Below are 57,671 nucleotides of genomic sequence, written 5' to 3'. Positions count from 1 at the left end.
ATGCGCCTACAGGAATTACGCCTATAAATGGTGATGTTGCGTCTTCCTCCTATGTAAGTTCTGTGCCTGTAATTCCAGAGAAGGACATATTCCAGGCCCAAGAAGCTGAGCCATTTGCCCGAGACGAGTATATTTTGGGCTTTGAAACAGCGGTTAACGATGAACTAAGTGTAGGAGTTCGAGGGGTTTATCGTGAAGTTGTTTCCGCTCTTGATGATTACTGTGGACGCTATGCATGGCCATACTGCGTTATGGTAAATCCGGGTGAGTCGATGTCCTGGTATGCCGATGGGTATTACTGGGATGGCTCCGAACTTGTAGTGAAAGGGGAGTTATTTGATGGCTCGCCAGATCCAGATTCCCTCAGGAAATTCTCTGCAGGAACAATCGGTCTACCTGAAGCTAAAAATATCTATCGTGCCCTTCAAGCGGATCTGACCTATAGTACAGATCAGATGACCTGGAAGTTCATTTATACTTGGTCTCGTAGCACAGGTAATTTTGAAGGTGCAGTGAAGTCTGATATTGACCAGGCTGACGCCGGTGTTACTCAGGATTTCGACTTCCCCGCCCTTATGGATGGGGCAGAAGGATACCAGCCTAATGATCGCAGACATGTCTTTAAATTATTTGGAAGTTATGATTTTACTGAAGACCTAACATTCGGTTTAAACGCTACTTTAGCAAGTGGGCGACCAATATCAGCATTTGGCCATAGTTACCCGAGTGACGATCCAAATATTTATGGTAGTTATGGTGATACCTTCTACCATCTGGACCCTGAAACAGGCGAATATGTGTACATCCCAAGAGGAGAAGTTGGCAGAACTCCGTGGACATTTAATGTAGATGCCTCTATGAGGTATAGATTCTCATTAAATGGAGTTGACATGACGGCTTCTCTTGATATTTATAATGTATTTGATAATCAAGAGGCGACTAATGTTAATGAGCACTACGAGCTAAATTCTGCTGAAGTTAACGATTGGTATGGCGCTGCATACGACTGGACAGCGCCAAGGTCTGCAAGAATTGGCTTAGTAGCAACCTTCTAATACGATTAGTAAATCCCCCTGTAGTAATGATTTGATAAGATTACTACAGGGGTTCTTGTTTTAGTTTACATTACTGATTTCTCTTAATTTTAAGCTGGCCTTTAACTGCAGTATAATGGCCCTTTTTTATTTTTAACTGATCATTTAGTTTATTCCAGTAATGAAATCTTCTTCGAGTATTAGTACTCTTACTCGAATCGGATCTTCAATTTGAAAATAACTTCGAGCCCGCTCATCAAGCTGGATGGATAGTGTTTGTAGTTTTTGATGTGTTAGGCTGGGTTTCTTCGAGCAGATTATTTCTATATAGCACTCGCCTGGTGTTATTTGAAGGGCGTTAATTATTTCTATACTAGGGTCTTCCTCTGTATCTAACTCCTTAATAATTAGATCTTGGAATAGTTCAGAGGCTGAATCCGGAGCTAATTTTAGTGGGGTCAAAAAAATCTTGCAGCTAACCATAGGGAAGTTCCTATTGGGAAAATTAATAGCTATATTAATTGTCTTTATATTGCTTTTTTAAAGACGATAGTGTTAAGAGGAGTTTTAAATGCCCCTTGGGTGTCCGTATGTTTAGGTGTGCAAAGATAATAGCAGAAGATTGTGTTTTTTCTTTGGGGTCGTCTTGCTTAGTTATAACTTTTTGTAATTTAGAGTAGCTTTTTTGAATTTGAGTTTGACGGTTTTGGCCAAGCTTATTAGCTTCTTTAAGATTTTAGGTAGGAGTTGTTCAGGTGGGCGGCTCTTCGTGTTAGGTAGTAATTAGGTAAGAATAAACTCTGTGGGTGGGAGAGGTTGGAGGTCAATAGATTTATCTGGATATATACATTATTCCACCTTTAGTGTTGCCGGGTATTTTTTTGCTAGAAAATTTAGGTTTACAGCATAAATTGATGAAATTTAAATAGTATTTCTTTAGCGATAGGTTTAGGAGGCTACAAAGCGCTTTAGAGATACTTTTGTGTAACAAAACACTAGTGCTAGCTAAGGGTGGGTTAGTGGGTAGGTGTAGTTAGAGTAGATGCTACAAGTTTGAATGGGTTGAATTTTATGCAGCGGGCTTTACAGTAGTCTGTTACTCCAGCCTTAAGAATGAGTTTGATTATGCTCGGAGTATGTCAATATTTATTGTTGTGATCTGGTTGCTGTTTAAGTTTTTACTTATTTTTTCAAAGTTAGTTGATTTTTGGGGTTGGCATTTAGTCTTTCCTGGGGGGGCTGTAGAAGTTAATTCAATTTAATGGGAGCTGTGAATAATCTTTAGGGGATTTAGACCCAGATTACCCTACATTAATTGGTACGAAAGTTCCGCCAGCAATATGAAAGCTCAGTTTAATTTGGCTGTATCAAGGATTGGTTTAATGAAAGTTACACTAGGAAGTTGTGGGCGGTGTTAAGCTAGTTGAGGTTTTCATCGATCCCATTAAAGAGGTCGATAATTATTTTATAAATGTTGATCGATGTAGGATGGATGTTACACCACAAGAGAATTAGTAGGCTGTGAATAGGATAGATAATCCTGAAAAGTGAAGAGTAGAGCCTATTGGGCTAAGATAGTTTTTGCTCAATTTAGGGGGTTTATGCACGTATGCAGGATGTTTCTAGCGGTAGACAAAAATTTTTGTTGTGATCACTCACCCATAATTACCAGTCAACATTGGCATATTGGGGCATAATCGAGTTAAGCTTTAGTTTGCTGGGTAGAGGTTCCTATCCAGCAAACTATACGAACTTACTGAAAGGAAGGTGCGCTATGTACACTGAAACTGATATTAAAGCTGGTCCTGAGGCACAAGTAGAGCTGCCTTGGGATGAAGATTAAGTAATCTTTCCCTTGACCCCCAAAGTTAGGCTGTTTGGAGTGCTTTTTACAGATTGATCTCGATAGGTTTTGAGGCTATTTTCAGTATTGCTTTATTGAAAACTTCAAATAACCTTGTAGTTATATCTGCTTGCACTGCAGGCTTTGCTTTCCTGAGGGGGGATTGCCGGCCCTGACTTACCTGTCGAGTTTATTCCAATATACGTAAATGGTTGTAACTCGCACTGATCGTTCGACACACCTATTTTGTAAGAGTTCATTCGTAAATTTGCAATTTTTTTACATGACTCTTATCACTTGGTCTACTTTCGATGGGATAATATGGGTTCGCAGGCGCCAGTCGTCAAATGATGTCGATTGGTGCCACTTTATTTCTGCTACAGGAATAGCTCTAGCTGTTTATTTTTAAATACTAGAATCAATCTAAATGAGTTTGCTCCCCCTCTACTTTTTGCCTTCAGTTGACGGTGAAAGTGAGCTATGATTTTTTTAACTATAAAACCTATACCCTAATATGATTATTGCTATTTAGCTCATAATTTAAGCCTATCTTTTTCAGCTTTGACTTTGTCAATAATTTATCGAGAATTTGTCTCGACAACTATCCTTGCGAAAAGCAGGGCCGAAAAAGATGGTCTGTTGCTAGTGGAATCTTGACGGTGCAGATACAATGCTTGGTTCACAAGTGGCGGCTTTGTTAGAGCTTTATCCAATCAGATAACACCCTGAATTCATTTTAATTGTGTGTTTTTAGGTGGAGTCAATAAGTTTTTTGTTCAATAAAAATTCTGAATGGTGTTTATTTCAGATTCTTGATAGCGCCGTCTCGTAGATTTTATATTGGCCCGATTTGCCACTTTTCTACAGAGATCTCTAATAAAAATCTTTGAGCCACCTTTTGTGATTGGGCTCTAGCATGTGTATTGGCTTTGCAATTTCGGAAATACTGCAAAGTATTAAGCAAGTCTCGAATCTATATTGATGGTAAGCCGAATTTATGCTTTTGATTTTAACTCTTGTGCTTTGCTTTTAGATTTACTTTATCAAAAAATGGGTTCTTGCCTATATAGTACTATGGCTACTTAGCTGAAATATGTAAAAAATGTGAAATTCTTGTTTTTCGACAGCTACTTTGATCAGTATCAAGGTTTTAGTGATGGAGCATAGCTATAAGTGAACAGGCCACTATGCCCACTGTTAGTTTGTACTTACTTTCCATGTTAGATGAATATGAATTGAGGGTGTTTAGGTGCACTCCAGGTCTATATTGCATTTTATCCTCAATTATTTTTGGTTGAAAAGCTTCGCCTTGACTACTTTGGCTGTGGAGCAAATAGCATTGCATGGACCATCACTTTAGCTTAGGCGGGGATAGTTATAAATCACTATGCTAGAGCGAAGAATATACAGATTCCAATTGACTCCATAACCTGAGAAATCTAAATTTGTATTTCCTGTATTTTCAGTAGAAAAATACAAAAGATCGAATGAATAGAGTCAAATTTTACTCCTGTTCAATGCGATAACTATTGATAGGTTTCTTATATTGTCAACTCCTTTTTTTCACACTTCACGTTCCATTGTTTCAGATTCTATTCGTGGTCTGATTGTAGCTACTGCTCTCGGTGTCCTGCTTTTATCGGCTTGGGTTATATGGTTTTTTACAATGGAAATCACAACATATAGCGTGAGTGAAGATGCGAGGTTGGAGCAAGATCACAATACCGTCCATGTAAGTACCCAGAGAGTTGGGCGTGTTGTGCATATTGAAGCAGAGCTGGGAGATGCCTTAGAGCAAGGCGATATATTAATTCGTCTTGATACGTCCGTACTTGATTTGAGCTTGCAGGGAGATAACAAGATATCCGGAAGCTTGCGAGATCAGTTTGAATCAGTTCAAAGAGAACAAGAGCTACTCGATAAAAAATTTGGTGAAGACGAGAAGGCTCTTAGCGATCAATTAAAATTACTGGAACAACAGTACCAGCTTCAAGTGAGTAATCAGAAAATTCAAGCGGATGTTACTGATCGTTATGAGCGACTGTTACAAAAACAACAAAGTTCAGAATTGGATTACCTCGCCGCAAAGCGAACGTACCAACAAATGGCGATGGCAACCTTGAAAGTACAAGCGGATATTCGTGCTTTAGAGGATCGTCGAGCGCAACTGATTAGTGAATATCAACTTGAGGTGAGCGCATTAAAACAGCGACATCAGGATATCGATGGAAGGCTTGCGGAAGTTGATACCCGTATCCAGCAAAGCCATCTTGCAGTACGTGAACAGAACTTACGTGCCCCAATTACCGGGGTATTGGCTTCGCTGGCGAAAATTCGGGAAGGTGAAGTACTGGTTGCCGGGCAACAAGTTGCAACGATTCAGGCAGAAGGCGTTATTTCTATACAGGCATTTTTTCCGCCCGCATTAGCACTGGGACATATTCAGCCTGGGCAGCAAGCCCAAGTAAAATTGGATGGATTTTCCTGGGCTCGTTACGGGCAATTGGAGGCTCGTGTAGAGCGGGTGGCGAGTGCCGTCCAGCAAGGTAAAGTTCTTGTACAGCTATCCTTGCAAGGTGAGACACCGCCCCACCTCCCTTTATTACACGATTTACCGGCCAGAGTAGAAATTGCCACAGGTAAGAAAACACCTTATCAGCTGCTGCTACAAAGGACGGGCGAAATACTTTCAGGTAAAGCTTCCGCAGAAATAGTAGAAGAGGGAGCGTGATAGTGAAATGCAAAACACGCTGGTTAGTTCCAGAGGTTGTTCAGACCTCTAATATGGACTGTGGCCCGGCTTCCCTGAAGTGCTTGCTTGAAGGCTTTGGTGTAAACACACATTACGGCCATTTACGCGATGCTTGCCAGACTGATGTAGATGGCACCTCAATAAATACTCTGGAAAAGATTGCGATAGAGTTAGGGCTGGATGCCGCCCAGATGGTAGTTCCTGTGGATCACCTTTTACTGAGTTCCACTGATTACTTACCAGGATTGGTTGTGGTGCGCCTACCTAATGGCAACACTCATTTTGTTGTGGCTTGGAGAAATCATCGCGGTATCGTGCAAGTGATGGACCCTGCCAGTGGCAGGCGTTGGCCTAGCGCACGTCGTTTTTTGGATGAGTTGCATGTCCACATCCTACGGGTGTCTCCTCAAGGCTGGAGAAGCTGGGCAGGTGGTGATGACTTTATTGCCCCGCTTAAAGAGCGTATTGCACACTTAAAGGTTGGCGATACTGTGGCCACCACGCTCTGTGACAAAGGGCTAAAAGATAAGAGTTGGCTGTCGCTGGCATTTCTCGATGCATCCATTCGAATGCTCACCTCATTAGTTACGTCCGGGGCGATAAAGCGAGGAGCTGAAGTCAGTGGTATGTTGCAGCGGCTGTTTGTTGAGTTTTCTACAGATACCAGTCAAGCATTTTCTCTAGTGCCAGAGAGTTACTGGTGCGCTAGGCCGTCCCGTCCCAGTGGAAGTGAGCCGGCAGAGACAATTGAACTGTCGCCAGAGCAGCTGGCATTTAGTGGTGCGGTCATCGTGAGTGTTAAAGGGGTTCGCAATGTCAGTGAAGTTAAACCGAAATCGGAAGCGCTATCGAGGGCCTTGCGAGAGCCACAGGTTCAACCTCTCAAGCAACTATGGGGGTTGATGCGTGAAGATGGAATGATTGCGCCACTCTCTATATTTATTGCTATGCTCGGAGCGGTATTGGGGCTGATGTTCGAAGCCTTGCTTTTCCGTGGCTTGATTGATATTCACAGTGAGTTAGCGACAGAGATACAGCGAGCAGGCACGATTGCATTGCTACTGGTCTTTATGATCACATTACTGCTATTGCAGTTTCCTGCATCAAAAATCCAAATGGTGGTAGGGCGGCGTTTAGAAAATCGATTTCGCATGCGTTTTTTAACGGCGCTGCCCCAAGTACCCGATCACTTCTTTCAGAGCCGCCCGACCTCTGACACAGCCGAGCGCTCACATCGTATTGCCGCCTTAAGAGGTTTGCCTGTTCTTGGAACGAGTATCGTTTTTAAAATTTTCTCCCTGCTCGCTACTGCACTGGGAATAATTTGGCTTGCGCCTGTTGCTGCTCCTTTGGTGCTAATGATGTCGGTATTGCAAGTTGCTGTACCTTTGATGTTTCACCCTGTACTCACTGATTACAGTATGAGAGTGCAAACTCATGCGGGAGCCTTGGCTCGCTTCTATATGGATGCGCTGCTGGGAGTTATCCCAATCCGTACGCACGGCGCTGGTGAGTCTGTACGGCGTGAGCATGAAAACCTGCTCACCGAATGGATAAGGGCTGGATACTCATCACTGAGTTTCCAACTCAATAGCCAGGCGGTACAGCTGTTGGTTAATTGCACTCTCAGTAGTGTATTGGTGATTTATTGTGTTAATGCACGAGGGGCAAGTCCCGATCTGCTTTTATTGATATATTGGGTGTTGGCACTGCCGCCACTGGGTGAAGAAATTGCGGGGCTGATGCGAAGTTATCCACGGCAGCGAAATTTTTTACTGAGAGCCCTCGAACCGCTGCAAGCAGTCACTGAAACTGATACAGATAAAAATTCCGCTGATAGTGTGGCATTTTTCCCGGCAAAACCGGTGGGAATTAAGTTTGAGAATGTCACCGTTAATGCCAGCGGTCGCACTATTCTCGACAGGGTAAATCTGGAAATCAGCCCCGGTGAGCAAATTGCTGTGGTCGGAGCATCCGGCGCTGGAAAATCTAGCCTTGCAGGGTTATTGCTGGGGTGGCACAAGCCCGCCAGTGGCCGTGTAATGCTCAACGGTGGAGAATTGAAGGGAGAATTACTGCATCGTTTTCGCCTTCACTGTGCCTGGGTTGATCCCGCAATTCAGCTGTGGAATAGCAGCCTTTTGGAGAACCTGAGTTACGGCAATAAGCCGGAAACTCCCCTTTACCCCATTTTACAGCAAGCAGATTTACTCAAGTTGGTAGCAGCGCTACCGGAGGGGCTGCAAAGCCCGCTAGGTGAAAGTGGTGCTCTGGTCAGTGGTGGTGAAGGGCAGCGTGTACGTCTGGGGCGCGCACTTGGCCGTGAGGAAACTGCTTGTGTGATTCTGGATGAACCGTTCCGGGGTCTTGATCGCCAACAGCGGCAGCGCTTGATGAACCGGGTGCGGGAGGTTTGGCAGGGGGTTACCCTGATCTGTATTACCCACGATATCAGCGAAACCCGGGACTTTCCTCGTGTTTTGGTCGTGGACGATGGTTGCATTATTGAAGATGGCAAGCCCAGTGAGCTTCAAGCCCAGGGCGATACGCGCTATGCACAGCTACTGGCAGCTGAAAGCAGTCTCTGGCAAGAGTGTTGGCAGAGTAGCAGTTGGCGTCACTTGCGTATGGCCAGCGGTCAATTGACAGAAGTGCAAGGAGTCCCTGGGGCGACACCGGCCTCCCGGTTTACGGAGGTTGCCAGTGAGCAGTAAAGAATTAATGCCCTATTGCTGGCCAGTGTCACAGCTGGAGGCCGCCTTACAAGCGTTAGCAAAATACAGCGGCTTGGAGCCAGAGGTAGCGGAGCACAAATCCCAGGGAAGCACCCTGGAGTTGAATGCCAGGTTGCAGGCAGGTGCCGAAGCTTTGGACTTGCAAGTGGAGCAGGTGAGTTGTAGCTATCCAGAGATGGAAACCATGTTGTTGGGAGCCGCCCCGGCACTGTTGCGGGTTCGCTTTCCCGAGGGGGAATATTTTATCGCACTGTGTGGTGGCAGGGGGCATAAGTTACAGCTGCTCACACCGGCACTGAATGTGGAGAAAGTTTGCCTAGAGCTGGTTATTCAGCAGCTGGCTCGCGAGCTTGAAGGGCCTCAGCGCGAACGAATCGAGCAACTGTTGGATAGTGCATGCATTAAAGGGCGTCGCCGCAAGAAAGCCATGGCTGCTCTGCTGCGGGAAAATCTTGCGGGCGTACGCCTGGATGATTTCTGGCTGTTGCGTCAACCCTCTCACCGGTCTTTCCGCTTACAGCTTCGCCAGCGCGGGTTGTATTGGCGCTTTGCCGCCATGCTTGCCTGTCACAGTGCCCAGATGACTATTTTTCTGTGCAGTTGGTGGGTAATAGGTAGGGCTGTGCTCGAGGGCCATATTGATACCGGCTGGCTATCTGCCTGGGTATTGCTATTGGTGACTCAGGTTCCCCTATCTTTGCTCACAGCCCGAATGCGAGGAGTGCTCTCTGTTGAGACAGGTGCACTCCTGAAGCAGCGACTGCTTGCCAGCGCGCTGCGCGTTATTCCCAGTCGTATTCGCCATATGGGGTCGGGTCAGGTATTGGGCAGGGTTTATGATGCGGAGAATATAGAAGCCAGTGCATTGCAGGGTGCCTTTTTATTGTTGCTTGGCGCTGTAGAACTGTTAATTGCAGCCTCAATTTTACTGATGGGAGCTGGTGGCCTTATCTACGCAGCAATTTTGCCCCTATTTTTAGCGGTTGCGTTTTTCCTGGGGCGGGCACAGTACTACGGCCGCAAAGAGTGGACGTTACAGCGCCTTTCAATGACCCACCGTTTGATTGAGAAAATGATCGGCCACCGCACCCGCCTCGCGCAGCAGGCACCTGGCGACTGGCACCGGGGCGAAGACAGTGAGTTAAATAACTACCTGGAAATTTCCTCTCACATGGATAACACCATGGCGCGTTTGCAGGCTTTTTTGCCGCGCCTCTGGTTACTTCTTGGGGTAGTGGGGTTGGCTCCAATATTTATCGCTAACAGTGTCAGTAGTACCCAGCTCGCGATTGCCTTTGGAGGCATGTTGTTGGGGTATCGCGCGGTCTTGAAGTGTATGAGTGGCTTTACCAGTGCTTTGAATGCAGCAATTTCCTGGGAAAAAGTACGTGAATTATTTTTCTTGGAAGAGCGCATTGTAAAGGGAAGCGTGGGGTCGGCAATGGTTACGCCGTCGGGCCAGCAAAGTTCCTCGCAACCACTGTGTTATTTACGCGATATCGGCTTTACTTACAAAGGAAAAGATCAAGCGGCGTTGGCGGGTTGCAATCTCAGTATTTATCCTGGCGATCGGCTTTTACTACAGGGCGCTTCTGGTTCAGGTAAATCTACTTTAGCGAATATTCTTACCGGTATTCAGCGGCCGGATGAAGGTTTATTACTACTTAATGGCTACGACCGGGCGAGTATTGGTGCTGAGCCTTGGCGCAGGATGGTCGCCTCCTCTCCCCAATTTCATGAAAACCATGTGTTGGGAGACTCATTTTTATTCAATTTATTGATGGGAGATCAGTGGCCGCCACGTCAGGAGAGCCTGCGCAAGGCTTATGCAATTTGTGATGAGTTGGGTCTCACCCCGCTTCTTCGAAAAATGCCTGCGGGAATTTTACAGACGGTAGGGGAAATGGGGTGGCGGTTGTCTCACGGAGAGATGAGCCGTTTATTTATCGCCCGTGCACTTTTGCAAAATGCTGAGTTAGTGGTGCTGGATGAAAGTTTTGCGGCACTCGATCCGGAAAACCTCCGTATGGCGGTAGCCTGCGTACAGAAAAACGCAAAAACTTTGATGGTGATTGCCCACCCATAGAGCGATAAGTTTTTTATTGGGAATTTTTACCTCCACTTTACTTAAGTAATCTATGGGAGGATAAGTCTTATGTACCTCGAACCTGATATTCAGACTGATCTAACAGCTGTATACCTTTCTTTCCATAGTTGGTTAGAGCTTAAGCCTATGGCTAGCTATTCTAAGGCCCTCCCATAAAAAAGCCCGCTGACGCGGGCTTTTTTGTTATCAGGGTTAAGTCTTAAGCTTCTTATAATGCATGCGATGGGGTGTTGCATCCTCACCTTTGCGCTGCACAAAGTCCTCGTGGTACTCGGTATAGTTACCCTCGAAGAATATCGCTTCACTCTCACCCTCATAGGCGAGGATATGGGTGGCAACGCGGTCCAGGAACCAGCGATCGTGCGAGATTACCAGGGCGCAGCCGGGGAAGTTGAGCAGGGCTTCTTCCAGGGCGCGCAGGGTTTCGATATCCAGATCGTTGGAGGGTTCGTCCAGCAGCAGTACATTGGCGCCCTGCTTGAGGGTATAGGCCAGGTGCAGGCGTCCGCGTTCACCGCCGGAGAGTTCGCCTACGCGCTTCTGTTGGTCACTGCCCTTGAAGTTAAAGCGGCCAACATAGTTGCGCGAGCCCACTTCGTAGTTGTTGATCTTGAGCATATCGTGGCCGTCTGAGATGGCTTCCCATACGGTCTTGCTGTCATCCAGATTTTCACGGCCCTGTTCAACGTAGGCGACCTTAACGGTTTCCCCCATCTTGATCTCGCCGGAGTCTGGCTGCTCGGTGCCGCTGATCATTCGGAACAGGGTGGACTTACCGGCACCGTTACCGCCGACGATACCTACAATTGCGCCCTTGGGCACGCGGAAAGACAGGCTGTCGATCAGCAGGCGCTCGCCGAAGCCTTTGCTCACACCTTTAAACTCAATCACATTGTCGCCGAGACGCTCGCCGGGCGGAATGTAGATTTCGTTGGTCTCATTGCGGGCCTGGAAGTCCTGGGACTGCATTTCTTCCAGGCGGGACAAACGGGCCTTGTTTTTGGACTGACGGCCCTTGGGGTTTTGGCGGGCCCACTCGAGTTCCTTTTGCATAGCTTTGGCGCGAGCCTGTTCGCCGCGCTGCTCTTGCTCCAGGCGTTTTTCTTTCTGTTCCAGCCAAGTGGTGTAGTTGCCTTCCCAGGGGATGCCGTGGCCGCGGTCCAGTTCCAGAATCCAGCCGGCAACATTGTCGAGGAAGTAGCGATCGTGGGTGATGGCAACCACAGTGCCGGTGAAATCGTGCAGGAAGCGCTCCAGCCAGAATACGGATTCCGCATCCAGGTGGTTGGTGGGTTCGTCGAGAAGCAGCATATCCGGGCGGGACAGCAGCAGGCGGCACAGGGCCACACGACGTTTTTCACCGCCGGACAGGTTGTTGACGTCCGCATCCCAGGGTGGCAGGCGCAGTGCGTCTGCGGCGACTTCCAGGCGGTGCTCCAGGTTGTGGGCGTCCCAGGCCTGGATAATGTCTTCGAACTGTTGCTGTTTCTTGGCCAGGGCATCGAAGTCCGCGTCGGGCTCGGCGTAATCGGCGTAGACCTGTTCCAGGCCGGCGAGGGCGTCGATGGCTTCGCGTACACCGTCCTCTACGTTACCGCGCACGGTCTTGCTGGCATCGAGTTGCGGTTCCTGGGGCAGGTAGCCGACCTTGATGCCGGGCATTGCGCGGGCTTCGCCGTTAAAGTCCTGGTCGACCCCGGCCATGATGCGCAGCAGGGTGGATTTACCTGCGCCGTTTAGACCGAGTACGCCGATCTTGGCGCCGGGGAAGAAGGAGAGGGAGATGTCCTTGAGGATCTCGCGCTTGGGGGGCACTACTTTGCCCACCCGGTTCATGGTGTATACGTATTCGGCCATTTGGGGTTCCGTAATGGGTGTTGGAATCGGTCAGATTTTGCGCGCAACTTATCAGTTTGCGTAAAAAGTGCAACCGGGCATGTCTGAGGTAGCCCGCTGTACTCGCGTGTGGCTGACGTCAAATGTGATCTGTGTTTAACTGCGACACTATCTAGTACAAGAGCTATAAGACGAATAAAAATGGATCAGGATTCCCCGGTGTTGTTTTCCCGGCGCGGCGCCCTGGCGATCGCGACGTTAAACCTCCCCAAGGCTCTCAATGCCTTAAATTCACCCATGATCGACTTGTTGTCGGCCCAGTTGGACCGCTGGGCTGAAGACACTGAAGTCGCAGCAGTCTGGATCGATGGCAGTGGCGACAAGGCGCTGTGCGCTGGCGGCGATGTGGTGGCGCTGTATCGGGAGTCCGCCGCCTATGGTGAGACACCGGACTACGGCTTCACCACCGACTTCTTCTCCCGCGAATATCGCCTGGACTACCAGATTCACACTTACGCCAAGCCCGTCGTGGTGTGGGGCGGTGGCTTCGTGATGGGAGGCGGTATCGGCATTATGGCGGGAGCCAGCCACCGGATTGTGACGGAAACCACTCGCATGGCAATGCCGGAGATTACGATTGGTTTGTTTCCCGATGTGGGGGGCAGCTGGTTCCTGAATCGTATGCCCGGGCGCCTTGGACTTTTCCTGGGACTGACCGGTGCGCAGTTTAATGGCGCCGATGCCCTGTTTGCCGGTATGGCGGACCGCATAATCGGTCAGGGCCAGCGGGAGTCAGTCTTGTCTGCGTTAGCGGAGCTCAGTTTTGGTGAAAACCTGGAAGCCAATCACCAGTTAATTAGCAATTGCCTTAAATCCCAGGAGCTGCCCCTTCTGGAGCGGCCTGAGTCTGCTCTGCGAGAGCATTATGACCAAATCCAGCAGCTTACTGATTTTGCCACCTTGCCAGAGGTTTGTGCCGCCATCAGTGCATACCAGGGTGTGGATAAGTGGTTGCAGCGGGCAGCTGCCACTTTGGCAGGTGGCTCTCCGCTGACCCCCTGGATTGTGTGGGAGCAATTACAGCGGGCTCGACACCTCTCCCTGGCGGATATCTACCGCATGGAGTTGGCACTCGCGGTAAACCTCTGTGCCAGTGGCCACTTCAAGGAAGGGGTGCGCGCGCTGTTGATTGATAAAGACCGCGAACCCCAGTGGCAACCTGACAGCTTGGAACAGATTACACCTGCGCAGGTGGAAAGCTGCTTTGAGGGCCCCTGGGGCGGTGAGCACCCGCTGGCCGACCTGTAGATATCGTATTTACCGAGCGTCCCGGGCTGTTAATCGCCAGGGATACCAACAACAAAATAGGGAGTGGCTTTTATGGAAAAGATAGCCTTTTTTGGTTTGGGTAATATGGGTGGCCCCATGGCTGCCAACTTGGCGAAGGCCGGCTATACCGTAGCGGCATTTGATTTGAGCCCTGTTGCTCTGGAGCAGGCACAGCGAGACGGCTGCCTGCCCTGTGACAGTGCCCAGCAGGCTGTTGAGGGCGCGGATATCGTAATTTCCATGTTGCCCAGTGGCGACGCGGTGAAAGGGCTTTACCTGGGAGGGGCTGGGTTGTTGCAGCAACTCCCGGCCGATACCCTGATTATCGACTGTTCGACTATCTCTGCAGAGGATGCCTGCCAGGTCAGCCAGGCTGCGGGGGAGCATGGGTTGAGAGCGATAGATGCCCCGGTATCCGGAGGTACAGCTGCGGCACAGGCGGGGACGCTTTGCTTTATGTGCGGCGGGGATGAAGCGGCATTCGATGCAGCGCGGGCCCCGCTGCAGGTGATGGGCAGCAAGATATTTCTCGCCGGTGCTGCCGGTGCTGGGCAGGTGGCAAAGATCTGCAACAATCTGTTGCTTGCGATCCATATGACCGGTACCGCAGAAGCTTTACAGCTGGGGGTGGATAAGGGGCTGGATGCCAAGGTACTGAGCGATATTATGCGGGAAAGTTCGGGTAATAATTGGTCCCTGGCTAACTATAATCCCTACCCGGGCACTATGGAGAGCGTACCTTCGGCAAAGGGCTATGCCGGCGGTTTCAGTGTGGCATTGATGCTCAAGGACCTGGGACTGGCTATGGATGCCGCCTCAACCAGTGCATCTTCTACTCCGATGGGAGCCCTGGCGAAAAATCTTTTCCAACTGCATGGCGCTAGTGAGGAAAACCAGCAGCTGGATTTCTCCAGTATTCAGAACATGTTCCGGCGCCCGGCGGGTAGCCTTACCTAGGGCTTAGCTATAGGTCCTACACCGCAGTCAGGCAGCATTGGCTGTGGTGTAGTTTTAGGCGGTTTTACATAGTTGTACTGATGTCGCCTAATGGAAAAATTTGCGACAGTTCGCAAATTGGCAATTAGGTGCCAAATAGTGCAGGCTGCTCTGTTCCCAGCGGCAGCGAGAGTCGCTATCTTGCCAATCCCTTCCCGGAAATGGGCCCCCCTTTACCAACGCAATAGCTGTGCAGTCGTATGGCTTCAGTGGATTTTTTTCCAGGTAATTCGGCAGCTTGATTTGGATCAAGCTGTTCCAGTTAGCCTGCGGGTAACCTGTCCGCGACTTGTGATTGTGCCTGGAGGGGGGCCCTTCCTGAGTCGGGAAAAATGCCTAATCGCTTTATGGAGAAGTTAATGAATCGTATAACTGCTTGTGCGACAGCCGCTTTGACCGCCGTACTTACTGCACCCGCACTGGCCTATGAACAAGGCAGTTTAATTCTGCGCGGTGGCATGGCCACTGTAGCACCCGATGCTAATTCCAGCGTGCTTTCCTTGAATGGGACCGGCATCAACCAAACTGGCGTTGATGTGGATAATGGTTCCGCACTGGGCCTGACCGGCGTCTACATGTTCCGCGATCACTGGGGCTTGGAACTGGTTGCTGCAACGCCGTTCAGCCACGATATCGAAGTTGTGGGCGAGGGCCTGGGCAGCTTTGATCTGGGGGAAACCAAGCACCTGCCACCGACTCTGTTGGTTCAATGGTATCCGATGGAGCCGCAGTCCAACATTCAGCCGTATGTTGGCCTGGGTGTGAACTACACCGCTTTCTTTGATGAAGAAATCAGCAGCACCGCCGATAGTGCTTTCGCAAGCCTTGGCGCTACCGGTGATGCAGAGCTCTCCCTGGACAATTCATTTGGCCTGGCAGCAGAAGCTGGTATCGATTTTACCTTCGGTGCCGATCAACGCTGGCTGTTCAATATGTCCGTGTTCTGGATGGACATCGAGACCGACGCCACAGTCAAAGTACCTGGCCTGGGTGAAGTGACGGCCAATGTGGATATTGATCCGCTGGTTTACATGGCTGGTCTGGGCTACCGCTTCTAACAGGTAGCAATAAATAGGTCTGGGGTAGAGCAGTCACTGCGGTTTTCTGGTCGAAGACCCGGTGGCTGCTTTTTTGTTTGTGTCGGATTTTCAAGCAAACTACCGAACGAGGTGTGAATGAATATGAAGCAAGAGATTAAAAGCCCCGTGGGAGGGTTGTCTGAAGAACTCTTATCCCGTTATAGCGGACCCTGCCCGCGCTACACCTCGTATCCTACCGCCGATCGTTTTCACACATTAAATGGAATTGAGCCTTGGGCAGCACTGCAGGATATTCGCAGCTTGTCCCTTTATGTTCATATTCCTTTTTGCCGTTCTCTTTGTTACTTCTGCGCCTGTAATAAAGTAATTACTCACCAGTATGGATTGGCTTCCAGTTATCTGGATCACCTGCTGCAGGAGGCCCAGTGGTACCGGGATAAAGTGGCTGATGTCCCCGTCACCCAATTACACTTGGGCGGTGGTACGCCGACTTTCTTGAGTGATAGTGATATGCGTCGCTTAATGGGGGGGCTGGCTGAAGTTTTTGATTTGCGCCCAGGCGATGGGGTTGAATACAGTATTGAGGCCGATCCACGTACCCTTGAGTTAGAGACCCTGGATACTCTGCGAGAACTGGGTTTTAACCGCTTGAGCTTGGGGGTGCAGGATTTCGATATCGAAGTGCAGCGTTCAATCAATCGTATCTGCAGTGCCGACCAAGTCACGGAGTTGACCGTAGCGGCGCGTGAGCGCGGGTTTGAGTCTATTTCCTACGATCTGATTTACGGACTACCCAAGCAGGGACTGAGCAGCCTGCACCGCACTTTGGATAAAGTGCTGGAGCTGCAACCGGACCGCATCGCTCTCTATCACTATGCACACCTGCCGCACCGATTTAAGGCCCAGCGCCTGATTGATACGGATTTAATTCCTTCCGCCGCAGAAAAAGTGGCGATGCAGCTGGCGGCTGTAGAGCACCTGGGTAAGGCTGGGTATGAATTTTTGGGGATGGATCACTTTGCCCGCCCTGGGGATGAACTGGCTAAGGCAGCCCATGCCGGTATGTTGCAACGCAATTTCCAGGGGTACACCCTAATGCCGGCAGATGCTTTGGTTGGATTGGGAGCGTCTGCAATCAGCTACAGTCGCGATGGCTACTGGCAAAATTTACATCGCTTAAAAGAATATACTCAGGCGATTGGAGAAGGGAAATCTGCAGCCTGTCGCGGCTGGTTAATGGATGATGAAGATCGTTTGCGCCAGTGGATTATTAGTGAATTAATGTGTCGTTTGCGCTTGGATAAAAACCTTGTTGAACAGCGTATAGGTGCTTGCTTTGAGGAGTATTTCTCTGAGGAATTAGCGCGCTTACAGCCTATGTTTGACGATGGTCTAATTTATCAGGATAACGAAAATATTATTGTTACCGAGGAAGGCCGCTGGTTCGTGAGAAATGTTGCTGCTGCATTTGATATGTATTTGCACAGTCAAGAAACAGATGCGAAATATTCACGTGTTCTATAGCTACCGGCAGGAGACTAACGGCTCAACAGCCGTTACAATTGCGGCAAATTAGTTTACCGACCGGTTTAGTATGATGGATTCCTCTACAGCTGTTAGTTGCGGCAACTGTTCAGTCAGACGTTTGTGCTTGCCAGCTGGTTTGTGTCAGTCTGATATTGATCGGCTAGAGCAGATCACGCGTCGAAAGAAAATAATTAAAGCGGGGGAGACCCTTTACCGAGCTGGCGATCCATTTGCCAACCTCTATGCAATTCGTTCAGGTAGTTTTAAAACTGTGGTGATTGCTGCAGATGGTGACACTCAGGTCACCCACTTCGCTTTACCTGGGGAACTGCTCGGTCTGGATGCCTACAGTACTCGGGTACATCCGAGTTATGCGGAAGCATTGGAAGACAGTAGTGTTTGTCTGCTGCCTTTTACTCAACTGGAAATTTTGGCCCAGCAGGTGACAGCCCTGCAGCAGCAGATTTACAGCATTTTTTCTGAAGAGTTACGCCAGGAAAATGATATTTTAATGTTGTTGGGTAAACGCTCTGCCGATACTCGTTTGGCGGCTCTTCTGATTAATATTTCCAGCCGTTACGCTCGTCGTGGATACTCTCACAGTGCCTTTGTTTTATCGATGCCGCGCACTGATATCGCCAATTATCTGGGTTTGACAGCGGAAACTGTCAGCCGGCTTTTCTCGCGTTTTCAGCGAGAAAAATTAATTAAGGTGAGTGGCCGATCAGTTGAGATTGTTAATTTAATTGAACTCAGTGAGCTAGCGGGTACTCACTGCGGATATGATGAAGACTGAATCTTGAAATAGTGTCCTGGCTTTATGGTCAGCCAGGACACTACCCAACTCACTAAACTCCAGCAACCGTTTCGATTGCTGATATTGCCTCCGCCCACTTTTCTTTATCTGCCTCTGAAATGTAGCTCGCTTTGAAACTATTCAGGGCCAGTTTTTTCGCCTGCTCTTTGGTCATGCCCAGACTTTCGCTAAGGGCCAGATAATTTTTATTCACGTAACCGCCAAAGTAAGCGGGATCATCTGCATTAACCGTGACACACAGCCCGCGCTCGAGGAGTGACAAAATGGGGTGTTGGCTCATATTGTCGTACACACAGAGTGCGGTATTGGAGAGCGGGCAAACAGTCAGGGGAATATTTTCTGCTTTCAGGCGCTCAATTAGTGCTTCGTCCTCAACGCAGCGAACCCCATGGTCGACACGGCTCACGTCCAGAAGATCGAGAGCCTCTACGATATAATCGGCAGGTCCCTCTTCACCGGCGTGGGCAACTCTCTCAAGCCCTAGCTCTTTGGCCATAGCAAAAACTTTTTGAAATTTTCTGGGTGGATGACCCAGCTCAGAAGAGTCCAGCCCTACACCTTTTATTAAGTTCAGGTATGGTTTTGCCGCTTCCAAGGTGGCAATTGCTTCCTCTTCACTCAGGTGGCGTAAGAAGCACAAAATAAGGTGACTACTTATTCCCCACTCATTTCTTGCATCATCAAGAGCACTGTTAATACCCTTGATAACCACACCGATATCAATGCCCCTCTCTGTATGGGTTTGGGGGTCAAAGAAGATCTCTGTGTGGACAACATTGTCTTCACGACAGCGCTTGAGATAAGCCATGGTCAGATCATAAAAATCCCGCTCATGGATCAGGACCGAAGCGCCTTGATAATAAATATCGAGGAACGACTGTAAATTATGAAATTTATAGGCTGCTTTAATTTCCTCAATACTGGAAAAGGGAATTTCAATATTGTTGCGCTTGCTCAACTCGAACATTAGCTCCGGTTCCAGTGAACCCTCGATATGGAGATGAAGCTCGGCTTTTGGCAGTGCTTTCAAAAAGTTCAAATCAGCAATGGACATATAAATACCTTGTTGCGGGACTACCTGTGAATGTGAATGCGCCGGAGGCAATCCAACATTCCTACTCACAGAAACTGTCTGGGCTATAAAAGGGCGCTAATGGTATCAGGTTACGTTCTCTGAGAATAAAGCTGGTTACGGATTATTCTGGCAAGTTAGCCCTATGCTTAGCAGCAGCCAGCTACACCGCCAGAAAATACACTGATCGGTTTACTTGTTGCTTTTTATGTGTATACTGTACCGAGTAGTTTACATCTTGAGATTGATTAACGGATACTGAGGAGAGAGCAATGAGTAAGGTTGCCTTGATTACCGGGACTTCCACAGGGCTGGGGCAGAGTCTGGCGCTGCAAATGGTCAAGCAGGGGTTTAGGGTCTTTGCCACCATGAGAGATCTCTCCAAGGCCGACCAGCTGATAAATGCGGCTCCTCAGGGGGCGGCTCTCGAAGTGATGGAATTGGATGTAACAGATTCTGACAGTATTCAGAACTGCGTAGATACCATTATCCGGGATGCTGGGCATATCGATTTATTGATCAACAATGCTGGCGCTGGTTTTGTAAAGACCACTGAACACGCCAGCGAAGAAGAGATACGCTGGGTGACGGATGTGAACTACCTCGGTGTAGTTCGCTGCACTAAAGCAGTTTTACCCCATATGCGCGAAGCTCGTAGTGGACACGTTATCAATATTTCGTCGGTGGGCGGGCTAGTTGGGCAGCCGTTCAATGAGCTGTATTGTGCGGCAAAATTTGCTGTTGAGGGTTATACAGAAGCCATGGCAAGTTATATAACTCCTGCCTTTAATATCAATTTTACCGCTGTCGAGCCCGGTGGTATCCACTCGGAGTTTGCCAATAATGTACTTTCGCAGTTGGAGCAGAGCCAGGGGTACCCCGAAGATGAATACCAGGGGGTCTTCAATCAGTATATTGGTGGTATGAGGTCTCGGAGCCCAGAGAAGACGGCAGAAATATATCAAACTTGTGACCAAGTAGTTGGCGTGGTTTTGCAGGTTGTACAGGCTGAGGATCCACCAATTAGAGTCAGGACATCCTCCTGGGCCAATGAATTGTGTAATTTTAAGATAGGCTTAGATGATAATGGGAAAAAACAGCAGAAAATGGTGGTCGAGAGTTTTTTGCCGAATATCTAGACCTTCATTTCTTGGTAGGTTAGTAATTCCCCGTGAGCTAAATGAGTAAAATCCAGTTTTAATTTTGAGAATTTTACGTCTAGGGTGATCTATTAGGTGTCCAGCGGGTTCATTTTTTCAGTTGGCAAAGTAGCCCGCTCGGGTGTGTAATTTATTCACGGCAGGATGAATTCCCTATTTGATGCCCTGATTAACAGTACAATAGAGAACATATTTTTTTGGCTGCCTTTTTATGAGTAAGGCATCAGCAGCGGTAAGCTGCAGTAACTGTTCAGTCAGACGTTTATGTTTGCCTGCGGGGCTGGAACAAGCGGATATTGATCGGCTTGAGTGCGTTAGTCGTAGGAAAAAAGTGATTAAAGCGGGAGAGCCTCTTTATCGTGCAGGTGACCCGTTCCAAAGCCTCTTTGCAATCCGCTCCGGAAGCTTTAAAAGCGTGGTTATTGCTGCAGATGGAGATTCTCAGGTAACCCATTTTGCCCTTCCTGGAGAGCTTCTAGGGCTCGATGCTTATAGTAGTCGGCTCCACCCGAGCTATGCAGTGGCCCTTGAAGATAGCAGTGTATGTCTTCTTCCATTCGATCAGTTGGAAAATCTCGCTCAGGAAGTTCCAGTTTTACAGCAGCAAATCTATAGCATCTTTTCTGAAGAGTTGCGCCAGGAGAATGAGATTTTAATGCTGCTTGGTAAGCGTTCAGCGGATGCTCGTCTCGCTGCTTTACTTATGAATATATCCAGCCGTTATGCCTGCCGAGGTTACTCCCCTCGCGAATTTGTGCTTTCTATGCCTAGAATAGATATTGCCGACTATCTCGGATTAACGGCAGAAACGATAAGTCGTATATTTTCTCGTTTTCAGCGTGAGGGGCTGATAAAAGTTAGTGGTAGGATGATTGAGATTTTAAATATAGTTGCACTAAGTGATTTGGCGGGTACCCATCTTAGTTATGAGAATGATCAATGAATTTTTTTGGGGCTTATTTGAATTGCTGCATGTTATAGAAAGATATTAATTGACTGTCGTAAAGTTCAACTTTCTGTTTTATAAATTACTCTGCTATTTTTCTAGGTTTGTGGGTGTTTTAGCTGTAAATGCTGATACTAGATTATTTATACGGTGGCATCAGTTGGCAGGTGCCATGTAATTATAATTTATTTTCAGGCCTGTTTTTTATGACTGATTAATAATTCATTCGTGGAAAACGATTTTCCCCGATCTCTGTTAGCTATAAGTTTTCCAGGAAATGTTTACCTGAGCATAGTAATCTTTCAGTTAAGGTGCTGAAAAGTGCAAAAAAATAATAAGGTGAAAAGGGAAGAAATCATGCCAGTTAGAAGGCTTGACCTAGTTAAGAGTTTTGCAGTGGATGGGGCTTAGGTCGAAGCTGCGCCCAACTTAGCTATTTCTACTCATGGGGCGATAATCAAGCAATTTTTTACCCGAAAAGGGCATGGGGGAGATGATCTATTTTTCTTTTCTCCACATGATTGCTTTCTAGATGATCCGGGTATTAGTAGTGCCTTAACGGGTAATGCGAAATGTCGCGAGTAGGTAGGCAAAGGAAAGCTTTGTCATAATTATACGCTAAGTAAATTTTAAGAATCCCATGGCACAACTACAGGTCAGATTCCCGGTCGTGTCACACGCTTTTCATAAAAGGCGCGAGCTATGCTGGCGTACAAAAGGCAGTGGATAGCACCCATTAGCGCATTGAAATTGTGAATAGTCCGGATCTAAACAATCCTATAGACCAGTAATATATTGCAAAAGGGGTGGAGTCGGTAGACTTATTAACTATTCGCCATCGAATAAAGATGGGTAATCTCACTCTGGCTGATGTTCTCAATATTCGGCATAAAAATAAACTGCATTATGAAAATGTTTATTGCTCTTTTTGTCGCAGTGAAATGAGTTTTGGAGATATTGTTATTGGAGCTCCATTCTGGGGTAGCAAAATGCAGGGGGCAGCTACTAAATCAGTATTTTTGGACTGTAATACAAATGAGGTGGTGCTTGTTTGGCGGTGGTATAAATCTACTTATATTTCTAAGTACCTTTTTGATTTTAATGTTGGTCTTGCAGAGTTTTCTTTATTTTCCATATTTCCTCCTTATTTCTTTCGTATTTTATCTGGTTTTTTAAGAAACCTTCCTGGTTTGTCGCCTCACTTCCAAAATTATCTGTTCATGACAAACATCAAAAATTACTGAATATAACTTGAGTGTGAATGGCTGGTCATAGTACGTTAGTAGTACGGTTATGAGGGGTAACCCTCTTATTTTTATACTAGACGTTAAATAGGTGTCTTATGCCTGTTCGTGAACTTGATTTAGTTAAAATTTTTGCGCCTGAAGGTACCAATGTTGGGGATGCGCCGAACCTAGTCATCTCTGCCCACGGTGCCGCAACCAAAGAAGTTTTTTGTAGCAAGGGACATGGCGGTGATAATCTATTCTTTTTTGCCCCCCACGGTTATACGTTAGATGATCCGGGTCTGGAAAATGTAGTTAATGGGACCGCGAAATATCACGAGTGGGTTGGTAAAGGTAAATGGTGCAAAAACTATACTCTGAGTAAATTCCAGGGTTATCACGGATCTATGGCGGGGCAAATATTCGGTCGCCTAACGCGGCGATTCATTACTGATGGTGAAAGCTATAACGATATTCAGAGAGTTGTAGACTCGGCACATAAAAATAATCAATTTGTTGAGCGCAAGAAGACGGAGCTGGCAAAATATGATTTATCTGATCCGTTCCAAAAGTCTATGTACGATGCAAAATCCAGCTCGCTTGAAACCAGAATGGAAGCTAATTTTCTGACGATTCGAAATCGGCATAACCAAAAGAATCCGACACTGGTTGATGTGCTCAATATTCTGCATCGAAATAACTTGCATTATGAAAATATTTATTGCTCCTTCTGCCGCAATGAGCTGAATTTCAATAACTTTGTTATTGGTACACCTTCTTGGGATAGCCATAAGCAAAAAGTGTCTAGCTGAAGCAGTTAGATTGTCAAATTTCAGGCAAAAAAAAGGGGGGCGTAAACGCCCCCTTAATCCACTACTTATCAGGAGTGTGTGGAGAAAGCTAATTCCTTTTCAGATTCCTTGTGACCAATACCCGTCTTCCTTGTTTCCTGTAGCCAATCCATGGCCTCTTGTTGCTGTTTGAAATAGCGGACTTCACCGCTAACAAACCAGCTCCCGACTTTTGTGGCTATTTGCTGCCACTCCTCATCCCCAAGTACAGCGACATGCGAGAATTCATTGCCGTGCTTTAAGGCCAGCTTGAACTCATCCCAGATCGCGTGCATCCCCCAGCCCTCGAAATCCCGGAGATCAATCAGTAATTGAACCTGAGGTTTTTTTACCCCTTCCAGAGCATATTCTAATAGTGGTGTTATATGCTCATAATCCTCATGGGTTAACTCACCAATTGCCTTTATGTAAAGGAAAAACTCATCATTTATACGTTCCATGCCAATGGATATGCCGTGGCGTTTAAACTGCATTAACATTTCCTCCCTGCTGTTTTGGTGACCTAAGCTAATGCCTGCGCGGGCATTTGATGTTGTGTCAGATCTTCGTGCAGGGACTCGTAAATTTTTCTGGTTGCCCTGTCGAAATATCTGCAGCTTAATTCACTGACCTGTTTCTGAATATAAATCCAGTCGGTAGTCCCCAGGTACTGTTCGATCTGTGGGAAAATAGATTTATTTTCCAACTCCATATGCTTGCGTTGCAGCTTCAGGTAGGTGTTGCAAGCTCCTTGCAGCACTCTCCGTTCAACGGTCGCATCATTGGCAATAGCGTAAAATAAAGCGCACATGTGTTTTGTCGCTGCGGCTATATTTTCATGCTGCATTTGCGCTTCGTAAATTGATTCCCTGTCATGTACTGGCTTAGTCAACAGCCGGGAAAATATTAAATCCTCAACTGGGTGGTGATACCTATCCGGGTATGCCGATAAATAATCCAAAGCATCAAGGATCAGTGACAAGGTGTTTGGATCGCGGTCGCCGCAGCCAAAAAGATCCAGGAGTAATTGCTCAAAGGCGTTGAGCAACTCTTGCATATGTTTATGGTCACAGCACAGTTGTCGGTAGATGGCATTCATCCCAGACCTCCGCGATTTGTCGATGGGTCTATTGTTGCCATATGTACCAATCCAAAGTTGATTTGGATCAAGTGAGGGGGACTTAGTGGGACTCAAGGTGGAATTTACCGCTACCTACTCAGGGGAGGGCTGAGGTTATCAATAGGTATGAGGCTGACCATGCCGCTGAATTCCTTGGGCCAACTCTTATCTGTACCTCGTTGTATTTGACCACAAGATAAATTAAACCTATTTTCGAGTAGCCCTTTCTTCAGTTTTTTCCACAAGTACGCTCTTCTGTCGGACCTAGATAAGGGTGTGTCTGATCCTTCATATTTTAATAATTTCTAATGACGTGTTGTTGCACATTTAAGCATGCTGCGATGTTTCCCGTTGTTCAATAAATTTATTGGTGCTGAAGTCGTAGGTTGTCATCGAATTATTCTGCAGCGCTCTATTTATGTGTCACGACAAAGTTAATGCAACAGGATGGGAGTGTTAATGAAAATAGTTAAGGCTGGTATAGGTGTGCTGGCACTCGTTGTTTCAGCGGGCGCAATTGCCGAGGGCGCCTACTGGGGGGGTGTGGCCGGAATAACAGATTTTGATTTCAAGGGGGTCGATAATCCACTGAATTTGGGACTGCGAGCAGGTTATGTGCGGGCCTCGGGTTTTGGGGTGGAAGGTGAATATACCAGTTCACTATTAAGTGGTGAGACTGAGGCTTATGGTCGGAATGTGGGTGTAGACATACGTACTCTTGCTACTTATGCGACTTACAGAACAGAGGGGGACTGGTACCTGAAAGGACGCCTGGGCCTTCTCTATGAAGACGTTTCTGTTGGCAGCGAAAGTAGTGATGACCTGGGTGTCAGCTTAGGGGCTGGAATTGGTTATAGCCTGAATGAAATTTATCACCTGGAGCTTGAGTACACCATATTAGAGAAGGATGTCAGTTATTGGTCAGGCGGGTTTAGCCTGAGATTTTAATTGTCCCTTTCCTAAATTTAACTAGTGGAGACATCTCTTTTTAGAAGCTCCTAGGTTACATACTGACCTGTCTAAGTAAACACTTGTGCCAATTGATCGTGCCCCTATAATCCCTGCCCTTTGATCAGACTTCGAGATTTAAGGGGAAGATGGTGGGCTTTAATCTCAAGGCAATGGCTGCAGTTGCCGCTCTGTTGTGTTCCGCTACCGCTTATGGGCAGGGTGCGTATATCGGTGGCGTTTTCGGTGTTTTGGATGTTGATGCCAGGGGGGAGAGCCCTTTAAATGGGGGGATTCGAGCCGGTTATACCTGGGGTTCTGGCTGGGGATTCGAGGCAGAAGTCACCGACTCTGTCATTGATGGTGAGTTCGACTACTACTGGTACGATTACAACTACTCCCTGGCAACACAAGCTGTTTATGCCACCTATCGCAGCCCGGGCAACATTTATCTGAAAGGTCGTATCGGCTACCTCCATGAGGAGTTGGAGATAGATAATTGGGAGAAAGAGTACTCGGATAACGGTGCATCTGCCGGGCTCGGGGCTGGTTTCAAACTGACCGACGAGGCGACCCTGGAACTGGATTACACCATCATTGAGTCAGATGTGAATTACTGGTCTGGCTCTGTGGTGTACAAATTCTGACCGCCTTTTTAAGGTGGACGGGTTGGTCCCGCCACGTCTCTGCATTTGCGCATTCATGCTGCCCTTGGTGTACAATGCGCGCCTTTCTAAAATGCCCAGAATGCATTGAGCAGTAGGGCCATCCCACGCTGGGAGCCTTTGGTCCTACTCATAAGTCTGGGCGCTGTGGTATCGAGTTTTAAAAGCCTCTACTCAAGCCCGCTTTACCGAGGGAACACCATGTTTGATTCATCTGTCACTTTAGCTTCTTACGACCCGGAAATTTGGGAAGCCATCCAGGAGGAAGACTCTCGTCAGGAAGACCATATCGAGTTAATCGCCTCTGAGAACTACACCAGCCCAATGGTAATGGAAGCTCAGGGCAGCAGCCTGACTAACAAGTATGCCGAGGGCTATCCAGGCAAGCGTTATTACGGCGGTTGTGAGTACGTGGACAAAGTGGAAACCCTGGCCATTGAGCGCGCCAAGGAGCTGTTTGGTGCTGACTACGCGAATGTGCAGCCGCACTCTGGATCACAGGCTAATGCGGCTGTTTACCAGGCGCTCTGTGCCCCAGGTGACACTGTACTGGGCATGAGTCTGGCCCACGGTGGCCACCTTACCCACGGTGCCCGCGTTAACTTTTCCGGCAAGATCTACAATGCAGTGCAGTACGGTCTGAACCCGGAAACTGGCGAAGTGGATTACGAGGAAGTTGAACGCCTGGCGCTTGAGCACAAGCCGAAGATGATCGTGGCTGGTTTCTCTGCCTATAGCCGAGTGATGGATTGGGCGCGTTTCCGCGAGATCGCTGACAAAGTGGGTGCTTACCTGTTTGTGGATATGGCTCACATTGCAGGCCTGGTTGCCGCTGGTGAGTATCCCTCCCCAATCTCCCACGCCGATGTTGTGACTTCTACTACTCACAAAACCCTGCGTGGCCCCCGCGGCGGTATCATCCTGGCGCGCGCCAACGAAGAAATTGAGAAGAAGCTCAACTCCGCTGTATTCCCCGGTGGTCAGGGTGGCCCGCTGATGCATGTGATCGCGGCGAAAGCGGTTTCTTTCAAAGAGGCCATGACCCCTGAATACAAGGCCTACCAGAAGAAGGTTGTGGAAAATGCCCGCGCAATGGCGGAGACCTTCCTCGATCGCGGTATCAACATTGTATCCGGTGGGACCGATGATCACCTGATGCTGGTTGACCTGATTGGCAAAGAGTACACCGGTAAGGATGCGGATGAAGCCCTGGGTAACGCCAACATCACCGTTAATAAGAACGCGGTACCCAACGATCCGCGCTCTCCTTTCATTACCAGCGGCCTGCGTGTCGGTACCCCGGCAATCACTACTCGCGGCTTTGGTGTAAAGGAAACCCAACAGCTCACTCACTGGATCTGCGACGTGCTGGATGCACTGGAGAAAGGTGATGTTGAAGCCACTATCGCCGATGTGAAGCAGAAGGTTCTGGGGATTTGCGCAGAGTTTCCTGTGTATAAAAAAGGCTGATCAGCACTGCTGACAAAAAAGCGGCTCATAGAGCCGCTTTTTTTATGTGTCCCTGTTGAATTTGCGATGCACTGTGGCTGTGCGTGCCGCGGTCACACAGTGCAACGGCTGTGGTAAACTGCGGCCCATTTTCCATTCCGGGGATAATCCCACATGCACTGTCCGTTCTGCAGCGCAGAAGAAACAAAAGTAGTCGATTCCCGATTGGTGGCTGAGGGCGACCAAGTACGCCGCCGGCGCGAGTGCCTGGAGTGCCACGAGAGGTTTACCACATTTGAAACTGCGGAGCTGCTGCTGCCGCGAGTGATCAAGCAAAACGGCCAGCGCGAGCCGTTTAATGAAGACAAGTTGCGCGCGGGTATTCAGCGCGCTGTGGAAAAGCGCCCGGTGAGTATTGAGCGGGTGGAGTCGGCGGTATCTCAAATAAAACACGCTCTGCAGGCGACCGGAGAACGGGAGTTGCCGGCGCGTGCTATTGGTGAATTGGTGATGGAGCAGCTGCGTGAGCTGGACCAGGTGGCCTATGTGCGCTTTGCTTCTGTCTATCGCCGTTTTGAGGATGTCAGCGAGTTTAGAGAAGAGATTGAGCGACTGACCAGTAAGGGATCGAAGACAGAATGAGTCAAACGGTTGTACACAGTGCGGAAGCACTGATGGCCCGCGCTATTCAGTTGGCAGAGCGCGGTCTCTACACCACTATGCCGAATCCGCGAGTGGGCTGTGTGATTACTGACGGGGATGGCAATGTTGTCGGCGAAGGCTGGCACAAGCGGGCCGGCGAACCCCACGCTGAGATCGAAGCCTTGAGTGATGCCGGCGACCTGGCTCAGGGGGCTACGGTTTATGTCACTCTTGAGCCCTGCAGTCATACCGGCCGCACAGGTCCCTGTGCCGAGGCGTTGGTAAAGGCCGGCGTGGCCCGGGTTATTTACGGAATGCAGGATCCGAATCCGAATGTCAGCGGTGCCGGATTGCAAATATTGCGCGATGCTGGGATCGAAGTGGAAGGCCCCATCCTGGAAGAGAGGTGTCGCGCTCTAAACCCCGGCTTTATCAAGCGTATGACCCTGGGACTGCCCCTGGTGCGAAGCAAATCCGCCATGAGCCTGGATGGGCGCACCGCTATGGCCAGTGGGGAGTCAAAGTGGGTATCGGGCCCTGCGGCTCGCGCCGATGTACAGCGCCTGCGCGCTCGCAGTTGTGCAGTGATTACCGGGGTTGAGACGGTGCGCTTCGACAATCCCAATCTCAATGTGCGCGCCGATGAAATGGCACTGGAAATGCTGGCCGCAGAGCGAGCCGCCGAAGTGCAGCCGCTGCGAGTAATTGTTGACAGCCAGCTGCGTACCCCAGCGAGAGCCTTTATTTTGCAGGGGGATGCCCCCACATTGGTGTGCACGACAGAGCGCGCGGAGGCCGAGCGCCGCGAGCGTATTGAGAAAACGGGTGCGGAAGTCGTGGTTTTACCCCACGACAAAGAGGGCCGCGTAGACCTGCTCGCCCTGCTCAAGGAGTTGGCGCGACGCCAGTGCAATGAAGTTTTGGTAGAGAGCGGTGCGACCCTCTCTGGTGAATTCCTCTACCGGGGCCATGTCGACGAAATAATTGTTTATATGGCGCCAAAACTGCTGGGTAGCACCGGGCGACCGCTGTTTGAACTGCCTATCGAGCGTATGGGCTCGATGCTGCCGATTACGATTACCGATATGCGCGCAGTTGGTCACGACTGGCGCATTACTGCAACAACCGATATCGAGCGCTGATGTTTACCGGAATTATTGAAGCCTTAGGCGAGATTGCAGAGTTAAAACCCCAGGGCGGCGACCTGCGTGTGCGTGTGCGCAGCGGTAAGCTGGATCTGGGTGATGTGCAACTGGGGGACAGTATTGCCACCAATGGTGTTTGTCTCACGGTTGTTGACCTGCCCGGTGATGGTTACTGGGCGGATGTCTCTGCGGAAACCCTGGATGTGACAACGGTGGGCCGCTGGAAAAAAGGCGACCGGGTCAATCTGGAAAAAGCACTAACACCCCAGACCCGCCTGGGTGGACACATTGTCAGCGGCCATGTGGATGGTATTGGCGAGGTGGTATGGCGCAAGTCCGAGGCTCGCGCCGAGCGATTCCGCCTGCGCGCACCGGAAAACCTGGCTCGCTATATTGCCCATAAAGGGTCTATCACCGTCGACGGCACCAGCCTCACGGTCAATGCCGTGGATGGGGCTGAGTTTGAACTCACCATAGTGCCACACACGTTGCAGGAAACGATTATGGCCGGCTATACCGCCGGTACTCGGGTCAACCTGGAAGTGGACCTGATTGCGCGCTACTTGGAGCGGCTACTCCTCGGTGATGAGGCAGCCAAGCCTAGTGGTGGGGGTATGACCCTCGAATTTTTGGCCCAGAACGGGTTTTACAAGCGCTAAAGATGGGCCGTGCACCACGGCGAAAACAGCAGCGATAGCCGCTCTATTTGCAATTGATAAATTTATCCAGAGTTAACCATGGAACTAAATACGGTTGAAGAACTGATCGACGATATCCGCCAGGGCAAAATGGTAATCCTGATGGATGATGAAGATCGCGAGAACGAGGGCGACCTGGTGATGGCTGCGGAGCAGATTCGCGCTGAAGACATCAACTTTATGGCCACTCATGCCCGTGGCCTGATTTGTATGCCCATGTCCAAAGAGCGCTGTGAGCAGTTGGATCTGCCGCTGATGTCGCGGGATAACGGAGCCCAGTTCAGCACCAACTTCACCGTATCCATTGAGGCGGCAGAGGGTGTCACCACCGGTATTTCCGCCGCCGATCGCGCGCGCACGGTTCGCGCCGCTGTGGCCAGAAATGCCAAGCCCAGCGATATTGTACAGCCCGGCCATATCTTCCCCATTATGGCCCAGCCCGGCGGTGTATTAAGCCGCGCAGGCCACACCGAAGCCGGTTGCGACCTGGCCCGCCTGGCGGGTTTTGAGGCGGCTGCGGTGATTGTTGAGATCATGAATGAAGACGGCACCATGTCCCGCCGCCCGGACCTGGAAAAGTTCGCGAAAGAGCACAACCTGAAAATCGGCACTATCGCCGATCTGATTACCTATCGCGCCCTGAATGAGAAAACCGTCGAGTGCGTTAATGAGCGCAAGGTGCGCACCGAGTTCGGTGAGTTCAAGCTGCGCACCTATCTCGATAAGGCTCGCCGCGAACGCCACTTTGCCTTTGTTAAAGGCGACCCCACCCCAGAAGAGCCGACCCTGGTTCGTGTGCATGTGGGAAATACTCTGCGCGATGTGCTTACGATTCAGCGCGGCGATGAAAAATTCACCCCGTGGACCTTCCGCCGCGCGATGCAGCGTATTGAAGAAGAGGGCAAGGGTGTTGTCGTACTGATCTGCCACAACGAAACCACCGAAGAAATCGAAGAGAGCATTGATTGGCTGATCAGCGGCAAGCAACAGCGCCCCAGCCAGGACTTGGTGTACAAGCAGGTAGGTACCGGTTCGCAAATTCTGCGGGATCTCAAGGTGCGCAAAATGCGCCTGATGAGCGCACCGTTCAAGTTCAGTGCTATTTCCGGGTTTGACCTGGAGGTAGAGGAATACCTGAACGTGGAAGCGCCGCAACCCTAGTAAAAGAGTAACAATACTGAAGCGCCGCTACTGTCCTGATAGCGGCGGCGATGGACAAGAAATACGGATTGAAAATTATGAGTAATATTCAAGTGATCGAAGGGGACTTTGTCGGCAGTACGGGCAAATACGCACTGTTGGTGAGCCGCTGGAACAGCTTTGTGGTTGAAAGCCTAAAGGATGGTGCACTGGACACCCTGCGCCGCAAGGGTATCAAGGATGAAGATATCACTATCTACTACGCCCCGGGCGCATTCGAATTTCCCCTGGCGGCACAGAAGTTGGCTGAGACTAAAAAGTTCGATGCCATTATTGCCCTGGGCGCGGTTATCCGTGGTGGCACCCCGCACTTTGAGTATGTGGCTGGCGAGTGCACCAAAGGCCTGGCTCAGGTATCCATGAATACTGGCATTCCCGTCACCTTTGGCGTGCTGACTGTGGACTCCATTGAGCAGGCTATCGAGCGCTCAGGCACCAAGGCTGGCAACAAAGGTTGTGAAGCCGCCGAAACCGCCCTGGAAATGGTTTCCCTACTCGGCAAGATTTAATTGCCGGCGCGCCGGCACAAAAGGTGTGTCGGTGCAGCCCATTCTGTGAAGTATCTACCGGAAAAGACAATGACCGTAACTGCATCCGCCCGCCGTAAGGCACGTCACTACGCCATGCAGGCGCTCTATCAGTGGCAGATGGCCGGCGCCAGCCTTAATTCCATTGAGGCCGAGTTTCACGCCGATAATGATATGAGCAAAACCGACGTGGAATATTTTCGTGATATTTTCCACGGCGTAGCGAAAAACCTTGATGAGGTAGAGGGCGCTTACACGTCGCACCTGGATCGCAAAGTGGAAGACCTGGACCCTGTATCCCGCGCGCTGTTGCGCATGGCCACTTACGAGCTGAAAAACCGTATCGATGTGCCTTACAAGGTTGTCATTAATGAGGCGGTGGCCCTGGCGAAAAAATTTGGTCCCACCGATGCCTTCAAGTTTATCAATGGCATTTTGGATAAGACCGCTGCGGACCTGCGCTCGGCAGAGGTAGCCGCAGACAAGAAGGGCTGAGCCAGCAATTATGTCTAAAGCGCCGGGGGAGTTTGAGATCATCCGCGATTACTTCGCCCGCGCTCCCCAGGGCGAAGGTGTAGCCCTGGGGATTGGCGATGACTGCGCGCTATTGCAAGCACCTGTCAGCGGGCAGCTGGCCACTTCTATGGACACCCTGGTAGCAGGCCGTCACTTCCCCGCAGGTGCTGACCCATTCATGGTTGCGAGCCGTGCACTGCGTGTGAATATCAGTGATCTGGCGGCAATGAATGCCCGCCCCCTCTGGTTTACCCTTGCCCTGACCTTACCCGATAGCGACTCCGTTTGGCTGGAGAAATTCGCCAGTGGCCTGCTGGAAACTGCTGGCAAGTTTGGGGTTTCCCTTGTGGGTGGTGACACTACCGCTGGCCCCTTATCCATTACGATTCAGGTGATCGGCCATACCGAAAAGCCCCTCCGGCGGGACGGCGCTTCTGTCGGCGACAATATTTATGTGAGCGGCCCACTGGGCGCTGCCGCGGCAGCCCTGCCCGTTGTTTTGGCAGAGCGGAATGTGACTGAGTCAGTGCGGCGGGAAGCGGAGCAGGCTTTCTATTTTCCCGAGCCGCAATTAGAAACTGCCAGCGCGATTGCAGGCATTGCTACCAGTGCTTTGGATATTTCCGACGGATTACTGGGGGATCTGGGCCATATCTGCAAAGCGAGCGGTGTGGCAGCAGAAATAAACCTGGAGTCTCTTCCCATAGCCCCCCTGGCCAATCGATTGGCAGCTGATACTGCCGTAGAGCTGGCGGCCTGTGGAGGGGATGACTACCAGCTTTGTTTTACCGCACCGGCAGCCGCAGTTGAGCAAGTTCGTCAGTTGGGTTTTACACCCATAGGGAAACTCGTTGAGGGGGAGCCGCAGGTACGTTGCTCCTATCACGGGAACCCCTGGGTTGCTCAATCGCCAGGCTATAGGCACTTTTAAGTCATTGTGTAGACCATAGTGCCTTTGTGAGAATTCAATAATATGAGCATTAACAACCCGACATTTTCCCAGCTGTTGCGCGATCCCACCTTACTGTTGGCATTTGGGTTCGGCTCCGGGCTGGCACCCAAAGCGCCGGGTACGTTTGGTACCCTGGCAGCGATTCCTTTTTGGTGGTTGATGAAGGATTTGCCTCCATTCTGGTATCTGGCCATTGTGTTTGTTACCGGTGTGGTAGGTTGCTATCTATGTGGTGCAGCTGCCAAGAAAATGGGAGTTCACGATCACGGCGGTATTGTTTGGGATGAAATGGTGGGCTACTGGCTCACCATGTTTATGGCTCCTGCAGGTTGGGCTTGGGCGCTATACGGCTTTGTCCTCTTCCGGGTATTTGATATTGCCAAGCCCCCGCCCATTGGCTGGGCCGATCGCAAGGTGCAAGGTGGCGTTGGGATTATGCTCGACGATATACTGGCCGCCGTTTATGCCTCCCTGGTACTGCAAGTAACGGCGTGGGTACTGGGCGCTTAGATTGATAGGGAAGATCAATGCGCAGCTATTTTGTATTTTTTTTCAGTCTCTTTATTGCTCTGAGTGCTAATGCGCAGCAGGTTCAATTAAAGGGGTTATTTGGCGATAGCGCCATGCTGGAAATTGATGGCCGCCAGAAAATTCTTAAGGCGGGACAAAAATCCCCAGAGGGTGTCACCCTGTTGGAAGCGACTACTCGTTATGCACGGATTAGTGTGTCTGGACGAGAGCAAAAGCTGACCTTGGATGCACCTATAGCAACCAGTTTTGCCAAGGCGGCGAAAGCAGAAGTACGGCTTCCCGCCGATAGCCGTGGACATTATTTAACAAATGCCTGGGTCAATGGCCTGAGAGTGCCGATGATGGTGGATACCGGCGCTACCAATATTGCTATTAATTATCCTACCGCTCGTCGCCTAAGGCTGAATCTGGATAATGCCGAGGAAGTACTAGTCTCTACTGCTAATGGTATTACTAGTGTTTATCGAGTGAATCTTAGCAGTGTCACCATAGGTGGAATCAAGGTTCACAATGTTGATGCGACAGTTCATGCCGATGACTTCCCCCAGGTGGTACTTCTTGGCAACAGCTTTCTCAGCCAGGTTGATATGGAACAGCAGGGCGGTGTGCTGGTACTGCGCGCCCGACACTGATTTAAAGAGGTATTAAGTTGACCATTCGTTTTGTGGAATCCTCAAAACTACCCACCTCTTGGGGTATGTTTGAGATGCACGGTTTCGAGGAAGTGGAATCCGGAAAAGAGCACGTGGTGCTCACCATGGGTGACTTCGATACCGAAGAGCCTCTGTTGGCCCGTATTCATTCTGAGTGCCTGACCGGAGATGCACTATTCTCCCTGCGCTGTGATTGTGGTGCCCAGCTACAACATGCTATGCATCGTATTGCGATGGAGGGGCGTGGAGCTATTTTCTATCTCCGCCAGGAGGGCCGTGGTATCGGTCTGTTAAATAAGATTCGCGCTTACCACTTGCAGGATTGTGGTGCGGATACGGTGGAAGCTAATGAGCAGTTGGGCTTTGGCGCCGATATGCGGGATTACTCGATTCTGAAAGCAATGATCGAACACCTGGGTATTCATGCCATTCGCTTGATGACCAATAACCCGCGTAAGGTAAAAGCGCTGGAGGACTTGGGCATCAATGTGACTGAGCGCCTGCCGCACCAGTCCGGACGCAATCCCCACAATGCCAAGTATTTGTCTACCAAAAAAGGCAAACTTGGTCACTTGATCGAAAATGAGGATGAAGAAGGAAAAGAGGAAAACTAACTTTCACTTTTCTTGAAGCACCCCAATAAAAAAGGCCGGAAAATCCGGCCTTTTAAAATTTATAAAGAATTAATATCTACGGCGTGGCTGCACAAATACTGTGGTAGTTCGGCCGGGCAGAGTAAAGGTGCCGCTGCTCCTATCAAATTTTACTTTGTGCAGGCGTGAGTCTACTGATCGGCGCTGACGTGGGTGCTTGAACAGGTACTCACCAATAAGGTTTTCGCTGGTAAATTCCAATGATTCGTCATCGCCATTAAACAGCACCACAATACGTTCAAAGCGGCGATCGATGTTGCCATTGGAATCGGATAACTCCATCACAATCAGCCCAGGAATCTGGTCGGGTCCGGTGTTGAGGAAATTGAGATGTGCTTCTACGGACTCTGCATCAGACAAGCGGAACAGGGGAGAGCTGTTGCGAATCGCCAGCTGCTCGCGGAATAGAGCAGAGCTCCACAAGCGGTGCCGGCGCTCGGGAGCCAATTCCGGGTTTGCCAGTAAAGGTTGCATCAGGGACCAGTTATCTTCGTTTTTATCTGCGATAGGTAAACCCGCAGCCCAATTATCGGTGGCGAGGCTGAAGTCCAGTGCATTAAACCAGTCACCGGAGTTGTAGCTGTCCCGATCCATCGACTTTGAGCGCAGGAAATCCTGGCCTGCGTGGATAAACGGCACTCCCTGGGCGAACAGAACCAGGGAATTACTGAATGCCTGGATACGCACTCGTTCAGCCAAGTCGGCGCTGTCGCTGGCTTTGATCTGTACTCCGTCGAACAGCGTCTCGTTGTCGTGGGCGGCAATATAATTAATGGATTCCTGCGGGTCGGCGGTATAGCCGGTGGGCTGGCCGTTATAGACCAGCTCGCTGCCGGTAATGATATTGCCGTTGGCATCTTCAAAAGGATAATCCGCCAGGTTGCCGGCGAGGGAAATGCGGACTTTATCTGCCAGGGTTAGCAGTGTGGCACGCTCATCTTCTCCCTCAAACTTACCGTTGCTGTCGGTGAACAGACCGGTACCAAAGCCCTGCTCCTCAAAACCTCCAAAGGGGTTGCCGCCACGCACGGAATCGCGCAGGCGATCGTTAAAGGTGCCGACACCGCTGCCGGCCATATTGCCCTGGCGGGCCTGTACAAAGCGAGCATCGTCAGCCACTTCGCCAAAATTCCAGCCCTCGCCGTACAGGTAGATAGCTTTGCCGTCGACACCATCGGCTGCCGGGGTCAGTGATTGCAATGCCGCTTGCGCCTTGAGGATATTGTCGAGGCTGTGGTGTCCCATGAGATCGAAACGGAAGCTGTCCACCTTGTAGGACCGGGCCCAGGTGACCAGGGAATCGATCATCAGCTTTTCCATCATGGCGTGCTCACTGGCGGTATTTGCGCAGCAGCTGCTCATCTCCACTCCGCCCTCCAGATTGCGGCGGTGGTAATAGCCGGGGACGATTTTATCGAGTACGGAGTTGTCGTATTGGCCATAGGAGCTGGTGTGGTTGTAAACCACGTCCATCACCAGTCGCAGGCCGGAGTGAGATAACCCTTGCACCATTTGACGGAATTCGCGAATGCGCGCAGGTCCATCGGGAGCGCTGCTATAGCTGCCTTCGGGGACCGTGTAGTGCAATGGATCGTAGCCCCAGTTAAAGCCATCGGTATCGCGAATAGCATCTACCTGAGCCTGCTGCTCGCTGCTGTCCGATGCGTAGTCTGAGAGGTCGGGGGTTTGCTGCTGTTGCGTGCGATCTTCATTGACTGTGGCAAAGTCAAAGGCCGGCAGCAGGTGGATATGGGTGAGGCCGGCGCGGGCCAGTTTATTGAGGTGGCGCATGCCGTCGCTGTGCTTGCGGGTGAAAGCCTTGAAGGTGCCGCGCTCTGCTTCGGGGACAGTTTGATCCGCAATACTGAAATCGCGTACGTGCAGCTCGTAGACACTGATATCTTCCGGCTGGGTTAACTTGGGCTTGCGCATGCGGTCCCAACCGCGCGGCTTCAGGTCCCGGTCATCCAGGTTGACGATCTGGCTTTTGCCGCTATTGATGGAGAGGCTCAGGGAGTAGGGGTCGGTGACCAGGTTGGTTTCAATCTGGCGGCTGAAGTAGGAATACACCTCGACCTCGTAGAGGTAAAAGCTGCGGTCCCACTGCTTATCGACATTGGCACTCCAAACCCCGGTAGATTCATCGCGCAGCATGGGTACCACGTGATCGGCGCTATCGCTGCTGGGGCCTGTAAACAGGTGCAGCTTTACTGCCCGTGCGGTAGGTGCCCAAAGATCGAGTTGGATACTCTCTTCGCCGACACGGGCACCGAGTTCACCGTCGTAGTAAAAGCGATCATCGAGCGCGCCTGCCATCTGCACACCAGTCGCATCCAGTAACGTGCCCTCCACATCGTAAGCGGCGAGGGCGAGTTGCTGGGTTACCAGATCACTAGTGGAAGCCTGCCCTGGCAATTGCCAGGCACTGAAACTGGCCAGGTGTGGGAATTTTTGTTGGGCGCTGTCGGGCAGGGTGGCGAGAGGGGTGAGATCGATGGTGCCATCGGAACGGATATCACCGTCCTCCAGTTTTAGCTCGGCGCTGTTGCTGTAGTGCAATTTAACCTTTGCACCTTCCTGCACCTGGATATCCCAGGCAAAGCTGCTGGCATCCACCCAGTGCGCTTTATCGCTGCTCAGGTCACCCTTGGCGAAGCCGTCACTGCTGACGGTGACTTCTTTGCTATTCGAATCAAAAGCAAAATAGATTTCGTCGTAATCCGCGGCCACGGTAAAGCTGACGTTGGCTCCATTGTTGCCGTAGCTCTCCTCCCAGCCTTCGTGCAGGGCTACCTTGAATTCATAGGAACCGGCAGGAAGCGCTGAGGTGATAAAGGTGTAGGTGCCATCTCCATTGGCATCCTGCATCCAGCTGCGCAGGCAACTGGGTTGCCAGTCTCCCGGACACCCGAGCAGGGATTGGAAGTTGCCGGCTGCAGCGGCGACCACGCTATTGTGGTTGTCGGTGATCCAGTGACTCTCGTGGTCGTAGATAAATTTAACTTCGCGGGCCTCATCCAGGCTGAGGGGAATATTACCGCCGTCCCTCTGGCCGCCCCAGCCATAATTTTCATCCCAGCTGTTGTTGAGAGCGGCTTTGTACTCCCAGTTGCCGGCGGGTATCCAAAAGTTGCCTTGCCATTTGTCGTCTTCGCTGTCATAGCTGAGCAGGGTGGCGACACAACCTGGTTGCCAGTCGCCATCGCAGCCCAGTTGGCTTTGTAGGTTGCCGGGAATATTGACCTCTGTGGGATCTGGTGTGTCAGATGCCCACACCGGTATTTGGATGGAGCAGAAGACTGCCCCCAGAATCAGCCCGGCCCTTGTGCCGGGCCCTGTAAATTTTGTTGTTGGCATAGCGCTTCCCATTTTTTTTGTACTTGTTGCGGTTCTCTCAATTGGTATTGAATCGCAGTCACGCATTGACGGCCTCCCACCCCGAGGAGGTGGAGGTCTGGGGGAGGTGGTTGGGGGTGTCATAAAACCTTTATAAATTCGTCACTTGGTGGAAACACCCGCAGGAGAAGATGCTTCTCGAGTAAACGCGATGGCGAAAGAAAAAGCCGGATCTATACTCAACTGATCGGGTTATGGTGAGTCGAGAAAGGTGATGCACTCGCTGTAATCGGATTCGAAGGCCGGCTTTTGCCGGCTTTGCTTTTTGTGGCAGGGCAATTACTGAGAGGCTTCCCGGGATTATCCTTGCCCCTATTCCCGGGTAGTGCTAATTTGCCCATAACCCGCCAGGTACTATGGCGGAATCCAGAACTCAATAACTGCGGAGGATGATTGATGATTGTTGCAACCCTCCGTCGGGTCCAGTAGCAGCCTCCAGCTGCCCACGCCCGGCGATAGATTCCTAGACGTCGGGCTTTCCCTGAGAAAGCTCTGTTGGCCGCGTATCTGCGGTCGCTTGGTGCTTTGTTGCGCCCAGAGGGTTTCAATCTTGAGTAAATCTCACTTTACCCGCCGGTCTGTTAATAGATTCGGCACTAAATCCCTATCTATCAAAATTGAGCGGGAAGCTTCTCCGCTACAAAAACTCGGTTGGAAGTCTTTTTTCCAACAGCAGCTGACGCTCGAAGAACTCGAGCAGTGTTTGCCGCTGCGGATTATGGCTGTACACCGCAGTCGCCTGGAATTGGCCGGCGAGCAGGGGGCTGTGTCCCTTCCGCTAACCGGGAGTCTTGTGGCTAATTTGCCTGCGGTGGGGGATTGGCTGTTGTTAGAGAAGAGCAGTGGATATTTCGTGCGTTTGTTGAGCCGCAGCAGCCAGTTTGAGCGCATGGCACCTGGGGGGCATCAGGTGCAGATGATCGCCGCCAATGTCGATAGTGTTTTTATTGTTTCCTCCCTGAATGATGACTTTAACCTCTCACGTATTGAGCGATATTTGGCTCTGGCTCGGGAGTCCGGTTGCAGCCCACACCTGATACTGACTAAGACCGATCTGTGTGAAGATACAGCCCCTTTTCTTCAGGCATTGCGTCCATTCGGCGAATTACCCGCTGCAATGGTAAATAGCCTGGATCGAGAAAGCGTGGCACAGCTGCGCCAGTGGTGCTTACCTGGGGAAACTATCGCGCTGTTAGGTTCTTCTGGAGTGGGTAAATCCACTTTGCTAAATGCGCTGTCTGGCGAATCCCTGGCTGAGACTGGGACCATTCGTGAAGCCGACAGCAAAGGGCGCCACACTACACGGAAACGCTCTCTTCACACCCTGAGTTGGGGGGCGCTGTTACTCGATAGCCCTGGAATGCGGGAGCTGGGGTTGGTGCATGTTGAAGATGGCGTGGCGGAGACTTTTTCCGATATCGAGGCCTTGGCTAGGGAGTGTCGCTTCTCTGACTGCCAGCACCAGTCAGAGCCAGGCTGTGCGGTACAAGAGGCAATAACGGGCGGTTCGCTGGATGATCGGCGCTTGCGAAATTGGCAAAAACTGCAACAGGAACTAAGCCGTAACGGTCAAACTCTGGCACAGAAGCGGGCAGGGGAGAGAGCGCTATCCCAGATGTATCGATTTGTACAAAACCAGGCGCGTAAACACAAATATTCAGAGGATTAATAGAACTGGCGCCCGGGAATTTTCCCGGGTGCTTCTCTATTAATGAGAGAGTTTTAAAGTGATAACGCCTAAGATAATGAGCAAAACTCCCAGGTAGCGTCCAAGGCTGGTGGAGTCTCCAAAGAACAGCACCCCTACCGCAAAGGCTCCGGCGGCACCAATTCCAGTCCAGACCGCATAGGAAGTACCAATAGGTATCTCCCGCTGCGCCAGCCACAGAAGAATTCCACTGACCCCAATAAATACCACAGCCATAACCACACCCAGAAGGCGGGTGTTACTTCCCTGTGAAATTTTCAGTCCCAGCACCCAACCAATTTCGCATAGTCCGGCGAGTATTAAGTAGAACCAGGCCATGATATTCCTTTAAAAATAGCTTTGGGGATTTCAACTTCAGCGCCGCTTGTGACGCTTGCTTGTTAATAAACATATTGGAGGGTCAATAGAAAAGATATAGCTGAGAATGGAGGAAACGCTTTTTATGAGGCTTGGGGCAGGCCAAGCAGCAGATCATACTTTTCTTTAGCAGCTGCAACTTCCGATATAATCAGGTTTGAAAGGAAGTATCCGACGATAAAAATAAAATCAGTTATAGGGAGTTTGGCCAAGTTGAAAATGATCCATGGAATAAAAGGAGCCTCATTATTTTTTGTGTCTGTCTGGTTATGTTTCCTCTCTGACTTTTCGTATAGTAATGAGACAAAGATAGAGACCCTGGTTGTTACAGCGGGCAGGTATGCTCAGGGCATTGCGGAGCGGGTAGAGAGCATTTCTGTTGTCGATAATGATGTGCTCAAGAAAGCGGGTAACACCCATATCCAACAAAGCTTGGCGAGTGTGCCCGGAGCAAACCTGGCTCGAGGAAATGGGCAGGAATATCTGCCCGCCTTGCGCTCCCCAGTACTGACAGGTGCGGGAGCTTGTGGGGGAGTTCTGACAGCAGAGGATGGCATTCCACTGCGAGCAAATGGCTTTTGCAATATCAATGAGTTATTTGAATCTTTTAGTGAGGCAGCACGTCATATCGAAGTCATAAGAGGGCCTGCTGGTACGCTATATGGATCAAATGCCCTGCATGGATTGATCAATGTTATTAGCCGTGACCCTGTTGAGGATGAGGGTGGATTACTCAATGTTGAGGCGGGGCCTCACGATTATTACCGAGTGGGAGTGTCGGCGAATCATCGTTTTAATACTGAAGGTGATGGAATAAGTACGGATTTGTATCTGACGACCGATGGTGGCTATAGAGATCACTCCGGTGTGGACCAGCAAAAAGCCAGTGTTCAGTATGTTAGCCACATCGGAGATAACAGGGTTCGAACCCGTTTGGTAGCTACAAACCTGAACCAGGAAACTGCGGGTTACGTTGAGGGAGAGGGCGCTTATCGAGATCCTCGATTGAGCCGTACAAACCCCAACCCAGAGGCATTTCGGGATGCCTATGCTATCAGGATGTATTCCCTGATCGATTTACCTATTAATCGTGATAGCCAAATACAGTTGTCGCCGTATTTTCGAAAAACCAAAATGCGTTTTCTGCAACATTATTTACCGGGACAGCCTTTGGAGGAAAATGGTCAGGAAAGTATTGGAATTAGAACTGGTTATTATCTGGAGTTGGATAAAAAACTGAATCTGGTTTCGGGTATTGATACTGAATTAAGCGAGGGATATCTCTTGGAGATGCAAGAGAGTACTACCGACGGATCTGAATTTCTTCAGGCGACGATTCCTGTGGGGCAGCACTATGATTACGAAGTGACAGCTTGGAATCTCGCTCCTTACGCATCGGTAAACTGGCAAGTTAGTGATAAATTAGAAATTACTGGCGGAGTGAGGTTTGAGTCTGCAGGTTACAATTACGACAATAACATGCTCTCCGGGCGTACCGATGAAAATGGAATGGCTTGTGACTTCGGCGGCTGCCGGTTTAGTCGACCGAGTGACCGAAAAGATAGATTTAGCAATATCTCCCCCAAGCTGGGCGCTCTATTACAGTTAGATAGTGAATTTCAATTATTTACCCAAATCGCTCAGGGATATCGGGTACCCCAGGCGACAGAATTATATCGCTTACAGAGGGAGCAAACGGTTGCAGAATTGGACGCTGAAGAGCTCAATAGCTTTGAAATAGGACTGAGGAAGCTGGGTGATCCCCTTTCATTTGAGTGGGTGGCCTATGCAATGGAAAAGGAAAATGTAATTTTTCGCGATGCTGATTACTTTAACCAGTCCAATGGGAAGACCCGGCACTGGGGATTGGAATTAGCGGTTAATTATGAGTTTTCTGAAAGTCTGCGCTTTGAGGGTAGTACCAGCTATGCTGAACATCGCTATGACGATCAACGGGAGTTAGAGGGCGTAGAACTGGATGGGAATTTTGTAGATTCCGCACCAAGAACTTTTGGTAGCTATCGCCTGCAGTGGTCGCCCGGCTCTCTTATATCGGCGGAACTGGAGTGGTTACATCAGGGCAGTTATTTTACCGACCCTCAAAATGCTAACCGCTATCCGGGGCATGATTTGCTCAACTTTCAATTGGCCTGGCAGTGGGATCAATATGGATTTTCGACACGATTATTGAATATTACTGACAGAGCTTATGCTGAGCGCGCGGATTACAGCAGCTTTAGTGGCAGCCGGTATTTCCCCGGAGAGCCTCGCTCAATTTATTTTGGAATTGATGTTGAGTGGTAATGGGGAAATTAGGGTTGTTTTATCGAAACTTCCTCTTTGCAATAGGTTTGAAATCTATTGCAAAGAAGAAGTAGAAGCCGACAGGTCTGGATTAACTGGTAGCGGGCTTCTCGATCTGTTGTGCATCGATATGGGCAGACGCTGAGGCCTGGCTTTCCAGCCAGTTGTCCATACGCTCTTCAAGAATATTCAGCGGTAGTGCTCCAGATCCCAACAGAGCATCATGGAAACTGCGAATATCAAAATTGCTGTCCAGGGTTTCCTCCGCTTCCGCACGCAGCTCTTTAATTTTGAGTTGCCCCAGTTTGTAGGCCAGGGCCTGGCCCGGCCAAACCAGATAGCGGTCGATCTCGACGGTCACATCGTGGAGTGGCTTGGCGCTGTTTTCCATAAAGTACTCGATCGCTTCCTCGCGGCTCCAACCCAGCTGGTGCATACCGGTATCCACTACTAAGCGCACAGCACGCCACATATCGTAAGTGAGTGCACCGAACTCGCTGTAGGGGTTTTTATACAGGCCCAGGTCGTAACCGAGGCTTTCGGAGTAAAGGCCCCAACCCTCTACAAATGCGGTATAGAGAGCCATACGGCGCAGCGGGTGAATATCAGTTTGCTCTTGTGCCAGGGCGATTTGCAGGTGGTGACCCGGCATCGCCTCGTGCACTGTGAGCGCCTCCATTTCCCATTTCGGGCGGCTGGGCAGGTTGTAGGTATTGGCAAAGAAAATACCTGCACGGCCGGCCTCATTGGAGCCCGGTTGGTAGTAGGCAGTAGTTTGGGCCTGTTCTGAGTAACCGGGAATTGGTTTCACACCATAGGGCAGGCGTGGCAAGGTGCCAAATAGGGCGGGCAGCTCTGCATCAATACGCTTGGCGATATCGCGGTAGTCCCGCAATAACCCTTCCCGGCTGGTGTGGTAAAAGCGCGGGTCGCTACGCAGGAAGTCGGTAAAGGCCTTAAAGTCCCCCTGGAAGCCCGTCTTCTGGATGATTTTATCCATCTCCCCTCGAATTCGCTTCACTTCCGCAAGCCCAATGCGGTGGATCTCTTCGGGGCTAAGATCGGTGGTGGTACTCTCTTCCACTTTATGGGCGTACCAGCGCAGACCGTCAGGGCGGCTGGTTAAAGCTGTATCCACCTGGGCCTCGGGAATATATTTTCGCTCAACAAATTCAGCCATACCCTGCCAGGCCGGTACCAGTTGTTTGCTGTAAATGGCATAGGCACGTTGCTGCAGGCTTTTCCGTTTGGCCGCAGGAATGGACTCGGGCATTTGGCTAAAAGCTGTCAGCAGCGGGCTGTGCTCCGGCGCGGCAGGTACCAGTGCGCGTATCTGACGCGGCAGGTCGCGCAGGGTAATTTGTGGTGGTGTGACTCCTTTGCGCAGACCCCGGCGCATCAATCCCTGGGTTTGTTCAATCAGGATTGGCAACCTTTCCAAGCGGCTGATTATTGTCTCGTAATCAGTTGCAGTGCTCTTGGGCATGCTGTTGATAACAGCTGGCACATTGCGCTGGATACCGCTCATATGGGTAATTGGTTGCAAGTGCTCTGGAAACTGGAAACCTTTCACTTCTCCCAACAAGTCTTGGTAGAGCAGTTGGTAATCCAATTGCTGCTCGGCAGGCAGATCACTTTGATCGATATTACGTGCAGCCCCCAAAAGGATTCGTGTCTGCTTCTGCCTGAGTTCCACTGCCTTGAGGGAGTCATCTACCCAGCGATGATTTTGCCCAGGATAGCCCTCGTAGGTTGCCTGGCTGGGGTAACTCTCCATAATCCAGCGATAGCGCAAATCCTGCAGGGCGGTGAGTCGCTCTGAGGCACTGTTCTCCGGAAGGGACTTGTAAGCTTTTCGGAAGGTGTCCTGGTCCATCGCTGAGGCATTGAGGCTCACAACAAGTCCCAGGGATGTAAATAGGGCTTTTCTGATAAACGACATAATCCCCTCAAGTGAAAACGTGTGGCCCCAATAGTGGCCGGATTTAGTCAATGGGTGGTTTGTTACCACTGCCGGCAATTTATTGCCGGGCATTTGAAGAGCAGCCAGCCGCATTAGCTGACTGCCAAAGGCGGGCTGGGTCAGTTGGCTGCCGCTGTGCGACTGCCAAACTCCTGGTGATTGATCAGTTGCAAACGCCTGCGAATCTGTTCCTCAATACCGGAGGCATTGAGGCCGATGGCCGCCAGCAGGTCTTTGTGCTTGCCGTGCTCAATAATTTGATCTGGAAGCCCCAGTTGCAGCACCGGTACCGACCGCGCAGTGCTATTAAGGTATTCGAGTACGGCACTGCCAGCACCACCAGCAATGGTGTTCTCTTCGATGGTAACTAAGAGTTGGTGACTCTCGGCAAGTTCATCGATCAGTGCTTCGTCCAGGGGTTTTACCCAACGCATATCGGCGACGGAGGCCCCCAGCTGCTCTGCAGCGGCCATAGCGGGGCCGAGTAAGGTTCCGAAGCTGAGGATGGCTACACCACTGCCCTGGCGCAACAGGCGCCCCTTGCCGATCGGCAGCTCTGTCATTTCCTTGTTGATGGCGGTACCCATACCGGTTCCGCGCGGATAGCGCACAGCAGTGGGGCCGTTGTGTTTGTAGGCGGTATAGAGCAGCTGGCGGCACTCGTTTTCGTCACTGGGCGCGGCGATAGCCAGGTAGGGCAGGCAGCGCATAAATGTGAGGTCAAAACTACCCGCGTGCGTGGGGCCGTCTTCCCCAACCAGGCCGGCGCGGTCGATGGCGAAAGTGACATCCAGGTTTTGGATTGCCACATCGTGCACCATTTGGTCGTAGCCGCGCTGTAAAAATGTCGAATAAATAGCAACTACCGGCTTCTGGTCTTCACAGGCGAGGCCCGCAGCGAGAGTGACGGCGTGCTGTTCGGCAATGGCTACGTCGTGGAAGCGGTCCGGGAAGCGCTTGGAGAACTCCACCATACCGGAGCCCTCGCACATGGCCGGGGTAATAGCGACCAGGCGCTCGTCCTGTTCTGCGGCATCGCACAGCCACTGGCCAAAAATATCCTGGTACTTGGGCAGCTTCTTCTTGCCGGGTACGGCTACCTGCACCTTGGCTTCCGGCTCCAGTTTGTTCAGTGCGTGGTAGCCCACCGGGTCTTCTTCAGCAGGGCCGAAGCCTTTGCCCTTGGTGGTGGCAATATGCAGGAGTTGTGGGCCCGGCTGGCTGCGCAAGTTGCGCAGGGTGTGGACCAGGTCGTGCATGTTGTGGCCATCCAGGGGACCCACGTAGTTAAAGCCCAGTTCTTCGAACAGGGTGCCCGGCGTGATCATGCCTTTGACGTGCTCTTCGGTACGTCGCGCCAATTGCCAGGCTTTGGGGATGGCAGACAGTATCTTACGGCTGCCCTCGCGCATATTCAGGTAGGTTTTACTGGCCAGGATTTTGGCGAAATAGGTAGCCAGGCCGCCGACATTTTTTGAGATAGACATACTGTTGTCATTGAGAACAACCAACATGTCCTTGCCGGTATGCGAGGCGTGGTTCAGGGCTTCGAAAGCCATTCCCGCCGTCATGGCGCCATCGCCAATCACCGCCACTACCTTGCGATCGTCAGGGGAGCCCAGGGCCATACCCAGGGCGGCGCTGATCGAAGTGCTGGAGTGACCGACACCAAAGGTATCGTAGGGGCTCTCACTGCGCTTGGGGAAGCCGGACAGGCCCCCTTGCTGACGCATGGACAGCATCTGTTCGCGGCGACCGGTGAGGATTTTATGGGGGTAGGTCTGGTGGCCCACATCCCAAACCAGCCGGTCCTCCGGGGTATTGAATATGTAATGCAGGGCGATGGTCAGTTCCACCACACCGAGACCGGCACCAAAGTGCCCGCCGGTCTGGCCGACACAATACAGCAGGTACTCACGCAATTGGCTGGCGAGCTCCGGCAATTGGCGTTCATCGAGGGCGCGCAGCTGCGCCGGGTCGTCGATCGAGTCGAGTAGCGGTGTCTGCGGGCGTGTGCGTGGAATTTCTTCGAGCATCAAATGTATCAGTTGCAACAGATGGTGATATTGAGGGGGATTGTATGCCCGTGGCGGGCATATTGCATCCCAAACCCCACAGGCAAGGCTGTGACTTAGTGTCCGCGCTGCACGATATAGTCTGCGAGCTGCTGCAGTAGCAGGGTATCGCCATCGAGACTTTGCAGTGCCTGGGAGGCCTGGGCGTGCAGTTTTGCCAGCTTGTCCCGGGCGCCGTCGACGCCGAGCAGAGAGACATAAGTGGGTTTGTTGCGCAGGGCATCGGCGCCCTGGGTTTTGCCCAGAACTGCGGTTTCAGCAGTGATATCCAGAATATCGTCCTGAACCTGGAATGCCAGGCCAATAGCTTGGGCGTAGCGGGTAATAATCTCCAGCTCCCTCTCGCCGGTACCGCCCAGCAGTGCGCCCATACGAGCGCTGGCACAAATCAGAGCCCCGGTCTTGAGGCGGTGCATGGGCTCCAGCTGATCCAGGGTGAGGGTTTGGTCAACGGAGTCCAGGTCGATAGCCTGGCCGGCGACCATACCTCGGGCCCCCGCCGCAGTGGCGAGCTCACGCATAAGTTGTAACTGCAATTGAGGCGCGAGCGGTTCTGCGAGAAGCAACTCGAAAGCCTGGGTTTGCAGTGCGTCGCCGGCGAGAATGGCTGTGGCTTCGTCATAGGCGATATGACAGGTGGGGCGACCTCGACGAAGGTCGTCGTCATCCATTGCCGGCAGGTCGTCGTGGACCAGGGAGTAGGCGTGAATGCACTCCAGGGCCGCCGCTGTGCTATCGCAATAGGCCAGGTCAAAATCGACACCCCGAAAAACCTGGGCACAGGCGTAGACGAGAGCGGGGCGCAGGCGTTTGCCGGGGCCCAGTGCGGCATAGCGCATTGCTTCGAACAGCTTTTCTGAGCCGTCGATCGGGGTGTTGAGCGCCTGCTGGATTCGGCTTTCGACGCGTGTGGAGGAGGCCTGTAGAAAGGCTTTCAGCTCCTCTGGCAGGTTTGCGGAACTCACTTAAACTGGGTCCCCGGAGTTGTCGTCGGCATCAAAGGGGAGCTCGCGGATATTGCCGCTTTCTTCAATTAACAGCTTCACTTTCTGCTCGGCTTTGGCGAGCTTCTGTTGGCACTCCCGGGTAAGTTTCACTCCCTTTTCAAAATCAGCGAGAGCCTCCTCCAATGGGAGATCTCCGCCTTCGAGTCGCTCAACCAGCTGTTCCAACGCCTCGAGACTCTCTTCAAAAGTTGCTGTTTTTTTCTTTGCCGCCATAGCATCGCCTCTTAATTGCGGGGCAACCTTAGCGGCTGGCGCTGCGGGGGTCAATTCCATGGCACCCTCATCCGGGAGCCTCTTCTCAGTGTCGTTTAGGCGTGCAATTCCTAGAGGCTCGACTCCCGGGATAAAAGATAGTGCGCCAGGGCTTTTTTCTGCACCGCCGTAAAGTTGTAGTTGGGCATTGGTGGTGTTGGGGCATCGAAGTAGTCAGCCAGGGTCTGCGCTGTGTATTTAGCGGACAGGTTGCGCAGGGGAAACTGGGCCTGATGGCAGTGGGCACAATCGTTAGACCGATAGAGCTGCGCGCCCAGTTGCACCACCTCGGCATCTATTGAAAGCGCGTTGGCCGTGGATGTTTTTTGCAGTTGTGGCTGCTGTGTTGTCAATACAGCTTGGCGAGGGGCCCCTTGGCTCACACGATAAACTGCACCGGCGTAGTCATCGGAAATATAGATGTTGCCCAGTTTATCCTCGGCGATGGCGACAGGGCGGCCGTAAACCGTTTGGCGGTCATCGCTGAGAAATCCCCACAGGAAATCCCTCTGTTGAATTTCCCCGTCGTCACTCCAGTGCAGGGAGACAACTTTATAGCCATCTTTCACGCTGCGGTTCCACGAGCCGTGCAGGGCGACCAGCGCTGCATGGCGATAATCCTTAGGCTGTTCCACACTGCGCAAAAATTTTATCCCGAGCGGCGCGTTGTGAGCGCGAAATTCGTATACGGGGGGAATTGAGTCACCAATCTTTTGCTGGATTTCAGGGCTTGCATCCACCCCAAGATCCGGATCGGGAACCCGGTCACCGTAGGCGTAGGGCCATCCGTAGAATTGGTCTTTGCGAATCAGGTTGAGCTCATCTGGCGGCAGGTTGTCGCCGAGCCAATCGCGGCCATTATCTGTTGCGTAAAGTCCGCCATCTTTTGGAGACCAATCGAACCCCACACTATTGCGCAGGCCGGTGGCGTATATTTCAAAATCATGTCCATTTGGCTTCATCCTCATAACAGTTGCGCGGCGAGGATCTTTTTCAATACAAACATTGCAGCTGGAACCACTGCTGAGAAAAAGCCACCCATCGGGACTCATATCAATAGTTTTGGTCCAGTGTCCATCGTCCTCAAGATTTTCAATAATTCGCTGGTAGCGCCCAGCCAGCCGCCCATCGGAATGATCAAAGGGCACCCGTCCAACTGCGTCACTTTCGGCAATATATAACCAACCGTCGTGTAGCAATAATCCGTGGGGCCGCTGAAGATTATCAATTAGGACTTTTTGTCCGTCACTGCGACCATCGCCGTCTTTATCTTGTAATAAAAGTGAAACTTTGCCGTGTCTCGGCTGAGAGACAATGATGTCTCCGCTGCGGGTCACTATGAGCCAGCGCGCGCCAGGAACATCCCTTGCGAATAATTCGACCGAATATCCATCCGCTGCCGTTAGCCTGCCTGTCACTTCTTTTTCTGTTGTTTTGACACCACCGACCAGTTGGCGCCAGGGTACACTGACACTGGATTTAAAGGTGGCCAAGGCGGTAGAAAGCACCGCTCCCAGGGCAATAAAAAATATTAGCGTATATTTCAACGTTTTCTTCATGGTATCGATTGAACTTGAAATAAAGATGTTTATAGTTGCCGCGCTTACTTTTTTACCCCTATAGTTAACGCGGGATTAATTTCCTGTCTCCCCTCCCTTTTGTAACAGGTAACTCAGTTTGTGAGATATCTCTTACATAAAATTCAGCAGATTTCCCCTACTTTTTTCTCCCTTGATGTCCATAATTAACTTGCAAGGACGCGAAAGGGACTGCACTACTGCGGCAATGGATAAATGGATTGCGCCGCTCGCCCTAGGGATATGGGCACCATCCTGTGAGACGCACCGCCCTGGCCGGATTGCCTGGGCGGTGTTTTACATTCTGCTTTAATCTGCCTGTTGCTGCCTACAACACTTTCCAGAATTTATACCTATCCTATGTAATTTGCTGTAATTCCACCATCGGCTTGTCACTGTCTGGAATTTGTAATAGTTATCCGCTTTAATGTTGATAGGCCGGCCAAATTACCCATGAGCCGGCGGAGGGTGGCGCATTCAGTAATCTACCAGCAGAAGTGCCCGAATTACCCAAGGCAAAACTACGCCTGTGGGCATCTGTATTTTCGTTGGTAAAAAAACTTTCAGGCTTTTCTTTTCTGTCTGGAAGTAAGCTTTTACTTTCGAAGGTGGCAGTTTTTTCTAATGCTGCGAATTGCGCCAGCCTCTGTCATCGTCATCCAGTCCCTTCGATCTGTCACGCCAAAACTTCTTTTTTCTTCTTTATAAAAACCTTTGTGATTACACGGAAACAGTTCCGGGGCTGTCTTGTTCTATTCGACTGTGGGGAGGCGAGGTTATGCACGCGAGAATATTGCGTTTAAATCTGGCGGGACAACCGCTGGAGTGGCTGAGTTGGCAAGAGGCATCCTGTCTGTACGTGCGGGAGCTGGTTACATGGTCGCTGGGAGGTGTTGTCCAGCGGGTGAGAGGAGGCTTTAATCGCAATGGCGATCGTTCCAGCCTCGATCTGGCCGCTATTATCGCCTGTGGCGGTGCACGTATGGCCCGTCCGCGCCGGCGCCCACCTCTAACAAATCGAGCACTGTTTTTTCGCGATTCCCATACTTGTCTTTATTGCGGTAATTTCTTTAAAAGTGTGGATTTGACACGGGACCATGTTATTCCTGTTTCCAAAGGCGGAGTTGATTCCTGGGAAAATGTGGTCGCGGCCTGCAGGCGCTGTAACCAGCATAAGGGCAATCAACTATTGGAAAATATCGACATGGAGCTGTTGGCCTTGCCCTTCTGCCCCAATGCAGCTGAATACCTTGCCCTGATTAACAGTGAGCGGATTCGCGGCGATCAGATGGAGTTTCTGCGCGGCCAGTTTTCACGGCGGCGTCAACAGGGGTGGTTGTTGCACTAGCCCATCGGATCAAAATGAGCAAAAAAGAAAAGGGGCCAACAGGCCCCTTTTAATTATGTCTTGTCGTTAGGTGAAGATACCGCAGAGCGGATCAGGCCGGCCAGGTATTCGGTGAAATTGTGCCCGTGGTTTTCCATCATTTTGGGGAACATGGAGTTTGGCGTCATACCGGGAAAAGTATTGACCTCATTGAGGTAGAGTTCGCCGGTCTCTGTCAGGAAAAAGTCTATGCGGGACAAATCCTTCAGCTTTAGGGCTTTAAAAGTACGCAGGGATACTTCGGCTATCCATTGAAGCTGTTCTTCGTGAAGATCAGCAGCTTCGATAAAGGTGACCGCGCGGCTGCCCTCGGCATACTTTTCCTTATAAGTGTAAAAAGTATCCGTTGGGGCGCGTACTTCTCCCGGGCGGGTTGCGATCACATCATCGTTGTAGTGGTAAACCGCAACTTCCAGCTCTCTGGCTTTCAATGCTTTTTCTATCAGCACATAAGGGGAGAGTTTAAAGGCGTCCTCGATCGCGGCTTCTAACTCTTCTTTGTCACGGACCTTAAAGCAACCTACGGAAGATCCCTGATTGGAGGCTTTTACAAATACCTCACCCCAGTTCTCCAGGGCATCGTGAGCTTTTTGTAATTCCTCGACTTCAGTGCTGTGCAAAAACTCGTAAGGTGTGTTTTCAATACCCAGGGCACTGAGCCACATCTTGGTTTTAATTTTGTTAAAGCAGATTTTGCTGGGCTCAGGTGCAGAGCCAAAATAGGGGATGCCGAACATATCCAGTTGCGACTGCAAATCGCCGGTTTCTCCCGGGTAGCCGTGAATTGCCGGAATTACATAGTCCACATCCCAGGAGTTACCTTCTTCATCGCGAATTTTGCGATCGTAAAAGATATGGTAAACCCGGCCCTGGCTGTCGGTAAGGCAGCCACTGTTATCCATTTCCACCCGCAATAGGGCGATGTCCTCTGCTGCTGACAACTTGTCCTCGATAAAATCAGCAGTTCTGAGGGATACGTCGTGCTCGCTGCCGCCACCGCCGCAGATAAGCAAGGTGTTAATCATAAAATTATTCCGTCGTAGTGCCTGCCGAAGGTGCGGTTAATACCTGTTCGCACTGTTGGGGCAAGGTCTTTGGTTTCGGCTTTTTCTGTTTCGGTTGGGGTTTAGTGCCATTGAGAATTGCATAGAAGTCATCGCTAAACCACCAATCCAAGTCACTGCCACAGGCTGCAGTGGTCACCGGAGCCTGGGGCTTACAGTTGGTGCTTCCCTCTGGGCACGCCAGGCGCACATGAAAATGGTAATTGTGCCCCCACCAGGGACGCACTTTGCGCAGCCACTCGTTATCTTCGCCGGATATTTCGCACAGGTGGCGCTTGATGGTCGGGTGTACAAATATTCGTTCGACTCGCTGGTCCTCTGCGGCCATGCGCAGGATTTTGGGAACCCGGTCGTCCCAATTTTCAGGGATCAGGCGGTGTTTGCGCTCATCAGCCAAGGCAACAGCAGAGATATTATCACGCTCCCACGGGGTGAGGGGACGCTCTGCGGCCCGCCGATCCTGGGAATACCAGATGTCTACGTCCAGGCCGGTTTGGTGGCTGTTGTGCCCACCACTGCCGAAAGGGCCCCCTCGAGCCATAGACATGTCACCGATCTGGATTCTGCCCAGATCTTTCTGCGCCACGCTCTGGGAAAACTCCTTCAGGAAGTTAATGGTCTGGGGGTGGGCAAAATGTCGATCGCGGCCAGTCCTCACCAACTGATAGCCCTCTCCTCTCAATGGCAGGGTCTCCCCGCCACTCAGGCAGCCATTGGTGTAGGTGCCAATACTCGATGGTGTCTGCGCACTGGGCCCTTCGACCTTATCCCAGTCGTTGGCACTTGCGGCGCCGCTCGCCAGGGCCGAGGCGAGAATCAGGGTGTGGGTTAGTTGCCGTAAAAATCCCGCTTTAAAGGGGCTAACGGCCTCGGTAGTGGATACTGAATTTTGAGCTTTCGGGTGCATAGGTCCCTGGATACCAATAAGTCACAGTTGTCGGGCCACCTCAAGTGGCGCCCGACGAGTATAGACAGACAGAGTGCTAGCTCTGTGACGCAAGTATCTCTTTGCAGTTCCGTATCAGCTGCTCCATTTCCTCATTGGTGCCAATAGAGATACGCAAGTACTCACTGACCCGGGGCTTGTTGAAGTAACGTACGAGAATATTACGCTCCCGCAGTGCCAGGTACAGGGCTTCTGCGCCGGGCTCCGGTGGTTTGGCTAGAAGGAAATTGGCTTGGGAGGGAATCACTTCGAATCCCAGGTCTGTAAGCGCCCGCTCACAGCGCTCGCGGGTGGCGATGACCTTGCCGCAATTGTCGCTGTGCCAGGCGGTATCGCGGATCGCTGCGGTGGCCACACGCTGGGCAATGGCATCAATGGGGTAGGAGTTAAAGGAGTTCTTGGCTCTCAGCAACCCTTCAATCAGGTGCTCCTGCCCCATAGCAAAGCCGAGGCGAAGCCCTGCGAGGGCATAGGATTTTGACAGTGTGTGTATCACCAGCAGGTTGGGGTAGCGATCGATGAGTGTTGCTGCACTCTGTCCGCCAAAATCGATATAGGCCTCATCAATAACCACCACTCTTTCAGGCTGTGAGCGCAAGAGCTGTTCAATTTGCTCTAGAGGCAGGTACCGTCCCGTGGGTGCATTGGGGTTGGGAATAATTACACCGGCTGCAGGAGCGGCATAGTCCTCAAGCTGGATAGAGAAATCACCGTGCAGGGGAACAGTGCGGCTTTTGATATTGAAGAGCTGGCAATAAACCGGGTAAAAACTGTAGGTGATATCCGGAAATAGCAGGGGCTCGCTGCGGCGGAAAAAACTGTAAAAGCTCAGCGCCAGCACTTCATCGGAGCCATTGCCCACAAATACTTGTTCGGCAGAGAGATTGTGCTTATCGGCAATAGCGCGGCGTAATTCACAGGACTCCGGGTCGGGATAGCGGCGCAATGCATCGGCAAAGTCGTGCTGCTCCAAGAGCCTTAAAGCTTCGGGGGAGGCAGGGTAGGGGTTCTCATTGGTATTGAGCTTTATCAGGGTTTCACTCTTGGGCTGCTCCCCAGGTGTATAGGGTTCCAGCTGGTCGAGCCCTGGGCTCCAATAAATCTTGCTCATGATTCTACCTCTGCGGTACTACTTTGATTGTCGCTGGAGGAGCCTTCAGCGCCTTCTTTAGTTTCTTTTTTCTTGATGGGGATATCAAACAGGTCGGCCGAATTTCCAATAAATTCCTGCATGGGAACAGGGTTGCGGAATAGCATATTATCGTATTTCAGCTCTGTGGATATCGGTGGAACCTCGCTGAATTCGTCCATGTTGTTAACGCTTTCAGCTAAGCCCAGGCCGAGGAATGCCAGTGGCAGTGTCAGTGCCACTGTCCAGCGCCAGCCCCTGGCGAGGTTGGTGGCCAGGTAGCAGGCGGACCAGAGCATTGCCGGTAATATGATGGCGAGTACCAGGAAGTCCAGGACCTGAATAGTGGTGCCGATGGCAAAATTGAAATTGATTAGCCCCCTCAGCCATTCCCAAAAGGTGTAAGTAAGTGCACCTATGGCGGCGATGGATAGATGGGTGAAAAAGTGTGTTTCATGCCTGACTACCCTGCCGATAAACGCCCAGACTCCGGCGTAAATCACCATGCCAATTATGGCCGTGGCAAGAATGTTGACGGCAATAGTCCATTGATAGTTACGGGCGTAACCGAGGTAGCTCATCAGTACGCTGGCGAAGCCAAAACACAACAGCAGCAGTATTGCTCCCAGGGAGTGGGACAAGCTGGAAAACAGGTTTTCCAGTGAATGGAGAGGGGTAGCTTCAGGTACCGGGTCATCCGTATGGAAAACCCGGAAGCGTGACTTCCCACACTGCAGCAAGTCACCGGAGGAAATCCTGTGTTGAGCGATGGTATCTGGTTTAACGGACTTATCTTTCAGGTTTCCCAAAAGCTGGCAGCCGTTGGTCGAATTGAGGTCGTGTAAGACGTACTGGCCGTCCTCTCCCCGCTTGATTTCGGCATGGTGGGCATCGGAATGGATGTCCTCCAGAATTGCATCGTTGTCGTAAGCGCGGCCCAGGGTAAATTTATCCCCGTCCATTCGGTAGCGCAGCTGCACCCGGTGGGCGCGATTGAGTTCTTCAATAATCAGGGCCATTGGATCTCGCTCGTAAACTTCTGGGTAAAGGCGTCGGCGGACTCCTGGGTAAAGCCGGACAAGGTAAAGTGGCTGACCAGTGCGCGATTTTTCTGATCCACACTTAGGCTCAGGAAGAAAATATCGTAGAGGTCTGGGAAGTCCTTGTAGCGCCTGACGCAGTAGCTGGTGCGCGCGATCAGGGGCTCGCGATTGCGATCCGGCTTGGACACCGAGGTTTCATTGCCGCGTTCCTGAGAGGTAAATCCTTGCTGGCAGCGGAAATTGGTTACATCTTCTTCTCCAGCGCTATTGCCTGGGTAAAAGGAGTCCATCTGCCCTTCGTACTCGGCATAAAAGCGCGCGGGCAGAAGATCCTCGGCCTGCAGCCAGAAAAATTCGTACTCTACCCGCCCGGTGTTGAAGTCGTCGGATAGGAAAATAACATCTTGTCCGGTGCAGCCTTTATCAATTCGCTTGATCGGATTGGTTTCGCTCTCTTGGGTATTTCCCCAGCATTTAATGGCTGGAATTATTTCACCGACAACCTGGGCCTCACCGAGGGCGCGACGCTGCCAGTCGGCCCTCAGTATTGAGTCGATTATTTTTTGCTGGTTATCCAGAAGCTGTTGATAAGTCACTTGCTTCAGGTTGAGAGTTCCGCCCTTGGCGCGATAGTGTTTTAAAAGCGACGACAGCTTATCCACTGGCACCAGGAAGCTAACCTGGTTGCCTGCGGTCGCCACATTAATGCCCACTACCTGCCCTTGGGTATTGATCGCTGGCCCGCCGCTCATTCCCGGATTAATAGATCCGGCAAAGTGAATTCGATCGTAGAAGCTACCGCCGGCAATACCGTTATAGGTCCCGGGAATCAAGGTCATGCCCAGGTCCAATGGGTTGCCCAGGGAGACAATGGTTTCCCCTTTTTTGGGGGTGTCCGTCGCCAATTCCAGGTATTCGTCTCCCGGTTTCTCCTGGCGCAGCAGCGCCAGGTCATTGACCACATCGATATCCAGCAGAGTTAATTTTCCCCGGGTGCCATTAACTGCAAGATATTCCAGGGAGTACTCATCTGGCTCACTGACCGCTTGAGCCACTACGTGGTAATTGGTGGCAATCAATCCATCGGGGGAGATTTGAAAGCCTGACCCCAGGCCGGCTTTTGAATTGGAGGATTTTTCGATAAGTCGAATTTGATAGAGGCTGCCGCGATAATCACTGTAGAGCTTTTCATAGCCTTGCGCCATTGCAACAGTGGATAAGCAGCACAGAATCCAGGCGAAGAGCCACGTGGAAAGTTTCGGCATTTTGAATTGATTAAATTGTGGACAGGAAGCGTGATACTACGGGATATAGGATAGTGCAACAAGCGCCCATCACCGGCGCTATCTACCGGTGATGGGTTTGTCTTGGATGGTTAGAGATAGTCCACAATTTTTGGCTGTGTCTCTATCACTTTCTGGTGCGACTCGAGATAAAAGCGGCTGAAGAGTTTGTCGGCTTTTTCCGGAGCGATAAAGCCCTCGCTAAAACCAGGGCTAACTGGATCGAGATGCAGGCGCGCGCAGTTGATAACATGAGCGGCCATCTGCGCCATATTTTCATCCCCAACAGAGATTCGGATAGTGGTTGGGAATATACCCGCCGCCTCCATCGCTTCAGGTGATAGCTCTGAGTGAGATGTCAGGGCGGGGCAGAGCACCATGGTATTTGTCTGGCCCAAGCTCACCATCTGCCCGAAAGCGGGCTCCAGCGCGTCAAAGAAACTTTTAAATGCCTCGGTGGGAATTTGCGCAGCTTCCATGTCAATGCTGAATAATGGTGTGGGGAACTGGTAGCGCATCAGCGATTCTCGCAGCCCGGAATTGGGATGGGTTTCCACTGCATGGCTGTTGACACGAATCTTGCTGTGACTGGCAAAGAAATGGCTGAGGCTCAAAGTATTAATACACTTGGTGAGCATACGCATTTCCAAGGTGCGCATACCGCAATGCACTTCCCAGGCCTTGTCTGCATCCAGGAAAGCCCCCTTGATGTAATAAACATCCCAGAACATGCACTGATCCCAATTAAGGCCTTTTGCGCTGTCGCCTTTAGGGATAAACATGCGGTGGTTTTCGCCGATAACCACACCGGCAGTGGCGGCGCCGGTGCCACCGATATCCTTGGTGTAGGAGTGAACAACAAAATCCGGTCTCTCTTCCCTATCTTTGCGGCGTAGTGGCTGATATAGAAAAGGGGTTGCCAGGGTGGCATCCAGGCTTACCAGGATATTTTCCCGGTGAGCGGTTTTACAAATAGCCGGTACATCCAGCATGATCCCGTGGGGATTGCATGGCGATTCAATATAGACATGTATTTTTGCTCCGGCACTGATTGCGTCTGCGTATGCTTGCTGGGTATCAGCCAGTAGCTTTTCGAACTCTTCACCGGTAGTGCCATCAAACCAGGCCAGATTGATAGACAGTTTATCTTTGCGGGCGTAGAAATCCTGTAACAGCTGGTGAGTGCCGCCATAGATATTCCTGGAAACAATTAAGATATCCTCGTGGCGCA

At 50.9% G+C, this 57,671-nt stretch carries 46 protein-coding genes (2 of these 46 running past the window's edge); 29 read left to right on the top strand and 17 right to left on the bottom strand.

Translation table 11 applies throughout. The features are described from left to right. From ACJJIE_RS13945 to ACJJIE_RS13930, 4 genes are all read left to right on the top strand, one after another. On the top strand, nt 1-1,055 hold the 3' end of the coding sequence (locus ACJJIE_RS13945; protein WP_282931175.1) for a TonB-dependent receptor. 1,960 nt of this gene lie to the left of the window's left edge; the window shows 1,055 of its 3,015 coding nt (coding positions 1,961-3,015); its start codon lies off the left edge, out of view; the stop codon is at nt 1,053-1,055. A gap of 3,488 nt (nt 1,056-4,543) precedes the next feature. Beyond that, nucleotides 4,544-5,608 carry an HlyD family secretion protein gene (locus tag ACJJIE_RS13940; protein ID WP_282931176.1) on the top strand — a complete coding sequence of 355 codons (1,065 nt, stop codon included), beginning with the start codon at nt 4,544-4,546 and terminating at the stop codon, nt 5,606-5,608. A gap of 2 nt (nt 5,609-5,610) precedes the next feature. Further along, on the top strand, nt 5,611-8,343 hold the full coding sequence (locus ACJJIE_RS13935) for an ATP-binding cassette domain-containing protein (protein ID WP_444892075.1): 2,733 nt from the start codon (nt 5,611-5,613) through the stop codon (nt 8,341-8,343). Then, nucleotides 8,333-10,450: an ATP-binding cassette domain-containing protein gene (locus ACJJIE_RS13930; protein ID WP_444892074.1), complete on the top strand. Its 2,118-nt coding sequence runs from the start codon at nt 8,333-8,335 to the stop codon at nt 10,448-10,450. Before ACJJIE_RS13935 ends, ACJJIE_RS13930 begins: the two co-directional genes overlap by 11 nt. A gap of 213 nt (nt 10,451-10,663) precedes the next feature. Here ACJJIE_RS13930 and ettA read toward each other — a convergent pair whose 3' ends face one another. Continuing rightward, a complete protein-coding gene (gene ettA, locus ACJJIE_RS13925; RefSeq protein ID WP_444892073.1) occupies nt 10,664-12,328 on the bottom strand; it encodes an energy-dependent translational throttle protein EttA in 1,665 nt (554 codons plus the stop codon). Nucleotides 12,329-12,508: 180 nt separating this feature from the next. Here ettA and ACJJIE_RS13920 point away from each other — a divergent pair, with 180 nt between their 5' ends. From ACJJIE_RS13920 to fnr (ACJJIE_RS13900), 5 genes are all read left to right on the top strand, one after another. Then, nucleotides 12,509-13,615 (top strand): enoyl-CoA hydratase/isomerase family protein, encoded by a 1,107-nt coding sequence (locus ACJJIE_RS13920; protein WP_444892072.1) that lies wholly within the window; start codon nt 12,509-12,511, stop codon nt 13,613-13,615. Between the two features lie 72 nt (nt 13,616-13,687). Further along, nucleotides 13,688-14,593 (top strand): 3-hydroxyisobutyrate dehydrogenase, encoded by a 906-nt coding sequence (mmsB, locus tag ACJJIE_RS13915; RefSeq protein ID WP_444892071.1) that lies wholly within the window; start codon nt 13,688-13,690, stop codon nt 14,591-14,593. A 398-nt stretch (nt 14,594-14,991) separates the two neighbouring features. Beyond that, nucleotides 14,992-15,690 carry an OmpW/AlkL family protein gene (locus ACJJIE_RS13910; protein ID WP_282931182.1) on the top strand — a complete coding sequence of 233 codons (699 nt, stop codon included), beginning with the start codon at nt 14,992-14,994 and terminating at the stop codon, nt 15,688-15,690. A 123-nt stretch (nt 15,691-15,813) separates the two neighbouring features. Then, nucleotides 15,814-17,196 carry an oxygen-independent coproporphyrinogen III oxidase gene (gene hemN, locus ACJJIE_RS13905; protein ID WP_282931183.1) on the top strand — a complete coding sequence of 461 codons (1,383 nt, stop codon included), beginning with the start codon at nt 15,814-15,816 and terminating at the stop codon, nt 17,194-17,196. Nucleotides 17,197-17,266: 70 nt separating this feature from the next. After that, entirely contained in the window at nt 17,267-17,995 is a 729-nt protein-coding gene (gene fnr, locus ACJJIE_RS13900) for a fumarate/nitrate reduction transcriptional regulator Fnr (RefSeq protein WP_282931184.1), read from the top strand. 52 nt (nt 17,996-18,047) lie between these two features. On the opposite strand, the gene ACJJIE_RS13895 is transcribed toward fnr (ACJJIE_RS13900), so the two are convergent. Next, the gene (locus ACJJIE_RS13895) at nt 18,048-19,070 is read right to left on the bottom strand and encodes an adenosine deaminase (protein WP_282931185.1); all 1,023 of its coding nucleotides are present in this window, start codon (nt 19,068-19,070) and stop codon (nt 18,048-18,050) included. Between the two features lie 290 nt (nt 19,071-19,360). Between ACJJIE_RS13895 and ACJJIE_RS13890 the strand changes: the two genes are divergently transcribed. From ACJJIE_RS13890 to ACJJIE_RS13875, 4 genes are all read left to right on the top strand, one after another. After that, entirely contained in the window at nt 19,361-20,227 is an 867-nt protein-coding gene (locus tag ACJJIE_RS13890; RefSeq protein ID WP_444892070.1) for an SDR family oxidoreductase, read from the top strand. A gap of 232 nt (nt 20,228-20,459) precedes the next feature. Beyond that, nucleotides 20,460-21,191, top strand: a complete 732-nt coding sequence (gene fnr, locus ACJJIE_RS13885) for a fumarate/nitrate reduction transcriptional regulator Fnr (protein WP_444892069.1) — start codon at nt 20,460-20,462, stop codon at nt 21,189-21,191. An 851-nt stretch (nt 21,192-22,042) separates the two neighbouring features. Then, complete coding sequence (locus ACJJIE_RS13880) at nt 22,043-22,438, top strand: hypothetical protein (RefSeq protein WP_444892068.1); 396 nt, start codon at nt 22,043-22,045, stop codon at nt 22,436-22,438. A gap of 98 nt (nt 22,439-22,536) precedes the next feature. Continuing rightward, complete coding sequence (locus ACJJIE_RS13875) at nt 22,537-23,232, top strand: putative adhesin (RefSeq protein ID WP_282931189.1); 696 nt, start codon at nt 22,537-22,539, stop codon at nt 23,230-23,232. 68 nt (nt 23,233-23,300) lie between these two features. Here ACJJIE_RS13875 and ACJJIE_RS13870 read toward each other — a convergent pair whose 3' ends face one another. Together ACJJIE_RS13870 and ACJJIE_RS13865 are read right to left on the bottom strand one after the other, a co-directional pair. Then, the gene (locus tag ACJJIE_RS13870) at nt 23,301-23,744 is read right to left on the bottom strand and encodes a SpoIIAA family protein (protein ID WP_282931190.1); all 444 of its coding nucleotides are present in this window, start codon (nt 23,742-23,744) and stop codon (nt 23,301-23,303) included. 29 nt (nt 23,745-23,773) lie between these two features. Beyond that, on the bottom strand, nt 23,774-24,349 hold the full coding sequence (locus ACJJIE_RS13865; protein ID WP_282931191.1) for a hemerythrin domain-containing protein: 576 nt from the start codon (nt 24,347-24,349) through the stop codon (nt 23,774-23,776). 480 nt (nt 24,350-24,829) lie between these two features. On the opposite strand from ACJJIE_RS13865, the gene ACJJIE_RS13860 reads away from it, so the two are divergent. The 13 genes from ACJJIE_RS13860 to ribA all read left to right on the top strand — a co-directional run bounded on the left by ACJJIE_RS13860 (nt 24,830) and on the right by ribA (nt 34,910). Further along, a complete protein-coding gene (locus tag ACJJIE_RS13860) occupies nt 24,830-25,318 on the top strand; it encodes an outer membrane beta-barrel protein (RefSeq protein WP_444892067.1) in 489 nt (162 codons plus the stop codon). Nucleotides 25,319-25,467: 149 nt separating this feature from the next. Then, complete coding sequence (locus ACJJIE_RS13855; RefSeq protein ID WP_444892066.1) at nt 25,468-25,965, top strand: porin family protein; 498 nt, start codon at nt 25,468-25,470, stop codon at nt 25,963-25,965. A gap of 219 nt (nt 25,966-26,184) precedes the next feature. Next, nucleotides 26,185-27,453: a serine hydroxymethyltransferase gene (glyA, locus tag ACJJIE_RS13850; protein ID WP_108734578.1), complete on the top strand. Its 1,269-nt coding sequence runs from the start codon at nt 26,185-26,187 to the stop codon at nt 27,451-27,453. A 153-nt stretch (nt 27,454-27,606) separates the two neighbouring features. Further along, on the top strand, nt 27,607-28,074 hold the full coding sequence (nrdR, locus tag ACJJIE_RS13845; protein WP_108734577.1) for a transcriptional regulator NrdR: 468 nt from the start codon (nt 27,607-27,609) through the stop codon (nt 28,072-28,074). Beyond that, nucleotides 28,071-29,216, top strand: coding sequence for a bifunctional diaminohydroxyphosphoribosylaminopyrimidine deaminase/5-amino-6-(5-phosphoribosylamino)uracil reductase RibD (gene ribD / locus ACJJIE_RS13840; RefSeq protein WP_444892065.1), 1,146 nt, complete (start codon nt 28,071-28,073; stop codon nt 29,214-29,216). The genes nrdR and ribD overlap by 4 nt, the downstream gene beginning before the upstream one ends. After that, nucleotides 29,216-29,878 carry a riboflavin synthase gene (locus tag ACJJIE_RS13835; RefSeq protein WP_108734575.1) on the top strand — a complete coding sequence of 221 codons (663 nt, stop codon included), beginning with the start codon at nt 29,216-29,218 and terminating at the stop codon, nt 29,876-29,878. The genes ribD and ACJJIE_RS13835 overlap by 1 nt, the downstream gene beginning before the upstream one ends. A gap of 78 nt (nt 29,879-29,956) precedes the next feature. Further along, the gene (ribBA, locus tag ACJJIE_RS13830) at nt 29,957-31,078 is read left to right on the top strand and encodes a bifunctional 3,4-dihydroxy-2-butanone-4-phosphate synthase/GTP cyclohydrolase II (protein ID WP_413663385.1); all 1,122 of its coding nucleotides are present in this window, start codon (nt 29,957-29,959) and stop codon (nt 31,076-31,078) included. A 77-nt stretch (nt 31,079-31,155) separates the two neighbouring features. Then, on the top strand, nt 31,156-31,626 hold the full coding sequence (gene ribH / locus ACJJIE_RS13825; protein ID WP_108735355.1) for a 6,7-dimethyl-8-ribityllumazine synthase: 471 nt from the start codon (nt 31,156-31,158) through the stop codon (nt 31,624-31,626). Between the two features lie 69 nt (nt 31,627-31,695). Next, the gene (gene nusB, locus ACJJIE_RS13820) at nt 31,696-32,139 is read left to right on the top strand and encodes a transcription antitermination factor NusB (RefSeq protein ID WP_282931196.1); all 444 of its coding nucleotides are present in this window, start codon (nt 31,696-31,698) and stop codon (nt 32,137-32,139) included. A 10-nt stretch (nt 32,140-32,149) separates the two neighbouring features. Next, nucleotides 32,150-33,091 (top strand): thiamine-phosphate kinase, encoded by a 942-nt coding sequence (gene thiL / locus ACJJIE_RS13815; RefSeq protein ID WP_444892064.1) that lies wholly within the window; start codon nt 32,150-32,152, stop codon nt 33,089-33,091. 42 nt (nt 33,092-33,133) lie between these two features. Then, a complete protein-coding gene (locus tag ACJJIE_RS13810; RefSeq protein WP_444892063.1) occupies nt 33,134-33,622 on the top strand; it encodes a phosphatidylglycerophosphatase A family protein in 489 nt (162 codons plus the stop codon). 17 nt (nt 33,623-33,639) lie between these two features. Beyond that, the gene (locus ACJJIE_RS13805) at nt 33,640-34,275 is read left to right on the top strand and encodes a retropepsin-like aspartic protease family protein (protein ID WP_282931199.1); all 636 of its coding nucleotides are present in this window, start codon (nt 33,640-33,642) and stop codon (nt 34,273-34,275) included. A gap of 17 nt (nt 34,276-34,292) precedes the next feature. Continuing rightward, the gene (gene ribA, locus ACJJIE_RS13800) at nt 34,293-34,910 is read left to right on the top strand and encodes a GTP cyclohydrolase II (protein ID WP_282931200.1); all 618 of its coding nucleotides are present in this window, start codon (nt 34,293-34,295) and stop codon (nt 34,908-34,910) included. 69 nt (nt 34,911-34,979) lie between these two features. Here the strand turns inward: ribA and pulA are convergent, their stop codons facing one another. Next, on the bottom strand, nt 34,980-38,306 hold the full coding sequence (gene pulA, locus ACJJIE_RS13795; RefSeq protein WP_444892062.1) for a pullulanase-type alpha-1,6-glucosidase: 3,327 nt from the start codon (nt 38,304-38,306) through the stop codon (nt 34,980-34,982). Nucleotides 38,307-38,895: 589 nt separating this feature from the next. Between pulA and rsgA the strand changes: the two genes are divergently transcribed. Then, complete coding sequence (gene rsgA / locus ACJJIE_RS13790; RefSeq protein ID WP_444892061.1) at nt 38,896-40,014, top strand: ribosome small subunit-dependent GTPase A; 1,119 nt, start codon at nt 38,896-38,898, stop codon at nt 40,012-40,014. A 39-nt stretch (nt 40,015-40,053) separates the two neighbouring features. On the opposite strand, the gene ACJJIE_RS13785 is transcribed toward rsgA, so the two are convergent. Beyond that, nucleotides 40,054-40,371: a DMT family transporter gene (locus ACJJIE_RS13785; RefSeq protein ID WP_444892060.1), complete on the bottom strand. Its 318-nt coding sequence runs from the start codon at nt 40,369-40,371 to the stop codon at nt 40,054-40,056. Between the two features lie 294 nt (nt 40,372-40,665). On the opposite strand from ACJJIE_RS13785, the gene ACJJIE_RS13780 reads away from it, so the two are divergent. Beyond that, nucleotides 40,666-42,714, top strand: a complete 2,049-nt coding sequence (locus ACJJIE_RS13780) for a TonB-dependent receptor (RefSeq protein ID WP_444892059.1) — start codon at nt 40,666-40,668, stop codon at nt 42,712-42,714. A gap of 91 nt (nt 42,715-42,805) precedes the next feature. Here ACJJIE_RS13780 and ACJJIE_RS13775 read toward each other — a convergent pair whose 3' ends face one another. The 5 genes from ACJJIE_RS13775 to ACJJIE_RS13755 all read right to left on the bottom strand — a co-directional run bounded on the left by ACJJIE_RS13775 (nt 42,806) and on the right by ACJJIE_RS13755 (nt 49,558). Beyond that, entirely contained in the window at nt 42,806-44,656 is a 1,851-nt protein-coding gene (locus ACJJIE_RS13775) for a DUF885 domain-containing protein (RefSeq protein WP_444892058.1), read from the bottom strand. A 140-nt stretch (nt 44,657-44,796) separates the two neighbouring features. Further along, a complete protein-coding gene (gene dxs / locus ACJJIE_RS13770) occupies nt 44,797-46,713 on the bottom strand; it encodes a 1-deoxy-D-xylulose-5-phosphate synthase (RefSeq protein ID WP_444892057.1) in 1,917 nt (638 codons plus the stop codon). A gap of 95 nt (nt 46,714-46,808) precedes the next feature. Beyond that, nucleotides 46,809-47,702 carry a polyprenyl synthetase family protein gene (locus ACJJIE_RS13765; RefSeq protein WP_444894771.1) on the bottom strand — a complete coding sequence of 298 codons (894 nt, stop codon included), beginning with the start codon at nt 47,700-47,702 and terminating at the stop codon, nt 46,809-46,811. 15 nt (nt 47,703-47,717) lie between these two features. After that, nucleotides 47,718-48,032, bottom strand: a complete 315-nt coding sequence (locus ACJJIE_RS13760; protein WP_413663362.1) for an exodeoxyribonuclease VII small subunit — start codon at nt 48,030-48,032, stop codon at nt 47,718-47,720. 50 nt (nt 48,033-48,082) lie between these two features. Further along, nucleotides 48,083-49,558 (bottom strand): PQQ-dependent sugar dehydrogenase, encoded by a 1,476-nt coding sequence (locus ACJJIE_RS13755; RefSeq protein WP_444892056.1) that lies wholly within the window; start codon nt 49,556-49,558, stop codon nt 48,083-48,085. A gap of 808 nt (nt 49,559-50,366) precedes the next feature. Here ACJJIE_RS13755 and ACJJIE_RS13750 point away from each other — a divergent pair. After that, nucleotides 50,367-50,936, top strand: coding sequence for an HNH endonuclease (locus tag ACJJIE_RS13750; protein ID WP_282931208.1), 570 nt, complete (start codon nt 50,367-50,369; stop codon nt 50,934-50,936). Between the two features lie 53 nt (nt 50,937-50,989). On the opposite strand, the gene ACJJIE_RS13745 is transcribed toward ACJJIE_RS13750, so the two are convergent. From ACJJIE_RS13745 to ACJJIE_RS13720, 6 genes are all read right to left on the bottom strand, one after another. After that, complete coding sequence (locus ACJJIE_RS13745) at nt 50,990-52,000, bottom strand: D-alanine--D-alanine ligase (protein ID WP_444892055.1); 1,011 nt, start codon at nt 51,998-52,000, stop codon at nt 50,990-50,992. A 4-nt stretch (nt 52,001-52,004) separates the two neighbouring features. Beyond that, entirely contained in the window at nt 52,005-52,946 is a 942-nt protein-coding gene (mepA, locus tag ACJJIE_RS13740) for a penicillin-insensitive murein endopeptidase (RefSeq protein WP_444892054.1), read from the bottom strand. A gap of 76 nt (nt 52,947-53,022) precedes the next feature. Continuing rightward, nucleotides 53,023-54,096 (bottom strand): histidinol-phosphate transaminase, encoded by a 1,074-nt coding sequence (gene hisC / locus ACJJIE_RS13735; protein WP_444892053.1) that lies wholly within the window; start codon nt 54,094-54,096, stop codon nt 53,023-53,025. Continuing rightward, nucleotides 54,093-55,133: an FHA domain-containing protein gene (locus ACJJIE_RS13730; RefSeq protein WP_444892052.1), complete on the bottom strand. Its 1,041-nt coding sequence runs from the start codon at nt 55,131-55,133 to the stop codon at nt 54,093-54,095. The genes hisC and ACJJIE_RS13730 overlap by 4 nt, the downstream gene beginning before the upstream one ends. Beyond that, entirely contained in the window at nt 55,124-56,422 is a 1,299-nt protein-coding gene (locus ACJJIE_RS13725) for a S1C family serine protease (protein ID WP_282931213.1), read from the bottom strand. The genes ACJJIE_RS13730 and ACJJIE_RS13725 overlap by 10 nt, the downstream gene beginning before the upstream one ends. A 110-nt stretch (nt 56,423-56,532) precedes the next feature. Further along, nucleotides 56,533-57,671, bottom strand: the 3' portion of a protein-coding gene (locus ACJJIE_RS13720; RefSeq protein ID WP_282931214.1) for a trans-sulfuration enzyme family protein. It continues 643 nt past the right edge of the window; only the last 1,139 of its 1,782 coding nucleotides appear in the window; its start codon lies off the right edge, out of view; the stop codon is at nt 56,533-56,535.

Source organism: Microbulbifer maximicatervae (SeqCode) (genome assembly GCF_052467325.1).
The sequence above is the reverse complement of the archived record's forward strand: the minus strand, read 5'-3'. Positions and strand labels throughout refer to the sequence as shown.

Coding starts and splice junctions, on each gene's coding strand:
- hemN (WP_282931183.1), top strand. CDS start 15,814: ATGAAGCAAGAGATTAAAAGCCCCGTGGGAGGGTTGTCTGAAGAACTC.
- ACJJIE_RS13870 (WP_282931190.1), bottom strand. CDS start 23,744: ATGCAGTTTAAACGCCACGGCATATCCATTGGCATGGAACGTATAAAT.
- fnr (WP_444892069.1), top strand. CDS start 20,460: ATGAGTAAGGCATCAGCAGCGGTAAGCTGCAGTAACTGTTCAGTCAGA.
- nrdR (WP_108734577.1), top strand. CDS start 27,607: ATGCACTGTCCGTTCTGCAGCGCAGAAGAAACAAAAGTAGTCGATTCC.
- ACJJIE_RS13860 (WP_444892067.1), top strand. CDS start 24,830: ATGAAAATAGTTAAGGCTGGTATAGGTGTGCTGGCACTCGTTGTTTCA.
- ACJJIE_RS13895 (WP_282931185.1), bottom strand. CDS start 19,070: ATGTCCATTGCTGATTTGAACTTTTTGAAAGCACTGCCAAAAGCCGAG.
- ACJJIE_RS13875 (WP_282931189.1), top strand. CDS start 22,537: ATGCCTGTTCGTGAACTTGATTTAGTTAAAATTTTTGCGCCTGAAGGT.
- fnr (WP_282931184.1), top strand. CDS start 17,267: ATGATGGATTCCTCTACAGCTGTTAGTTGCGGCAACTGTTCAGTCAGA.
- ribD (WP_444892065.1), top strand. CDS start 28,071: ATGAGTCAAACGGTTGTACACAGTGCGGAAGCACTGATGGCCCGCGCT.
- ACJJIE_RS13805 (WP_282931199.1), top strand. CDS start 33,640: ATGCGCAGCTATTTTGTATTTTTTTTCAGTCTCTTTATTGCTCTGAGT.
- ACJJIE_RS13775 (WP_444892058.1), bottom strand. CDS start 44,656: ATGTCGTTTATCAGAAAAGCCCTATTTACATCCCTGGGACTTGTTGTG.
- ACJJIE_RS13745 (WP_444892055.1), bottom strand. CDS start 52,000: ATGATTAACACCTTGCTTATCTGCGGCGGTGGCGGCAGCGAGCACGAC.
- ACJJIE_RS13785 (WP_444892060.1), bottom strand. CDS start 40,371: ATGGCCTGGTTCTACTTAATACTCGCCGGACTATGCGAAATTGGTTGG.
- glyA (WP_108734578.1), top strand. CDS start 26,185: ATGTTTGATTCATCTGTCACTTTAGCTTCTTACGACCCGGAAATTTGG.
- hisC (WP_444892053.1), bottom strand. CDS start 54,096: ATGAGCAAGATTTATTGGAGCCCAGGGCTCGACCAGCTGGAACCCTAT.
- ribBA (WP_413663385.1), top strand. CDS start 29,957: ATGGAACTAAATACGGTTGAAGAACTGATCGACGATATCCGCCAGGGC.
- ACJJIE_RS13750 (WP_282931208.1), top strand. CDS start 50,367: ATGCACGCGAGAATATTGCGTTTAAATCTGGCGGGACAACCGCTGGAG.
- ACJJIE_RS13810 (WP_444892063.1), top strand. CDS start 33,134: ATGAGCATTAACAACCCGACATTTTCCCAGCTGTTGCGCGATCCCACC.
- ACJJIE_RS13730 (WP_444892052.1), bottom strand. CDS start 55,133: ATGGCCCTGATTATTGAAGAACTCAATCGCGCCCACCGGGTGCAGCTG.
- ACJJIE_RS13855 (WP_444892066.1), top strand. CDS start 25,468: ATGGTGGGCTTTAATCTCAAGGCAATGGCTGCAGTTGCCGCTCTGTTG.
- thiL (WP_444892064.1), top strand. CDS start 32,150: ATGTCTAAAGCGCCGGGGGAGTTTGAGATCATCCGCGATTACTTCGCC.
- ACJJIE_RS13725 (WP_282931213.1), bottom strand. CDS start 56,422: ATGCCGAAACTTTCCACGTGGCTCTTCGCCTGGATTCTGTGCTGCTTA.
- dxs (WP_444892057.1), bottom strand. CDS start 46,713: ATGCTCGAAGAAATTCCACGCACACGCCCGCAGACACCGCTACTCGAC.
- ACJJIE_RS13760 (WP_413663362.1), bottom strand. CDS start 48,032: ATGGAATTGACCCCCGCAGCGCCAGCCGCTAAGGTTGCCCCGCAATTA.
- ACJJIE_RS13865 (WP_282931191.1), bottom strand. CDS start 24,349: ATGAATGCCATCTACCGACAACTGTGCTGTGACCATAAACATATGCAA.
- mepA (WP_444892054.1), bottom strand. CDS start 52,946: ATGCACCCGAAAGCTCAAAATTCAGTATCCACTACCGAGGCCGTTAGC.
- mmsB (WP_444892071.1), top strand. CDS start 13,688: ATGGAAAAGATAGCCTTTTTTGGTTTGGGTAATATGGGTGGCCCCATG.
- ACJJIE_RS13920 (WP_444892072.1), top strand. CDS start 12,509: ATGGATCAGGATTCCCCGGTGTTGTTTTCCCGGCGCGGCGCCCTGGCG.
- ACJJIE_RS13835 (WP_108734575.1), top strand. CDS start 29,216: ATGTTTACCGGAATTATTGAAGCCTTAGGCGAGATTGCAGAGTTAAAA.
- ribH (WP_108735355.1), top strand. CDS start 31,156: ATGAGTAATATTCAAGTGATCGAAGGGGACTTTGTCGGCAGTACGGGC.
- pulA (WP_444892062.1), bottom strand. CDS start 38,306: ATGCCAACAACAAAATTTACAGGGCCCGGCACAAGGGCCGGGCTGATT.
- ACJJIE_RS13940 (WP_282931176.1), top strand. CDS start 4,544: ATGGAAATCACAACATATAGCGTGAGTGAAGATGCGAGGTTGGAGCAA.
- ettA (WP_444892073.1), bottom strand. CDS start 12,328: ATGGCCGAATACGTATACACCATGAACCGGGTGGGCAAAGTAGTGCCC.
- ACJJIE_RS13910 (WP_282931182.1), top strand. CDS start 14,992: ATGAATCGTATAACTGCTTGTGCGACAGCCGCTTTGACCGCCGTACTT.
- nusB (WP_282931196.1), top strand. CDS start 31,696: ATGACCGTAACTGCATCCGCCCGCCGTAAGGCACGTCACTACGCCATG.
- ACJJIE_RS13880 (WP_444892068.1), top strand. CDS start 22,043: ATGGGTAATCTCACTCTGGCTGATGTTCTCAATATTCGGCATAAAAAT.
- ACJJIE_RS13890 (WP_444892070.1), top strand. CDS start 19,361: ATGAGTAAGGTTGCCTTGATTACCGGGACTTCCACAGGGCTGGGGCAG.